Genomic DNA, 57671 nt, shown 5'->3' with positions numbered 1-57671 from the left:
AAGCCTTCCTATCGCGCCCGAACACGCGCCGTATTGAACGAGATGGGAAACGTCCTGCGGCTGTGGTTCGTCGGACAGCTGATCCGCATCACCCTGATGACACTGTGCGTGTGGGTCGCGCTCTATCTGATCGGGCTTCCCGGCCCCTTCGTGCTTGGGCTGCAGGCGGGCCTTTCCAACTTCGTTCCGTATCTGGGACCCATCCTTGCCGCGATCCCGATCGCGCTCGTCGCGATGCCGCTCGGCGCATCGCTGCTGATCTGGGCCGTCGTCATCTACACAATCATTCAATCGATCGAGGGCTATGTGATAGGCCCGTTGATCCAGCGCCAGGCGGTCGAAATTCCTCCCGCATGGACATTGGTCGCGATCGTACTGTTGGGCGCAATGCTAGGCGTGATGGGTATCGCACTCGCCATGCCACTGGTCGCCGTCGGCCGGGTCGCGATCATTAGATTCTACGTCGAGGATTACCTCGGCGATAGCAGCGGGCGGATGTCCAACAAGGGACCATCGCAAATGGGAGCGCCATGAGCGAGATTCGAGCCGAACGGAACAATGGAATGGAGCCATCCCCGGCGCACACGCGGATGACACATTTTCTGTGGCAGCAACTTCCCTACATCATTGCACTGGTGCTCGCCGTCGCGGGCGTCGCCTATACCAACGCCTCTCACCAGCCTCTCGTTGGTTATTGGGAATTTCTCGCGCTCGCCATCGGCGTTGTGTGCGTCATCAACAAATGGCCGGAGGTCGATGGCAAGGAGGCCCGGTGGCGACTGATCTGGACCCAAGCGCTGCACTGGGTTGCCGTCCTGGTCACGATGAACATCATGCTGGTGTCAGGCGTTCAGCAATTGTTGCCGACGCCGGCGACCAGCCTCGTCCTTCTCACATTGCTTGCGCTCGGCACCTTCCTTGCGGGCGTCAGTCTTCTGTCGCCGCAAATTGCCTTCCTCGGCCTTGCGATGGGCGTCACGGTTCCGGCGATATCCTGGTTACAGCAATCCATCATCTTCTTCCTGTTGGGCGCCGTCCTGCTGATCGGCCTCGGCATCACGTTCTGGCTTCGCCAGGATCGCAGCCCAGGGAGTTCGCCCACCGACACCGGAAGTCAAATGGAGGCCTGAATGCGCATTAACCTGCTTCTTGCGATCATCTCTGGATCCGCCTTGATGTGCGCCGACGCCCTGCCCGCACGCGCCGAAGCCTTCAGGGTCGGCCGGCTCGTATGCACCAGCACTCCGCGCGTTGGGCTGGTGCTTGGCTCCGCGCAGGAGCTTCGTTGTATATTCATCACGAGACGCCCGACCCGGCAGTACGTCTACGACGGACGGATCAGGCGCGTTGGTCTCGACATCGGCGTGACCAGCGCAGGAACCCTCTCATGGGCCGTCATCGCCAGGAACTCGCGCGTCGGCCCCGGCACGCTGCGCGGGAACTACGTGGGGGCGAGCGGCAATGTCGCGTTCGGCCCCGGTCTCGGAGCGAACGTTCTGATCGGAGGCTCTCGCCGGACGATTACGCTCCAGCCTCTGTCGATCGAGCGATCGATCGGATTGAACCTTGCGGCAGGCGTTACGAACCTGACACTCGGCCCGCGCGGACCGGGATAGCGGCTTGTCCCGCCCCCCGGAGCAAGGAGCGGAAAATGGACCTTGCGGACGTCTCGGTCAGGATGCTGGCGGCGGGTTTCCTGACATTCATCGCTGGCGGCACGGGCTGGACACAGCCAGCCGCAGGCCCTCCGCCCGCTGTCGGCATCGTGGAAGCGATCAGACGACCGATCACCGAGACCAACGAATTTCTCGGGCGGATCGAGGCGGTCAATCGCGTCAATGTCGTGGCTCGCGTCACCGCATTCCTGGAGCAGCGGTTGTTCGTCGAGGGTGCCGAGCTCAAGAAGGGCGACCCGCTTTACCGGCTTGAGCGCGGTCCGTTCGAGGCCGATCTCGCGTCAAAGCAGGCGCAGGTGGCCCAGCTCCGAGCGATGCTCGAGAACGCCAAGCTGACGACCGACCGGGCGCGTACGCTGCTCAGCGGGCCGGCCGGTCAGCAATCGACCTACGACGCGGCGATCGCCAACCAACGCAGCCTGGAAGCCCAGGTCCAGGCCGCGCAGGCACAAGTCGATGCGTCACAGATCAACCTCGATTACACCATGATCAGCGCGCCGATCGACGGCAAGATCGGACGTACGGCCGTGACCGAAGGCAATGTCGTCGGTCCCAGCTCGGGCGTCCTGACCACGATCGTCAGCCAGGATCCGATGTACGTCACCTTCCCGGTGCCGTTGCGCCAGGGGCTCGAACTACGCGAACGCTATGGTCCGCAGGGAGGCTTGGAAGCCGTGGTGATCCGGCTGCGGCTGCCCAATGGCCGCATGTATGGCAAGTCCGGCAAGCTGGATTTTGTCGACAACACCATCGCCCAGAACACGGACACGATCACCGTGCGCGGCGAGATCGCCAACCCGATCCTGCGCGCGCCGTCCGCCGCGGGCGTAACCGTTCACGAACTGACTGACGGCGAGTTCGTCACGGTCTTGCTGGAAGGTGTCCAGCCCATCGAAGTGTTGGCGGTCCCGCGTTCGGCGGTGCTGTCCGACCAGCAGGGTGACTATGTCCTCGCCGTTGGCGCCGGCGATAAGGCCGAACAACGCCGCGTCAAGCTGGGGCAATCGACGCCCACCATCGCCTCCGTCATCAGCGGCCTCGCGGCGGGCGACAAGGTCATCGTCGAAGGCCTGCAAAGAGTTCGTCCGGGTCAGGCGGTTTCTCCGGGCCCGGCGAGCGCGCTGATCCAGTCGAGCATGAAGGCCGGCACAGGCGACGCGCCTTCGCAGCCGGACCATGGCGGTTCAACTGATCCGCGCCCGGGGGACAAAAAGCCATGATGTCCGCCGTGTTCATCGATCGCCCGCGACTTGCGATGGTCGTGGCCTTCATCATCACCATTGCAGGTGCGCTCGCGCTGACACGGATCCCGGTGGCGCAATTTCCGGACATTGTGCCACCGCAGGTCACGGTTGCCGGAACCTTCCCCGGCGCGTCTGCCGAGGTCGTGGAGGCCAGCGTCGCTCAACCGCTCGAAGCGCAAGTGATCGGCGTCGATCGAGCTCTCTATATGAAATCGACGAGCGGCAACGACGGCAGCTACACCCTGACGGTGTCATTTGCACTTGGCACCGATCCCGATATCAACACCGTCAATGTTAACAACCGGGTGCAGAGCGCGCTGTCGCAATTGCCCACCGAGGTGCAGCAGCAGGGCGTGACCGTGCAAAAGAAATCGTCGGCGATCCTGCAATTTCTGGTGCTTTACAGTGCCGACGGCCAGCAAGATCCGCTGTTCATCACCAACTACGCGATCATCAACATACTCGACGCGATCTCCAGCACGCCCGGTGTCGGCCAAGCTCACCTGTTCGCCAAGATGAACTACTCGATGCGGATTTGGTTCGATACGCAGCGGCTGACCAGCCTCAATCTCACGCCCTCGGACGTGATCACGGCAATTCGAACGCAAAGCGTCCAGGCGCCGGTCGGCCGCATCGGCGCGCGTCCAATCAGCGACGACCAGCAATTCCAGTTCAACGTCCAGACCCTGGGACGGCTCGCGACGGTCGACCAGTTCGCCAATATCGTGCTGCGCGCCAACCCGGATGGTTCGACGCTGCTCGTCAAGGACGTCGCCCGGGTCGAGATTGGCGCGCAGAACCTCGACAGCGAAGCGCGGATCGACGGGCGCGCCGCGGTGCCTCTCGCGATCTATCTGGCGCCGGGCGCCAATGCCGTGACGACGGCGCAGGCGGTCGCGGCGACGATGCAGCGGCTATCGAAGCGATTCCCGACGGGGTTGAGCTATCTCGTGCAGTACGATTCCACGAGCTTCGTACGGGACACCATCTCGGAGGTTCTGCGGACACTGGGAGAGGCCTTCGTCCTGGTCGTGATCGTGGTTTATTTGTTCCTCGGTAACCTTCGGGCCACGGTGATACCAGCCATTGCCGTACCGGTCAGCCTGGTCGGCACCTTCGCGGTGCTGCTGATGCTTGGCTATTCCGCGAATACCGTGTCACTGCTCGCAATGGTGCTCGCCATCGGCATCGTCGTGGATGACGCCATCGTCGTCGTGGAGAACGTCGAGCGAGTGATGGAGGAGGAACCGGATCTTTCGCCAGTCGAGGCAAGCAAGAAGGCGATGACGCAGATCACGGCACCGATCATCGCGATCACGTTGGTGCTGCTCTCCGTCTTTGTTCCGATCGCCTTCATTCCCGGCATTTCCGGCACGCTGTTTCGGCAATTTGCGGTGACGATCAGCGCCGCCATGATGATTTCGGCACTGAATGCGCTGACCTTGTCGCCCGCCTTGTGCGCGCTGTTCCTGCGGCATACTGGACCCCGGCGCGGCATGATCGGCCACGTTCTTGGCGGCATTGACTGGATCCGCGATCGCTATAGCAGCGGCGTACGACGGCTGCTGCGCGTGGCCAGTCTCTCCCTCATCCTGGTCGCCGTGTTCGCAGCCGGCATTTTCGGGATGTCGCACCTGACGCCGACAGGGTTCCTCCCCGAGGAAGACCAGGGCGCTTTCTTCACTTCGGTGCAGTTGCCGGACGGTGCATCCGTTGCGCGGACCAGTGAAGTCACCAAGCAGATCGAGGACGTCCTGAAGGAGATGCCGGCCGTCGACCATGTTCTGGCCATCATCGGTTTCTCCCTGCTTGACGGGGCGTCCGAGCCCAACAGCGCGCTGGTGGTGACGCGCCTGAAGCCGTTTGCCGATCGCAAGGCGGCCGCGGATTCGGTGCAGGCGTTGATCCGGCAGACTTACGCAGCCGGCGCGCAAATCCGGCAGGCCAATGTACTGCCGTTCAATATGCCGCCGATCATCGGACTCTCCACCTCAGGCGGGTTCGAGTACCAGCTCCAGGCGCTGGAAGGACAGAGCCCCGCCGCGATCTCCAGTGTCACGGGTGCGTTGATCGGAGCGGCCAATGCCGATCCGCGGTTGACGCGAGTGTTCTCGACCTTCACCGCGACCAATCCATCGATCTATCTCGACATCGATCGACGCAAGGCGCAGGCACTTGGCGTGACCATCAGCGATATCTTCACGGCCCTTCAGGCGACGCTGGGCGGCATCTACGTCAACAACTTCAACCTCTATGGACGCACCTGGCAGGTCAATGTGCAGGGGGAGGCGCTCGATCGCGCCGACCTTTCCGATATCTGGCGCATCTATGTCCGCAATAGCACCGGTCAGATGGTTCCGATGCGGTCGCTCGCCGGTATCAAGATCGTAACCGGGCCTCAGGTCATTACCCGCTACAACAATTATCGTTCAGTGACGGTGAACGGCAGCCCGGCGCCAGGCGTCTCGTCCGGCACCGCGATGGCAGCGATGGCAGAGATCTCCAACAACGTGCTGCCTGCAGGTTACAGTTTCGAGTGGACCGGCACCGCCTATCAGGAGCAACAGGCAGCAGGACAAACCGGGGTGGTGCTCGCGCTCGCCGTGCTGTTCGCCTATCTGTTCCTGGTGGCGCTGTATGAGAGCACGGTGATCCCGATCCCGGTGCTGCTCTCCGTCGTTGTCGGCGTTCTAGGCTCATATATCGGTATTAAAATCGCCGGCCTCAATCTCGATCTGTACGGCCAGATTGGCCTCGTGGTGCTGATCGCGCTTGCCGCCAAGAACGGCATCCTGATCGTGGAATTCGCGAAGGAGCGACGGGAAGCCGGCACAGAGCTTGCGGAGGCCGCGATCCAGGGGGCGCATATGCGGTTCCGCGCGGTGATGATGACCTCGGTTGCCTTCATTCTCGGACTCCTCCCGCTCGTGCTCGCAACCGGCGCCGCCGAGCTGAGCCGCAGGGCGGTCGGGACCGCTGTCTTTGCCGGCATGCTCGCCGCAAGCTCAATCGGGATTTTTATGGTGCCGATGCTCTACGTCACGTTTCAGCGCCTGCGCGAGCGCGCGAAGGCACGACCGGTCCCGGCGCGAACCACATGACCCGAGTATCCAGGACGGCGGGAATACGCCGAGCCTGTTGCTCAGGGTTTCGTTGGATGCCGGCGTTGCCGTTCCCCGCTACCGTAGTCCGTACTTGAAACTGCGTGACAAGAAGAGAGGAGAAGAACAATGAACGCTCCCACACGTCGTGCCTTCCTTGGTTTTGCGCAGGGCGCCGTCGCCGCCGCAGCTGTCGGCGCAATCGGCGTTCGTTTCATTGCGACAGCGGAGGCTATGCCGGTCGCCGCAAATCTGGGACAGGCCGCGATAACCACGGATATCGCGACGCAGGCGCAGTGGGGTCCTCCGCATGGCCCCGGTTGGGGGCGGTCGCGACCGCGCAGGCGCCGTTGGGTTTGCTGGTGGCATCGCGGTCGCCGCCATTGCGGGTGGCGGTGGAGGTGATCGTCCGCGATCCCTTTGCGGAGGGCAGAGCTGCGCTTCCGCAGCGATCAGCTCTGCTTCACCGCCGCGATCGGTTGCGAAGCGCGGCGGGCCGGCAGCCGCTGATTTCGTTCACTCTTCAATCAATTTAGCTCGGATCGCGTAGCGGACCAGTCCAGCTATCGAATTGACCCCCAGTTTTCCCATGGCCGACGCCCGATGCGTTTCCGTGGTCTTCACGCTTGAGCTCAGCATCGCGCTGATACCCTTGTTGCTGTACCCCTCGGCCACGAGCTTGACAACGAGCCGCTCTCGCGGAGACAGCTTCACATGCCCCTCGCCGGCTTCGTCTTCTCGACCCGACTGACCACAAAATCGTCCGCCAACGAATGGCTTACGTGCCATTAGCGCTTCAACGGCAGCCAACAGCAGCTTGTTTGCGTCCGACTTGACCAGGAACGCGCGCGCACCCGCCTGAAGCGCCTCTTGAGCCAGCACTCCGGATTCGTGCGCGGTAAAGATCAGCACCTCAGTTTCGCGGAGATGTTTTTTTATTCCTCGAGTTATTTCCAGTCCCGTCATGCGCGGCATGAAGAAGTCGACGATCGCAACATCGGGCCGCTCTTTGAGAGCGGCCTCAAATGCCGATCTTCCGTCGGACGCCTCGGCGACAATCATCCAACCCGGCCGCTGCTCGAGGACCGCCCGTAGCCCGGATCGAACAGCATCATGATCATCAGCAATGAGAATTCGTTTCATGAGAGGGCTGCCTCGATGATCTTGTCGCAAGAGAACCTGGACGAGCTATGGGCGCTGCGTTTGAGCAGCATCTCCAACCGGGCTATCTCACTCGCGCGCAAGTGCGCATGGAAAGGTCGCGCGCAGGATGGTACCGCGCCGCAGCGTTGTGGGTGCCGATAATATCTCAAGCTGCCCTCCCATCTCTTGCAATCGAGCTCGCATGATACGGATTCCCGCTCCGGGTGCCCACGGACGAAAGCGGCATGCGCCATCTGCAGCGACCATGCCTTGTCCGTCGTCTCGGACCTCGAGCTTGAACTTCCTGTCCCTCGTCCCGATAGTTATGACGACCTGTGTCGCCTTGGCGTGGCGGTAAACGTTCGTCAGGGCCTCCTGAACAATTCTCAGCAACGCTCGCTGCGCCCCGTATGGCAGGCCGTCGACCGCGGACGATATCGAGACCTCAATATTCAGCGGCGTTCGGGCTGCGAGCCCTTCTGCGAATTGCTCGATTGTCGTCCTGAGCCCTCCTTCAAACAGGTCCTGAGGGTGAAGCAGATATGTGAGAGACCGCAATTCCTTCATAGCGCGATCGATCGAGATGTCGAGCTGATCGCAATGTCTCGTCGCCTTCAGAGGATCGCCTAGCGCACTCCTTACTTGCATCAGAATGAGGCTCGCCGCCACCAGATGCTGGCACGTTGAATCGTGAAGCTCCGAAGCAATTTGACGATGAACTTCTTCCTGCAGAGCGAGCCGTTCGGAATTCGCCTTGCGCGCATGCCTCGATCCTCCGGAGGCATTTCGAACATGTCGGCTGACCGGTGTCTCCTGAAGGGACATGATACACTCGCCTTCCTGCAGTGCTATCTTTCGCACCGCTAGTTTCCTGGCACATGCAGACAACTCTCCGATAAATTTAGCCTACCGCCGCGACGCACCGACCACGCAATCAGTATAAGCCACTACGTAGAAATCCTCTAGGCAGCCAATCCCCGTCGTGTGCCGAGCATCCCAAATTTGGCGCGATGCTCCCTGATTCAAATCAAGGAGCTGCAGGTAAGGAGCAGCATGCGGGTCGGCGAAAAACGCGATTATGAAGACGCGTCCGTCAATCTGCGCGCTGTGTCATCGCCCGCTTGACGGCGGCGGCAGCAATCGAGCGGCCCGGCGAGGGTGTTGCGCCGCAGAACAGTCCGCCGCTGTTTAGGTAAGACGTCTTTCCATATTCCGCCCGGGCCACCTCTTTGAAATTCCGTAATTCGGAAATCAACTGAGGCATCGTCGGCTTGTCTTTCGGCGTCGCATCGATCTCCGGATCCATCGCGGCGTTCTATTCGGAGCTGTTCGACACGCGGATCCGCTACACTGGTCTCGTCTTCGCAAAAGAAGTCAGCGGCGCTGTCGTCGGCGGCTTTACGCCACTGATTTCGACGCTGCTGGTGCAGTGGAGTGGCGACGCAAGCTGGCCAGTCCCGGTCTACATGATGGTCACGGCGCTGGCAGCGTTTTTGTGCGCCCATCTCGCCAGGGACATCCTCGACGTCGGCCAGCGAAACGTCACAACTGCGACGAAACGCGACGCTCTTGTGGGCGTGCGACAGGTCATGGACGATACTGGCGACCATGCGAGATGACGAGCGCGACGGTGATGCGAACCAGCAAGAACATCTCGCGAACATCGCCAAGTCGACGCACGCTGCGATGTCCGACCACCAAAAGCGTCGCACGATACGCGCTTTGCTCTGTCGCCTGAAATGGAAAAACCCTGCGCTAATAGGGCTTTCGATATGGTGGGCGCACCAGGGCTCGAACCTGGGACCCGCTGATTAAGAGTCTCATTCTCTAAAAGAGATTTCAGGCACTTAGCTGTAAAAGGCAACCAAAACAGCACTAGCAAAATCAATACGTTATGGCCGAAATGTAAATCGCTTGATCGCGCGCCCAGCACGCGCGCCCCTTGCGTCCCGAACGTAAGTAGCAACCGAAAAGTTCAACAAAAACAGTGAACTTCGCTCCTGGTTGACCACCTTTATCGCTGTTTGTTCAGGGCGGTTCGGTGGTCAATCGGTGGTCAGCTAACCGGGCAAGTCTCGGCGCTGTGGCTTCGCGGCACTATGAAGGCATTAGCCGCCTTCGCGCCTCCACCTGCCCCTCATATTCGTCGCACTACTAACGACAACGGCCCCTGCGTAACCCGCCTTAACGCAGGTGCGTCAACGACTAGCGTCGGGGGTTCGAGTCAGGAAACCGCAGCAAATCTGCGATATTCGCTCCGATCGTCCGCCTGAACCCGGCAGCTCGTCGAACGGTAGGCTCAAGTCGGGGACCCACAGCAGCCCCCCAGATGCAGTCGCCTATTGAGAGGATGGTGCGACTCGGCTGGAACGTATTCCCGCCGCCGTCGCCGGCGTGTCCCGCACCAGCAGCGCGCGGGTTGCCGCCGTCACATCGGGCTGGCGCATCAGGCTCACGCCGACCAGAAAGGTCGACATTCCCACACGCTCGAGCCTGGTCAGATCGTCCGGCGTGAAGATGCCGCTTTCCCCGACCATCAGCCGCTCCTCCGGGATAAGCGGCGCTAGCGCCTCGCTGGTCGCGAGCGTGGTCTCGAAGGTACGGAGATTGCGATTGTTGACGCCGACCATCGGCGAGCGGAGTTTCAGCGCCCGCTCGAGTTCGGCTCGGTCGTGGATCTCGACCAGCACATCCATCTGAAGCGCGATGGCGGCGTCCTCAATATCTTTGGCGGCAGCGTCATCGAGAGCGGCCATGATGATCAGGATGCAGTCGGCGCCGTGAGCGCGGGCTTCGACGACCTGATAGGTGTCGAACATGAAATCCTTGCGCAGCACCGGCAGATTGGTCGCCGCGCGTGCCGCAACCATGAAGTCGAGATGCCCCTGGAACGACGGAGTATCGGTCAGCACCGAGAGGCAGGCCGCGCCCCCGGCCTCATAAGCCTTTGCCAGGGCCGGCGGATCGAAATCGGCGCGGATGAGGCCCTTCGATGGCGAAGCCTTCTTGATCTCAGCAATCAGCGCATAGTCACCGCCGCCATGCTTTTCCTTGATCGCGCGGACGAAGCCGCGCGGTGGCGCCGCCGCCTTGGCGCGTGCATCGATGCTCGCGAAGGAATGAGCACGCTTGGAGGCGGCAATCTCCTCGCGCTTATAGGCTTCGATTTTCTTCAAGATGTCTGACATCATCGACCTGTTCGTGGACTTACCTGTCATTCGACCATCTGCGTTGTTTCGGCGGTCGGTACAAATCAATCATTATCGACGCTTACTCACTTCCTCTTTATTAGCCCTTCGCGTTGGTGCGCATGCGCGAGCTCGTTATAACGCTCGCGCCGCCGATCAATGCGCCAAATGCGCGCGTCACTTTCGCTCTTGGAAGCAATTGTCGAAGCTGAATGAGCCCGCGCCTGCTCGCCGCGCAGTGCGATGCCTTTGGCGGACAGCACCATCGCAGCAGTATTCCCCGCTGCTATGGAAACCATACATGCCGGCTATTGGAAGATTTCGTCCCGCGCTGCGATCAATGGGCGTCGCTATCGGAGATTCATCGAGTAACGCCCCGCGCAACCTCAATCCGTCGCATCTGCCGGAATAGGCCGTATCGGGCGACTTGATCCTGTCGAGGACGACCAATGCGTGGGTGCTCGTCCACTCACTCCTCACTCCCAACGCGCTCAGGAGGCACGCATGGCATTCACGTTGAAAATCAACGGTACACCCCATGAGGTCGATGTCGACGGTGACGTTCCATTGCTGTGGGTGCTGCGCGATGTGCTCGGCATGACCGGAACCAAGTTCGGCTGCGGCCAGGCGCTGTGCGGCGCCTGCACTGTGCATCTCGACGGCCAGCCGGTCCGCTCCTGTCAGACAACGATCGACAGCATTGGGGACAGCGCGGTCACCACGATCGAGGCGATCGGCCAGACGCCGCAGGGCGCAGCTGTACAGAAGGCGTGGTTGGAGCTCGAGGTGGTGCAGTGCGGTTACTGCCAATCCGGCCAGATCATGTCGGCGGCGGCGCTCCTGAAAGACATGCCGAAGCCGACGGATGGCGACATCAACGCCGCCATGTCGGGGAATGTCTGCCGATGCGGCACCTATCAGCGCATCCGCGCCGCGATCAGGCTGGCTGCTGGAGTTTGAGATCATGAATGGACCAATTTTGAGGGAGCAGGTCGCCGAAGAAACAGGCGTGTCACGGCGCGCCTTCCTTCAGGGCACAGGTTTGCTGCTCGGCTTTTCGCTGACCGGCGCCAGCACGAGCTCCGTCTTCGCGGCGTCCACTTCGCAGGTGCAGGTGGTCGAAAACGAGGTCACGGGTACTTTCGCGCCGAATGGATTTATACGGATCAATCCAACGGGCGCCGTGACGCTGGTCATGCCGATGGTCGAGATGGGACAGGGGGTCTACACGTCGCTCTCGATGCTTCTCGCTGAAGAACTGGAGGTGACGCTTGACCAAATTCAGGTTCAGCATGCGCCGCCAAATCACGCGCTTTACGTCAACTCGATCATAGGCATTCAAAATACAGGTGGTTCCGCCTCTGTCCGAGCGTTCTGGACACCGCTGCGTCAGGCAGGCGCAGTAGGTCGCAGTCTGCTGATCGGGGCAGCCGCAAAGCGCTGGAATGTCGATCCGGTGACCTGCCGCGCCAAGGGCGGCATCGTCTTCGACGCGTCAGGCGCAAAGCATCTAAGCTACGGCGAACTTGCGACGGCCGCAGCGAAATTGCCCGTGCCGCCGGCGGCAAACGTCAAATTGAAGGACCCGAAAGATTTCACCTTGATTGGCACGCGTGCCAGGCGCTTGGATTCATCGATAAAGGTCGATGGGCGCGCGCTCTACGGCATCGATACGCGACTGCCGGGTATGAAGGTTGCAGCGGTTGCTATTTCGCCCGTGCTCGGTGGCAAAGCGAAAAAGGTGGACGAGAAAGCCGCGCTGGCGGTGAAGGGCGTCCGGCAGGTGGTCAACATCGATGAAGCTGTTGCCGTGGTGGCGGATCACATGGGTGCGGCGAAGAAGGGGCTCGAGGCCGCCGCCATCACGTGGGACGATGGGCCCAACGGCAAGGTCAGCAACGCCGATATCGTCAAGCAGCTGGAGGAGGAGTCCAAGAAACCAGGGGCGGTTGCCCGTAACGATGGTGATGCAGAGGAGGCCCTTGCTGTCGCGGCGCAACGAGTTGACGCGATCTATCAGGTGCCTTTCCTAGCCCATGCGGCGATGGAGCCGATGAACTGCACAGTCCACCTGCGGAAGGATCGCTGCGATATCTGGGTCGGGACGCAGGCGCCTACGATCACGCAGTCTCTGGTGGCCGCACTCACCGGCCTGCCAAAGGACGCAATCAAAATTTACAATCATCTGATTGGCGGTGGCTTCGGCCGAAGGCTGGAGGCCGATGGCACGGTGCTGGCCGTCAAGATCGCCAAGCACGTCGATGGCCCGGTGAAGGTGATCTGGAGCCGCGAGGAAGATATCCAGCACGATATGTATCGGCCGTACTATCTCGATAGGCTGTCGGCCGGACTTGACGCGGCCGGCAAGCCGGTTGCCTGGACGCATCGGATCACCGGCTCCTCAGTCATGGCTCGCTATTATCCCCCTTACGTCAAGGACGGATTGGACCCCGATGCCGTCGAAGCGGCGGCCGAGCCGCCCTATGCTCTGCCCAATATCCACGTCGACTTTGTCCGGGTCGAGCCCCCTGGTGTCCGGACGTCTTGGTGGCGCGGCGTCGGACCGACTCACAATGTTTTTGTGGTCGAAAGCTTCATAGATGAGCTCGCTCACGCCGCGAAGCAGGATCCCGTCACCTACCGCAAGGGATTGCTTGGCCACAATCCGCGAGCACTCTCTGTTTTATCGCTTGCGGCGGAAAAGGCGGGGTGGGCATCACCCCTTCCCGTGCGGCATGGCCGCGGAATTTCAGTACAATTCGCATACGGAAGTTACACGTCGCAGGTCGCCGAGGTCGAAGTAGCGGCCGATGGCTCCGTCAAAGTTAAGCGGATCGTCTGTGCGCTTGACTGCGGAATGTACGTTAATCCCGATACGATCGAAGCCCAAGTTCAAGGAGGAACGCTTTTCGGGCTGACGGCCGCGCTTCATGGCTCGATCACGTTCAAAGATGGTCGGGTCGAGCAGAGCAATTTTGACAACTATCTGCCGATGCGTATCGACGAGGTACCGGTGGTGGAGACACACTTGATCAAGAACGCGGAGGCTCCGGGTGGCGTTGGTGAAGCTCCGACGGCCATTGTCAGTGCTGCAGTGACCAATGCGATCTTCGCCGCAACAGGCAAGCGTGTGCGCAGCCTGCCGATCGATACGAATTCGTTGAAGTCGTCGTCTTAATCCTTCCCGTCATCCCGCACGCGTTGTAGCGCGCACGGGATAACGGTCGGGAACTAAAGTCCCGGAACATAATGGCTATTGGAACATTCGCGTTCTCCGCAAGTCCAAATTTCGCCTAATGGCGAGAGGCGAGGTTCAGTGGTACGAACGGCATGGCGACGCCCCCGCCGATCCTCGGAGAACAGATTTCGGAGCACTATCGGTGCTGGTAGCCGTTAGCAGGAGCCACCACAGTCATGCATAATTCGAAATCGATTCCAAAACAGGCTCTCGTCGGGCAGAACGTTTCGCCGCCCGCGGGCGCCACTGTCAAATTGTCTACAACAGACCTCAACAATTTAATGCAGGCGCTCGACATAGATGTCATCGCCATGACCGAGATTTTGGTGCCGCGAGGCCATCGAGTCGAATTTGGGACGATTGACGTACCCGGGATCCACTACAACTTAAGTGGCATGGGACGTCTATCAATTGATGGCGGGCCGACGATACCGTTGAGCCCTCATTTACTCATCATCGTGCCGCCAAACACTCCGCTCATGATCGAGGTTGACGGTGGAAGTAGCGCTCCGAAGCTCATTTCGAGAGACTGCTGGACTCGTCAAGAAGGCATCCTCCGCGTCGCAGTGCCGAAAGAGCAACCAGAGATCGTCCAGATATGCGGCTTTTTTAACGCATCCTTTGGTCAGTCTGTGAGGCTGTTCGGAGAACTCCGCGAACCGGTCATCGAGCAATTCGAGCCGGCGGACAGGATTGATCTCAAGCTTCGCGAAGCAATGAACGAGTTGCTACAGCAAGAGGTCGGCGTTGGAGCCATGACAGCTTCTCTGCTCAGGCAGATCGTTGTCTCGTTGGTACGACGGTCGCTCAAGTCATCCCGACGGTGGACTGAACGGTTCTCGATACTTGCCGACAGGCAGGTCACTCGTGCGTTTGCAGATATGGTGGCGCGGCCAGGAGCCGCCCATTCAGTTCAAAGCTTGGCACACAGTGCAGGATTGAGTCGTTCGGCGTTCATGGCGCGCTTCTCGGACATTTTTGGACAATCCCCGATGGCTGTCTTACGACACTTAAGAATGCGCCAGGCCGCGATCGATTTGACGACAACGACGATGTCGATCGACGCAGTGGCTCTTAATGCGGGGTACGAGAGCCGTTCGAGTTTTGTGCGGGCTTTTCGAAAGGCGTACAATCGAGATCCGAGCGACCATCGGCGGATCGCCAAGGAGGGCGAAGTACGGAAGGATATTTGAGAACGGGGTGCGATCCGCTCGTAGGCGTTATGCGCTCTACGATGGACACCCTAAGCATCGCGCTTCCCGTACGATAAGCAAGGTCCACCGGTCCCCCCACGACATCTAAAGGCTCTGCGGCCGGACAGGTCGGCCTGGCTTTGCCGATTCCCACCGTGATTCAATGAGTTTCGCTGGCGAGGCGACCGCCAAGCGCAGTTGGCCTGCTCGCACGACAGCCTGCGAATACTGAAAAGACGGACCGGATCTCTTCGGCCACGCAACATGTGTGCGCCTTCGTCGCGAAGCGCAGTGGCGAGTTCCGCGCTCCCTTCCGCAGACAATGCATCCATGAATTCGCCGGTGACGAGCACCGAAGCCTCCAATACCCGGCAATGGGCTTCAACCCGACTAGCGACATTCACGGTGTCACCGATCAGGGTGAGTTCCAATTTCTTCTCATTGCCAACGTCTCCATAGATGACTTCGCCGTAATGGATACCGACGGCAATACGGAGCGACTGGTCTCTTGCCTCAATGCGTCGGTTCCAAGAATCGACGGATTTGATGAGCTCGATCGCACACTCCGCAGCGTTGGTGGCGTCGCGCAGGCTGGTCAACGGCAGGCCGAAAAAGGCCATCAACCCATCACCCAGGAACTTGTCGATCGAACCCTGATGGGAGAACACCACGTCACTGAACATACGCAAGTGGTGTCGCAGCGTCTGGACGACGACATCCGGAGGCCTGTTGGATGAGAAGTCAGTGAACCCGACGATGTCGACAAACAGGACTGCTGCACGCTGACAACGCGTAAACGAAAGAGGGGTCCGCGCCTTGATGAGCTGTTCAGCGATGCTTGGCGGGAAGAAGCGCGCCAGGTTCATACGTTCGCGCTCTGCTTTCTTGACGCGCTGGTTAGCGGAAAGTCTATGGAGCACAAGCATTGTCGTGACCAAGAGCGCGATCGGGCTAACACTGGATCGCAACGCTGCGATCCCGTTGGGGACGAAGCCGTGCGTAAGAATATAGCTGAGGATGGTAAGCAGTGCGCAGATTAAGCCGACGACGACAGCGCCTCCGCGATCGAGATCCTGGGCAGCTACCAACACGACGACAACATACAGCGAGGCGACCGCGAACTGCAGTGATGACAAGGTATCGACCAGAAAGATGCCGATCGCGAGTACGGCTGCAGGAGCCAGGTACCTGAACCTTTCTATACGCATTGGACGCTCATGGCCGGTGTCAGCTCCCGCGCGGCTTCCCGGCCGGCGTGGGCCGGAGGCCGGCCTCGCCTGCTCGCGCCAGAACTCCTCAGGTGCGTTTCAGATCCTCGACCAGCATCGTCGCAGCGTGGCGCGCAAGCGCCTGGGTCGGAGCGTTGGTATTGCCGCTGGTTATGTTCGGCATGATCGAGGCATCGATTACCCGCAGGCCGTCGACGCCGCGGACCCTGAGCCTCGCGTCAACCACCGCTCGTGCATCCTGGCCCATCCGGCAGGTGCCGACCGGATGCCACATTGTCGTCACGACGCGCTTCACCCATTCGCGGATCTCCGCATCCGATTGGACGTGCAGGCCGGGGTCCATCTCTTCCTCGATCACCGGCGCCAACGACTCCTGGGCCATGACCTTGCGGATCGCGCGCACTGATTCCACCGCGGCCCTCAGGTCTTCCTCTTCGCCAACGAAATTCGGGTTGATGAGGGGCATCGACGTCGGGTCACTGTCGGCCAACCGCACCCAGCCGCGGCTCTTAGGCTGAAGCACCACGAGTTCGAAAGTGATGCCCGAGCGGTCGCCCGCCGGGCCGAGCTGCTCGTTCAAGACGATAGGAGCGTGATAGCATTGGATCGTAGGCTCGGCGGTGAAATCAGATGGATTCCAGTGTGTCACCGTCTCGATGCCATTACCCGACGCCGGGCCGTCCTTCGTGACGAGATAGCGCAGGCCGGCCTTCACGCTGCCGAGACCCTGCGCGGCAGCCTGATAGCCGAGATCACCCTTCACATAGACACGGACCGGTACCATCGGGTGATCCTGGAGATTTTCGCCTACCGCCGGAGAATCGACGATCACCGCGATACCGTGTTGACGCAGCTGCTCGGCTGGCCCGATGCCTGAGTGCATGAGGATCGTCGGGCTATGGACGGCGCCAGCCGACAGCACAACTTCGTTCGCCATGATCCTCTTCAAGCTCGTGTCCATGAACTCAACGCCCACAGCCCGCTTGTTTTCGACGAGGACGCGAACGACGGTCTTGCCGGTGAGCAGGACCACGCGGCCCGAAGTGAGGTGCGGGCGCAGATAAGCGTCGACCGCGCTGCATCGGCGCTGGTCTCCGACCGTCGACTGCACCGGCGAGACGCCGATCTGGCTCTTGCCGTTATAGTCGGGATTATAGGGAATCCCATATTCCTGGAATGCCTTGAGGCAATATTGGTTCAGCTTATTGATGCCCTTGGGCAACTGGACAGCCAGGCCACCATCTATGCCGTGATACTCGTCGTGGAAGGTGTCGTTGTCCTCCTGCGCCATGAAGACGGGAAGCAGGTCTTCATACGACCATTTTCCGGTGTCGCCGACCGCGTCCTGCCACGCGGCGAAATCGCGCATCTGACCACGCACGTAGCACATCGCATTGATCGAGGAGCCGCCGCCGAGTACCTTGCCTGAGCGATATGCTCGCTTCGTCCCGTGCTGGGGAACCGTCTCGTATTTCCAGACATGCCGGTCGTGGGCCAGAAGTTTGGCGAAGCCCGCTGGGATGTGGATGAACGGATCGCGATCCATATCGCCCGCTTCGATCAACGCGATCGACGCATCGGTGTGTTCGGCAAGATAACTCGCAACGACGCAGCCGGCTGCGCCTGCACCAACAATGACAATATCGTAGGCTTCCTGGGACATCAGTGTCTTTTCTTTCACAGAATTTGCATCGTTCAATCGGCGTCCGTCGCTGACGTGGCGCTATCGCAGTTCCTGATCCTGAGATTGATCGGACCATGCCTTTGGAGAGTGATCCTGCAACGCCGGCGGGGGAAATCACCTATCGCCATAGAGTTGATAGGCGATCGTTATTGTCGCTCCCCGAGGTCCTGTGGACCGCTGCAGACGAACATCGGCGACGTCTCGACGACGCCATCGCAGCTTTCAGCCGGCTGCGCGCCTGCCCAATTCCGGACGGTTCGCAACGGGCTTCTCAGGCGCGTTCAGGACTGACGTCGTGAACAGGACAGCCGCAGCGAGGCCCCAGTAGTACCAGGCGTCGAGCCCCGTGAATTTGAAGGCAAACGGTGCGATGACAAAGACCACCCCGACGGCGCGATCGACCCAAAGGTGCAGCCAGTAGGGAATGATGTGGACGATCCCGGTGGGATGGTCGGTCAGGGAGGCCAAGAGCAGCGCGGCCACACCGGCGACGACCGAAAGCTCCACTGCAACCGGTCCGCTTTGACCGAGCCCCAGCACGAACGGCGCGGCGATCAAGACGACCGCGACAGGATAGTCGATCAGGTAGGCGTGGATAGATTTGGTGATGAAGCGAAACGACATCGGAGACTCCTCTGGTCGATTACTTGAGCGGGTCCTTGCGACGCGGAAAGTGCATCCACCCAAGAGAGAGATTACGCAATCCTGTGCCAGCAAACACTCCGGCACGGGCCAATCCGTTAGACGAGCAACAGGCGTAGGCCGGCACGCCAACCATTGGAAATGCCCGGTCGTTATCGTTTCCATTCCAGTCGTCGGGCGCCACGGAAGCGGGTAAGCGTGGCGCGTCGTCCGCGAGGCCGACGGTGGTGGCTCAGTGTCCGGCTGTCGAGGTCAGGGACAGCTTGGGAAGGCAGCATTGTTCGCGTAGCGCATTTGGATGGCCTTTGAACCAACCAGGTGAACGCATGCGCCGCATGCTCTTCCGGGCGCTGTACGCATTCGACGATTTCACGCCGTCCGAGCGACGACCGACCAGTCGCGAAGGCGAACGAACCTGACGAAAGCGTCCAGCGCCGGCGAGTAGCAGCGCCCCTGCACAGCCAGCAGCCGCACCTCCCGCGAAACCAGGTCGCCTTCGAGCGGGATGGTCTTGAGCGTCGGAAGGTGCGGCATGTGCTCGGGCGCGAGTATCACGCCGAAGCCAGCAGCGGCCATGTGCTGCAAGTGCAAGTCGTGACCACTGCAGTGGCCGAGGTGGAGCGGTTCCTCGGGAAAATACGACCGTTGGATCTTCGGGGCGATGTCGCATCCGGCGCGTTCCAGCAAGATCGTCTCACGGAGGTCGTCGATGCCGATCGAGGGACGATTTGCGAGCCGGTGTGTCGGTGCGAGAACCGCGACATAGCGCTCCTCAAACAGCGACCAGTCGTCGATGCGGGCGGGCACGTCCTGCACGTCGCCGACCATTGCGGCGTTGATCTCCCCCTCAAGCAAGAGATCGACGAGCTTCTCCGCCGCGTCCTCGCGCAGCTCGACGTGAAGTCCCGGGACGCACTTTGCGATCTCCGCGATCGGATCGAGGACGAGCGACGCCGAGATGGATGGGGCAAGGCCGATCCTCAGTGGCGCGATCTCCTTGCGTTGGAACTCCTGGGCCCTGCGACGCACCGCCTCTGCCGAGACCAGTGTGCGCTCCAGCGTTGGAAGGACTTCCTTTCCAAGATCGGTGAGTTGGGTGAGCTGGCGTTCGCGGTAGATCAACTGGCCGCCGAGCTCCTGCTCGAGTTTCTGCACCGCCTTGGTCAGAGCGGGCTGCGTAACGTTGCACTGCTCGGCCGCGCGGGTGAAGTTGAGCGTGGACGCGACGGCGAGGAAGTAGCGAACCTGATGAAGCTCCATGGGCTGCTATGTTCTCCGTCAAGGTGCGGCTGTCTCTACTGACAGGCCTTGCGTCGCCCTGCCCGGATTCGGGCGCTCGTGGTCGTTCACCAAGAGGGGGAAGGCGAACTCGGTGACCGTCAACGGCCGCATTTTGACGGATAGGGGCGCCTCGGTCGACTACGCGGAGGTATGATGAGGTTCGCTTGTCGCTGCTTGTGCTAAGCGATCGCTTAGAAGTGAGAGCGTAAACCTCGCGCCCCGAATCCGTTGGCCGGATCGGCCCCTAAAGGAGAGGATCAGCGGCGCGGCGAAATGAGGTGGACGCGATTTGCGAGTAGACGGCACCCTCGCACGGAAGCGCTGATGGCACGCCTTTCAGGCTCAGAAGTTCTGCAGCTGCTGTAGTTTTATATTGAGGCAGTCCGCCATCCGGGTGAGTTCCGGGACCGAACGCGCTTTCATCTTCCGCATCAGGTTAGTGCGATGCACTTTCACCGTGGACTCGGCGATGCCGATATCGTTGGCAATCTGCTTGTTCAGGCGACCAGCCACGACATGGAGCATGACCTCAGTCTCGCGGGGGCTGAGCGTGTCGAGGCGCCGCCTTATTGCAGCCACCACCCTGTCACTCTCACGTCGGGCACGATCGCGAGTGAGTCCGGCATCGATGGCGTCAAGCAGATCCTGATCTCGGAATGGCTTTGTAAGGAACTCTATCGCACCGCTCTTCATTGCTTGCACAGTCATCGGCACGTCGGCGTAGGCTGTGATAAAGATGATAGGCACTTGCCTGTTTGCGGCGACAAGTTCGCTCTGAAGATCGAGACCGCTTCGCCCCGGCATTCTTACGTCGAGCACCAGGCAAGTAGGACCATCCGGCGGATCGGCCTCGAGAAAATCGGGAACAGACGAAAATTGTCGGGCATCCAAGCCGACTGTCCGCAACAGTCGCGCGACCGAATCGCGAAATTCGGGATCATCATCGATAACCAAGACACTGGGATTTGCCTCACCCATTCCCGGTATCCTGCGTTGGGGAAGCGCATTCTTGCCTAGTCCGGCACACCCTACGCACAATCTATCGAGATGAACAGAATATTTTGCCTGAGCGGATAGCCGGACGCCTAAACCATCGCTTAGGAACGCCGACATTGCGTTATTGAGGGATGTCCGAGACACTACGTTGCATGCAGCGCGAGGCGCTGCCTCGCCGGCCGGCGGAAGTGCCTGGAAGCCGCTATGTTGCATCGTACACTGATATCCGTCGTCGACGACGATCAGCCCCATCGTGAGTCAATGCGAAAGCTAATAATGCTGCTGGGCTATACTGTCGAAGCGTTTTCGTCGGCGGCCGATTTCCTGGCATCGCGGGCTCTGCCTGAAACCGCCTGCTTGGTCACTGACGTTAACATGCCCGGAATGACCGGAGTCGAGCTGCACAGGCGTTTGGTCGATACAGGGTATGCAATCCCAACGATCCTCGTTACCGCCTACCCCGATGAGGTTGTCAGGGATCAGGCTCTGAAGGACGGGGTTATTTGCTATCTCAGCAAGCCAGTGGACGATGACATTCTCGAGCGATGCGTGCGCTCGGCTCTGCGGTCGGGTACGCCGATTGAAGATAATTCATGAGTCGTTGTCCGCCGGCAGGGTAAACTGAAATACAGCGCCGCGAGGTTCGTTCGCTTCCGCCCACAACTTGCCTCCATGTGCTTGGATGATGGAACGGCATATCGACAACCCCATCCCTGTTCCACCGGACTTCGTGGTGTAAAAGGCGTCGAAGACTCGATCGAAATGCCCCGGATCAATGCCCCGCCCCGAATCCCGTACGGCTACGAGGGCGCCGGTCTGATCCTCCCTGGTGCTGATCAATAGCTCTCTCGCCCCTTCCTCAACCAAGCCCATCGCTTCGGCCGCGTTCAGGATCAAGTTCAGCAATACCTGTTGCAGCTGAACGCAATCCCCCATAACCGGGAGCAGTCCATCCGCGAGCCGGGTTTGGACCGAAACGCTGTTCCTGTGAATTGCGCTTTGCGCCAGTACAATCACTTCGTTGATAGCCGAATTGAGATCAAAACGCTCCTTTCGCAGAGGCGCTTTCTTGATGTGATCACGCATCCGTCCGACGATATCCTTGGCGCGGTCAGTGTCCCTCACGACGCAAGCAAGCGCTTCCCTGGTCTCATCCAGATTTGGCGGTTTCATCTCCAGAAAGCGCATCCCTGCGCGGGCGTTGTTACGAGCGGTAGCGATCGGATGCAGAATTTCGTGAGACAGCGAGGCCGCCAATTCTCCCATCATGTTCACGCGGTTCATGTGGGCGAAATCCAGTTCGAACTGACGCAGCTTTTCACGTTCGTCCTGCGCCCGCCTTCGCTCCGTCACATCGACGGTTGTGGTGATAACCTCAGCCAGCGCGCCCCTGGGCGAAAACACATGATAGCTGGTTCCTTCGACCCATTTGATTGTTCCATCGGGTAGGAGAAGTCTGAACTCGGCCACGAAGTCTCTCTTTTGTTGCACGGCCTCCTGAACCGCGCCCCACACTCTGTCGCGGTCCTCTGGGTGAATACGTTCCCAAATACCTTGCCGACTAGGAAGGCCCTGCGACGGATCAAACCCCCAGATCCTGTAACTCTCGTCCGACCAATAGAGGTAACGCATCGTTGTGGCGTTGTAGATCCAATAGCCGGTGCGGCTGAGTCTTTGTGCCTGGCTAAGCGCTTCCTCGACGCGCTTTCGCTCCGTCAAATCGAGCACGAATGCAAGGCCCTCGTCGCCTCCTTCCTTGAACAGAGCAGCGCCAATAAGTACGGGAACGCGGCTGCCGTCCTTCCGAACATACTCCTTCTCGAAGGGTCGAACTATTCCGGCTGAGTTCAGTTCTGCCTGAGTCAGTATGTCCCGCTCGCGCCATTCGGGCGGGGACAGCTCGGTCCAGCGCACGCGGCCCGAAACCAAGTCCGCACGGTCATATCCTACGATGCGTAGAAACGCGTCATTCGCTTCGAGGATCCGTCCTTCGCGATCGGCAATGAGGATCCCAATGATGTTGGCGTCGACCAAACGCCTGATCTTCCCTTCCCGATCCGCGAGGTCGTCATAAAGCCGCGAATTTTCGAGCGAGATGGCCGCCTGCGACGCAAGCACCTTCAAGACTGTGACGCGGTCGGGTGTGAAAACGTGGGCCGCCAAGTTGTTTTCTAGGTAGAGTACGCCGGCCAGTCTGCCTTGTTTGAGCAACGGCAGGCAGAGAATTGAATGGGCGTGATGCTTATGGATGTACTCATCGGCGGAAAACGGGTTCGCGGCGGCGGCATCGTGGATAAGAACGCTCTCTTTTGTCCGGATCACGTAGTGTAGAATGGACTCCGGTAGATTTGCAGCGGTTACACCTGCTTGTCGCTGACCGACGGTCACCATATCATTGCTGATCGTGACTTCCGCCTCAATCCGGTACCCATCGCCGACCGCAAGGATCAACAGACCTCGCCCGGCACCCGCGTACTCAATCGCCGTGCGCATCAGCGTGTCGATCAGCTTTTCCAGGACGATCTCGCCCGACACGGTTTGCGAGACTTTGATAACCGTAGATAGATCCAGTTGTTCGACGGGTGCCCCGATCGTGCTTGTGGGGCCTGCAACTGGCTTTTCCTTCCTGAGGTGCGGATACAACTCGTCGAGTTGGCGCACCTTGCCGTCGGCTCCCCAGCGGATGTATCCGTACCGCGCGTCCCGCAGATAGGCATGTGCGATCTTCTCGAACCCGCGTGCGGCATAAAAGCGTGCGGCGACTTCATTGGCGAGCGCCTCGTTGTGGACCAAGCCATGCGTGTGTGCCGAGCGGATAGCGTGCTCGTAAAGATGTTCGGCATCGAGCGCGCGGCCTTCGATCCGGGCGATCTCCGCCCCGACGAGTGCGGCGCGGTTCTCGAAGTTGTCCGGGCAAGCCATTGCCCAGACCTCGAGCTGTCGGTGGTGCGCAGCCAGTGCCTCGACATGCTCCTGCCGTTGGCCGGCCGCCGCGGACTCGCAGGATGTCGCTCTGGAGAGCGCACTGTAAAAGTGATATTCCGCGCATTCGAAAAAAGACGCCGATGTCGGCTGCAGCTGTTGCGCCCTCAATGAGGCCTCGAGGGCACCCACATAGTCGCCGGCAAAGAAACGTGCCTGCAGCTTGCGGGTCCAATACGAGCCCTCGGCCAACGCCAGATCCGGGTTCTTGCGGAAACGAGACTCCAGTAGGAGTTCGTTGAACTGCCCATCGTCAAAGCAACCGAAAATCGGCGTCAAGCCGCGGAGTGTCCGGATCAGCCCTAGCTGGCCGGCAATGGAGTCAATCGCAAAGCCGAACCGCATGTTCCGCGCGAACGCAAGACCATGCTCGACCTCGACCTGCACGATATCGAGCGGATCGCCCGCCGCGAGAAGATACGTGTTCAGGTGGGTGTAGTAGTACGCCGCAAAAGTGAGGTCACCTATCTGGTTTGCTGTCTCAAACGCACGTCGCAGCAGATCACGACCTTCCCGGACATGTCTCGTCCAGAACATGAGTAAGTATCCAAAGTTCAAATAGGTCCTGGCTTGGAAGCGCTTTAGCCCGCGCTGTTCGACCAGTTCATAGCCGAGACGGCCGAATCGAAGTCCCGCCTGGTAGTCGCCGAATTCCGGTCCAGCAAGCCTGGCAAGCACTGCATAGGCGTAGCACGACCCGTCACAATTGCCGCCCTCGAGACTGAGATTGACTGCTCGACAGATGACCATCGAACGTAGTTTCGCATCTGTATAGTGGGCCGGCGGCCCGAGCTTCGTCAGCACATCAAGGGTCGCGAGCGATACGGGATCGCTCATCAAAGGTAGATCAATCAGGGTTTCTATCGCGCGGGAGCCGAGTTGGGACCAGATCCGGTCATACTCGCACCTTGCCTCGTCTTCCGACGGGTGCGCCGACCAGTCAACACCCAGGTGGCGGAGATAGTCGAGACCGACTGCGATCGCGCGACTGCCCTGATCCAGGGTCGTGTAAAGATCCACCTGCAGGCACGTCACGCGGGCTCGTTCGATCGTCGTTGCGGCACGGGCCGACAGCATCGCCAGGCGCTGCTCGGCTTCCGCCAGTGCACCAGTGAGGAATTCACATTCGGCCCGGTGCAACTCCAGCTCAAAGATCAGGTCGTGCTGGCGCTCCCAGGAGTCCCCTGGCAGCAGTGCTACGCCGGAGACTAGGTAGTTCAGCGCCGAGGCATATGCCGTCGAGGTCTTTGCGCGTTTACCTGCAATGAAGTTCAACTCAGCGACCCGCTCAAGCTCCTCAGTTGACGTGATGAGATGCGAGCCGCGGTTGAGCTGATTGACGATTTCGAAGATCGTCTCCTCCAACCTCTCTGGGGGGGTCTGCGCTGCGAGCAGCATCCCTATTCGGAGATGGGCTTCGGCACGCGATTCCTCCGGAATCAAGGAGTAGGCCGCTTCCTGGACACGGTCGTGGAGAAACTTGTAGGAATCCTCTGAACGAAAGATCAGCCCTGCTCGCACCGCTTCCCAAAGCTGCCCGTGCATCTCCTCCCCGGAGTCCTGGTAAGCGATCCGCAACATGGCGGACCCTGCGTCGTTGCCCAGGCAGGCGAGCTTTTGCAGTGCGTTCCGGGTTTCCGCGGACAGACGGTTCAGCTTCCCCACCATAAGGTCCACCACATTGTCGGTGTAACCTTTGGCGTGAATGCGATTCAGGTCCCAGCACCATCGCGCCTCGTCATAATCGAAAGTGAGCAATGCTTCGTCGGCGAGCGCAGAAATGAACTGAATAGCGAAAAGCGGATTTCCGGTTGTCTTTTCGTGAATCAGCTGTGCCAGCGGCGCGATTTTCTCCGGTCCGCTGTGAATGGAATCCGCGATTAATTGTCCCAGATCTTCACAGGATAAGGGCGCCAATACGATGTCGTGTAGTATCGCTCCGGCTTGGCGGATCGCTTCAAGCTTGCGTGTCAGCGGATGGACGGGATCGACTTCGTTGTTGCGGTAAGCGCCAATCAACAACAGGTTCTGTACATCCGGCCGGGTCAACAGATCCTGAAGCAAATCGAGCGTTGCTGCATCGAGCCATTGGAGATCATCAAGGAACAGGGCGAGCGGATGTTCCGGTCGCCCGAATACACTGATGAATCGCCGGAACACCAGCTGAAAGCGACCCTGCACGTCCTGTGGCGGCAGTTCGGGGACCGGTGGCTGTTCGCCGATGATGTGCTTCAATTCCGGAACGAGATCGACAATGAGCCGAGCGTTCGGCTCGAGCGCCTCGAGCAGCGCCTCCCGCCATTTCCGCAACTCCGCTTCGGTCTTGCTCAAGAGAGGGCGGATCAGGCTCTGAAAGGCCTGCGCAAGGGTGACGTAGGGGATGTCGCGTTTGTACTGATCAAGCTTGCCCGACGCAAAAAGACCGCGGGGCGGAACAAGCCGCTTATGAAGCTCGTTAACGACCGCGGATTTGCCGATGCCGGAGTATCCGGAAACGAGGACCAACTCCGGCCTGCCGCCGGCAACGATACGGTCGAAGGAGGCAAGCAGGGTATCGATCTCGGCTGTCCGACCATACAATTTCTCGGGGATCAGCAGCCGATCCGGAGTGTCATGTTCCCCGGGCGGAAATTCGTCGATATCGCCTCGGGTTTCCCATTCGGCGAGGCAGCGCCGTAAATCGATCTCGGCGCCTGCAGCCGTCTGGTAACGCTCCTCGGCAGTCTTGGCGAGCAGCTTCATAATGATCGCAGAGACGGAGCCTGGGAGGCTCTTTAACCGCTCGCTGGGCGGCGCCGGTCGTCTTGCGATATGGCAGTGCACCCATTCCATCGGATCGGCCGCCGTGAAGGGCAGCACGCCCGTGAGCATCTGGTACAGCGTGACGCCGAGGGCGTAGAGGTCGCTGCGGGCGTCGATCGAGCGGTTCATCCGCCCGGTTTGTTCGGGTGCCATATAAGCGAGCGTACCGGCGATGGTCTCGGGCGGCTCGGGCGCCTGCCGCTCGCGGGACAGGCGCGATGCGATGCCAAACCCGGTGAGACGCACGTGTCCATCCGCGCAGTCCACCACGATATTAGCTGGCTTGATGTCTTTGTGGATGAGCCCGCGCTGATGAAGCTTGCCCAAGGCTGAGGTAACGGCGATAGCCAGGCACAGGAAGCGCGCTACCTCCATGGGCTCACCGAGCAAATGTTCGAGCGGCTGGCCGCCTGGATCATCGAGCACTAGCACGGTCCGACCGGCGTCGCGCATGAGGGCCAGCGGCCGCACCGCCCATGCCCCGTCGAGTTCATCCTTCAGCTCGTATTCGTGCGTGAGACGATCGAGTCTTGACCGGGACGGGTGATCGGCGGCAGGAGCAACGAGCAGGACGGCGAGCCGGTTGCCATTGTCGTCCACTCGCCAGCCGCGGCTAAACACGCGCTCGCCATCCTCCCACAACACCTGGGAACTACCATCCGAGTATGCGACGTTCAGCGACTGCCGCACCATCTGTCAGACTCCGGCGTCGGGCTTCGGCCTGCCAATCAAGCGCTTCGCGCGCCACACGCGCGGTTTCTCCCCCGCCGGGAGAAATCGTACTCCGTCGCCCGAGAAATGCCAGCCGATCCCCGGTCCGACCGGATACGGCTATAGGGATCCCCCTCGCAGAAGCCGGCCTTATTGCCGCGAAATTCGCCGGTAAAGCAAATGGATCGAGAGTTCCGCTCGATCGAAATCCCCGTGGAACGAGCGCCGCTCTCTCGCCGCAGAATCCCAGGCGCGCCCCAGCCGTTCCGATAACGATCGGCTATCAACTCCATGGCGAGAGGTGACTTTCCTTTCAACTGGCTTGAACACAATCTGCAACCAATCGCCCCCATCCTCGATACCGGCCGAAGTCGGCGTTCTGTTGAACGATCGTAGGCCAGGAGGTCCGAGATGCGTCGATCGCTTCAGGGCACTCCGCCAGGGTGAGCACAATTGGATGGGCTGGTTCCAACACGCTTCGACCAGTCGCCCGAAAACCACGCGAGGGCGTCATGACGCTTCATATCTCACAGCGAGGCAAAGAATATTTGAGGACAGCGAAGACCTTGCTTCGCTCTGCCAAAGCCATGACGGACCACGTGATTGCGGCTCAGCTGAAGGCTCTTGCCGACGACCACGAGCGGCGAGCCAAGAAGGCGTCGCTCGACGGTGCAAGGGATTGCTCGATCCGCCGCTAGACTATACGTGAAATGCGTGAGCCGTCGAATAGGCGTCGCGGCAGCGGCCCAGCGGCTGCTAAGCTGGGGCTGCCAACGTCATAGCGCACCGCGGCCAACGCAGCTCATTCCGCCGCGGCCGCGGCCGCGTTCGGCTGAATTGGCCTGCCCTCGTTCGTGCCTTCCGCGAGGTTGCGCACCACGACATAGAAAATCGGCGTGAAGATCAGGCCGAACAGCGTGACGCCGAGCATGCCGAAGAACACGGCGACGCCGACCGCCTGGCGCATCTCCGAGCCCGAACCGGTAGAAACCACCAGGGGCAGCACGCCGAGGATGAAAGCAAACGAGGTCATCAGAATCGGCCGCAGGCGGAGCCGGCAGGCCTCAATGACAGCCTCCAGCCGCGACCTGCCCTCAAGCTCGATATCGCGCGCGAATTCGACGATCAGGATCGCGTTCTTGGCCGCAAGTCCGACCAGCACCACGAAGCCGATCTGGGTTAGGATGTTGACGTCCTGACCCATGATGCGCACCCCGATGGTGGCCGCGAACAGGCACATCGGCACGATCAGGATCACCGCGAATGGCAACGTCCAGCTGCCATATTGCGCTGCCAGCACCAAATAGACGAACAGCACACAGATCGGGAACACATAGAGGCCGGCATTGCCACCCATCACCTGTTGATAGGACAGGTCGGTCCATTCGAGAGAAAAGCCGCTCGGCAACGTTTCGTCGGCCAATCGCTTGATGGTGCTGAGCGCCGTGGCCGAGCTTACGCCCGTCGCCGGCTCACCTTGTACCTCGGACGTCGAGTAGAGATTGTATCGCGCCACACGATCGGGTCCCGAGATGTCCTTGAAGTCAACGACGCTGCCGAGCATCACCATGTCGCCGGCGGCGTTCCGGGTACGCAGCCGCGCGAGATCGGAAGTCTCCTTGCGGAATGGGAGATCGGCCTGCGCCGTGACGTGATAGGTACGTCCGAACAAATTAAAGTCGTTGACATAGGTCGAACCGAAGTAGGTCTCGATCGTGTCGGTGATGTTGGCGATGGGGACCGCGAGCTTCTGCGCCTTGACACGATCAATATCGACAAACAGCTGCGGCGTATTCGCCGTGAAAGGCGAGAACACCGAGGTCAGATTTGGCGACTTACGCGCGGCGGCGACGAGCTCGTCCGTCGCCGCTGCGAGCAGCTCGGGACCGCGCCCTTGTCGATCCTGGATGCGGATGGCGAAGCCGCCACCGGTGCCGATGCCTGGCACCGCGGGCGGTGGAATGACGATGATGAAAGCGCCCTGGATCGCCGACAGCCGCTTGCGTAGATCGGCCGTGATCGCGTTGGCCGTCAATCCCTTCTTCTGCCGCGCCTCCGGCTCGTCGAACACCGGGAACAGCGCTGCGGCATTGCCGGCCTGCGTGCGCGTCGCGCCGGAGAACCCGCTGAACGCCCCGACACGGACGATACCTGGCGTATCCAGCGCGATCCGCTCGATTTCGCGCACCACCGCAGCGGTCCGCGCCAGCGACGCGGCGCCTGGCAATTGCGCCGAGATGATGAGGTAACCCCGATCCTGCGCGGGAATGAAGCCCTGCGAGGTGGTGGCGAGTAGCCAGCCGGCGCTGCCGATCAGCCCGAGATAGATCACAAGCATCACCACCGTATGCCGGATCACGAAGTCGGCGGTGGCCGCGTAGCCGCGCGCCAGGCGATCGAAGATGCGGTTGAACAGCGCGGTGAAGCCGTGCCAGCCGCGCGCAATGACGTTCCAGCGCGCCGGCGGACGTTTCTCCTCGTGTGGCGTAAGAATCTGGGAGGCCAGTGCCGGTGACAGTGTCAGCGAGCAGAAGCAGGAGATCGCGGTCGCGACTGCGATGGTGACGGCGAATTGCTGGAAGAACTGCCCGGAGATGCCGCCCAGGAAAGCTGTTGGCACGAACACCGCGCAGAGCACGAGTGCGATCGAGACCAGCGCGCCGCCGACTTCCTCCATGGTTTTGAGCGCCGCCTCGCGCCGGCTCATACCGTGCTGGAGATGTCTCTCGACATTCTCGACAACCACGATGGCGTCGTCGACCACGATGCCGACCGCGAGAACCAGACCGAAGAGCGTCAAATTATTGATCGAGAATCCAAGCGCGGCCATCACCGCGAAGGTGCCGACCAGCGACACCGGGATCGCGATGATCGGGATGATCGCAGGCCGCCATCCCTGCAAGAACACCAGCACCACAATGACGACCAGCGCCATCGCCTCGTAGACCGTCTTAATCAGCTCATGGACCGATTGGGCGATGAATTCGGTGGGGTTGTAGCCGATATTGTAGTCGAGCCCCTTCGGAAAACTCTCCTTCAGCTTCGCCATGGTGGTGGAGATTGCCTTCGCCGTGGCGAGCGCGTTCGATCCGGGCCGTTGCGTCACCACCATTGCGACGGCCGATTTGCGCAGTATGCGGCTGCTGGTGGCGTAGGAGAGCGCACCGAGCTCGACGCGCGCGACGTCGCGCAGACGTGCGGTGCGGCCGTCGGAACCGGCCTTCACCACGATGTCCTCAAACTGCCCGATATCTTTGAGGCGGCCAGTGAAGACGAGGTTCGGCTGGAGCGCGCGATCGGCGATCGGCGGCTCAGCGATCTGTCCGCCGGTGATCTGCAGATTCTGGGCGCGGATCGCCGCCAGCACCTCGCCCGATGTCAGGCCGACATCAGCGATCCGGTCGGGATCGAGCCACACTCGCATCGAGTAGTCGCGCGCGCCGAACATCTGGATGTCACCGACGCCGTCGAGCCGCAAAAGCTGATCGCGCACCTGCAGCAGCGTGTAGTTGGAGATGTAGAGTTGATCGAACGAGTCGTCGGGCGACAGCACGAATACGGCCATCAGGATGTCGGGCGAGTTCTTGCGGGTTACGACGCCGTTGCGCTGCACCTCGTCCGGCAGCCGCGGCTGCGCAATCGCGACGCGGTTCTGCACAAGTACCTGCGCCTTGTCGAGGTCGGTACCGAGCTTGAAGGTGACGGTGATGGTGAGCTGGCCGTTCGAGGTCGCCTGGCTGTAGAGATACAGCATGTCCTCGACGCCGTTGATCTCCTGCTCGATCGGGGCTGCCACCGTGTCGGATACGGTCTGCGCTGAGGCGCCGGGATATTGCGTGGTGACGGTGACGGTCGGCGGCACCGCCTGCGGATATTCCGAGACCGGCAGCGTCTGGTAGGCGATCGTGCCGACGATCACAAGCACGATCGACAGTACCATCGCCAAGATTGGCTGGTTGATGGAAAGCCTTCCAAGATTCATGGCTTGGCACCCGCCGGAGTCTTGTCGTCTGCCGGCGCCTGCGCCATTTTCGGTGTCACCTTGGCGCCGACGCGGGCACGCTGCAGCCCGTCGACGATGACCTGATCCCCCGGCATGAGGCCCTCGCGAATCACGCGCAGCCCCCCATCGAGCGGCCCGAGTATCACCGGCCTTACATCTACCGTGTTGTCTGCCTTGACCACGAACACGATCTTGCGCGACTGGTCGGTGGCTATAGCGGCGTCCGGAATCAGCAGCGCCTCGTAGGGCGACGAGCCGATGATCCTGACGCGGCCAAACTGCCCCGGGAGGATCGAGAGATCCTTGTTCGGGACAATCGCGCGGCTGCGCAGCGTCGCAGTCGAGATGTCCAGTCGATTGTCGAGGAAGTCCATCTTCCCCACATGCGAGGGCTTTGTCTCGCCGGTCAGCGTCACCTGCACGGGATTTGACGTATCGCGCGAACTTGGCCGCTTGCCTTCGAACCACAGCCTGCTGTTGCGCTGATAGGTCGCCTCGTCGACGTCGAAATAGATGTAAATCGGATCGAGCGACACGATCGAGGTGAGCAACGTCGCGCCGCTATCGGCGCCCTGCACGAGGTTGCCGGGGGTCACCAGATGGCGACTGACGCGGCCGGTGATCGGCGCCAGCACATGGGTGAATTCGACATTGAGCTGCGCGGCCTTCAGCGCACCCTCGGCCTGCGTCTCGGCCGCATAAGCCGCCTGTAAGGCCTGACGGCGCTGATCGACGACCTGCACCGAAACTGCGCTGGTCTGGACCAGGTTCAGCCCACGGTCGAGTTCACGCTTGGCAAGCTCTGCCTTGGCCCGCGCGTCGTCGAGTTGGCCCTGCGCTTGTGAGGCGACCGCCTCGAACGGGCGCGGATCGATGATGTAGAGCAGATCGCTGGCATGAACGATCGCACCGTCTGTGAACTCGACGCTGTTGACGAAGCCACCGACGCGGGCACGGACCTGAACCTCCTGTATCGCTTCAAAGCGGCCGGTGAACTCGTCCCAGTCAGTGACCGTGCGCTTGACTGGTTGCGCGACTGTAACCAGCGGCGGTGCAGGCGCAGCCTCCTGCGATTGTGCCTTCTTGTCGCAGCCCGCGAGCGCCAGCGCGAACAGCAGACCGATCGGTGCGACGAAGCATCGTGGAAAGCGATAAAACGAACCGCGATCGAGCTGAGGTGCCGGAGCCGGTTGCACCATTCTATCAGTCATACTCACTTCCGTCTCTCCAAGAACCCAGCGCGATGATCTAGATTACGTCGTTGCTTCGCATATCGACCCACTGCGCTCTCGAGCTTTCATCGTGATCCGCGCTTTGATCGCAGAACCGCAGGTTTAGGCTCGACGATGCTTTGGAGAATGGCCTTGCAATGCCGGCGACGGAAATCACCTCTCGCCATGGACTCGATAAACGGTCGTTATTGCTGCTCGCCGCGCGAGCGCGATGCCGTCGCGAGGAATGCCGCAGGCCGCGTGGCACTCGAAACCGCGACGTCTTATTCTGCGGGAAATTCCCAGTCGCGCTCGGTCAGAGCCGGTAAGATCAAACATACCCGAAACAGCCGGACCGAACAGAGAATCAAGCAGTAGCTCCCGCGCAGCGGCCTTCATGTTCGCGGGTGTGCCGGTAGCTAAGCCGACGGCCGCTCAGAGAGGGCCGTCATACTCGCCACGCGCCGGATAATCCCTGGCGATAGCGAAATCGATCGCTTGAAGCAATTCCGAGAACAACGGACGTGCGAACGGCATTGTTTGAACAGCGCCGTAGTACAAAGTACCATCCGGTCGGACGAGGAATACGCCGGGCTCCGAAAACAGTGACGGCTCTTCGATGTTGATCGATGTCTTTCCACGCGACGACGAAATATAGAGACCCCACTTGCGAGCAACCGCCAGCGGCAGTGAATATCCGAATCGCAAGCTGGCGCCGACCTTGTTTGCCATTTCCTGAGCGCGCTCGCGAACGTCAGAGCTGATAGCGATGACCTTTGTACCGCGACGCTCATATTCGGGTATCAGCGATTCCAGCTCGCGCAGATATTTGAGGCAGACCGGGCAATGGAGTCCGCGATAAAAGCATATCAGCGTAAACAGCTTCGGCGCGTCGGCAGCAAGATCAAATTCGCCATGAGCAAGGGTCGGCACGCGCAGTTCGGGAACCGGTCGACGAGGCAGCAGCATTCTCTTCTCCGCAGTGTTTTCCTAAGTACGTCGGGAATTCCGGCACCCGCCGATCGCGCACGAGCCATCACTCCGCCCCGCCCTGCAGGGTGAAACTACGTCGCCGACCTTCAATTGAGAAATGTCCGACCGTTATGATTTCCATTCCCGCGCGTTGTTTCTCCGACCGAGACTTCGCCTCGATGGAAGTCAATGCGTCGTCGCGAGCGGAAGACCGTCAAGCCCGGCGCGCGGGTTCACGGATTTTCTCGTCGCGGAGCTTCGGCACCGACTCCCGAAGCATTCCCGGCGGTTATGGACATGATAGCTTTACCCGAATGGTTGCCGGATTTAATTGCTGAACGCGCCGGCCGGAGCGGACGCCGCGCTGAGACCTCGCGCTATCTGCAAGACTTGTTTTGCGCTGCCTGCTTGCGTTCACGCTCGTCGAAGCCGGTGGTCGATCATTCGAACAATCGGGACCTAGTCATGACCAAGATCCGCGAAGTTGTTGTCGCAAGCGACCCCACCAATCCTGGTGCACTGGTATGCCGTGTCGGCGGCTCTCATTTTACTGTCGGCGGCCCGGATGGCGTCGGCCGCATTTCTTCTGGTCCCAATCCTTACGACCTCCTTAGCGCATCTCTCGCCGCATGCACCGCTATGAGCATTCGTTTTCAGGCTCGACGCCAGAGACTTCCGCTGGAGCGGCTGGAAGTGAGCGTCAGCTTCCGCCATGGCGCTCTGGGCGAACGAGATTCGTTCGCACGCACCCTCGTGCTGGAGGGAGAACTCGATGCTCATCAGCGCGCGCTCCTGCTGGAAGCCGCAAACCTCTGCCCCGTTGGCAAGATTCTCGGCATCGGCGCCGCTATCAACACGCGCCTCGACGCTACTGCTTCCGGCCACAGCCCAAGCACTCAGGCCAGCTACGAGGATGATCTGGCTCAACTCCCGATCCCGAATATCACTCCGGATTGAGCGTCTCTCGTGCGGTCGATCACCGTACCGGCGCATCGCAGCCGATCAAACCCGCATTGCAGCTCTTTCTTGCGTCCTCAGTGCCCGGAAATCATCCCTCGCGGGGCATTCGTCCCGACGTTCACTGCCGACGCGCTTTGATCTTTCGCGTCGATGGCATCGATTCCATAGCCACAGGTCATTGGACCGTCGAATTTGGCGATCGTATTTTTGGTCGCCCGCAAGGCAATTCGGAAGATGACGACATACCACACACGAGGAGGTTGGCGATGAGGGCAATCGTCGTGGCGGACCAGGCTGCGGGAACGGTCGGGATGAAGCTGGTGGAGCGACCCGAACCGCGGCCAGCAATAAACGACGTCGTCGTTCAAGTTTATGCGTCAGGATTCGTTGGAACCGAGCTGTCGTGGCCTTCGACGTGGACCGATCGCCTCGATCGTGACCGGACACCGTCGATTCCCGGGCACGAGTTGGCCGGAGTGGTCACCGCTCTCGGATATGGCACGACGGGCCTGTCGGTGGGACAGCGGGTGTTCGGCCTCGCGGACTGGTATCGCGATGGCACACTGGCCGAGTATGTGGCGATCGAGGCACGCAACCTGGCGCCGCTGCCGGGCGGCGTTGACTTCACGGTGGGCGCGAGCCTGCCGGTCTCGGGTCTGACCGCGTGGCAGGGATTGTTCGTGCACGGCCGCCTTCAGGCGGGGCAGCGCGTCCTCGCGCACGGCGCGGCCGGCGCAGTCGGGTCGATGGTGACGCAACTCGCGCGTGAGGCCGGCGCCTATGTCATCGGCACCGGACGCGCCGCCGACCGTCAGAAGGCGCTCGACTTCGGCGCGAATGAGTTCGTCGACCTGGAGAACGACGCTCTAGACGACATCGGCCCGGTCGACCTGGTGTTCGATCTCATTGGCGGCGACATCAGGAAACGCTCCGCGCACCTGGTTCGATCCGGAGGAACGCTGGTGTCCATCGTCGGGCCGGCCGAGGCGCGGCCCGCCGATGGCCTGGCGGTCGACTTCGTCGTCGAGTCCGATCGTGCCCAACTGAGTGAGATCGTCCGGCGGGTTCGCGACGGGCGACTGCGCACGAACGTCGGCCACGTAACGACACTCGAAGATGCCGTCGCCGCCTTCAATCCAACAAAGCGGATCGGCGGGAAGACGATCATCCGCGTTCGTCCGTGAACGACCCACATTCGATGCACGCGGCCGTCACGTCCTACCAGACGCGCCGCAACCCAGGAAACTACCACGGCCCCCGGGCATGAGATGCCAGACGGGCTCCATCCCTGCGGCATTTCGAGCAAAGAGAGCGAAAGCACTCGTTATCTCAAGTCATCCCCTAACGCACAGGACTCACCATGACCAACAGAATCGCCATGACCAATGCCGTCATCGAATGTATCCTGAGCCGCAGCTCCGCCAAATACTACGACCCTGCCGCCACTTTGAGCGATGACCAAATCAGCGAGCTGGTGCGAATCGGCACTACTGCGCCGACATCCTTCCATTTGCAGAACTGGCGCTTCATCGCGGTACGCACGCCTGAAGCCAAGGCTCGGTTGAGTCCGATCGCCTGGAAGCAGCCGGCGATCACTGAAGCCGCCGTTACCTTTATCATCTGCGGCCAGTTGGCTGATTCCAGTGTAATTCCGGACCGCCTGGCGCCGGTGGTGGAGGCGGGTATCATGCCGGCAAAGTTGATACCGGATTGGGAAATCCCCGCACGCGATCTCTATAAGGACTACCCGCAGCGCCAGCGCGACGAAGCAGTGCGCACCGGCGCCTTCGGTGCGGCGGCGATGATCTATGCGGCCCGATCGCTGGGCCTGGGTTCGACGCCGATGATCGGTTTCGATGCCGAAGCGGTGCACCGAGATTTTGGATTGGCCGAGGACGAAGTCCCGGTCATGCTGCTGTCCGTAGGAGCGGAGCGTCCGGGAAACTGGCCGCAGAAGCCGCGTCGCCCGGTGGCCGATGTGTTGGACCTCATTTAGTGATCAGTGAAACCGAGAACCTGCGAAGATTATGATGCCAAGAATTACAGCTCTGAAGCCGGAACAAGTGCCGGCGGATTCGAAACCGACCCTCGATATGTTCACCAAGAACATCGGGTTCACCCCAAATATGATGGCGACATTCGCGGCAAGCCCGATCGCGTTCAACTCATGGGCCGCCCTGCTTGGCTCCTTGAGCAAGGCGCTAGACGTGAAGACGCGCGACAGCATCGGCCTCGCTGTCTCCGAAGTGAATGGCTGCGACTACTGCCTGACGATTCACAGCTTTACGGCCAATCATATGGCCAAGCTGCCCGCCAATGAAATCACTCTCGCTCGGAAGGGCCATGCCAGCGACCCGAAGCGGGACGCTGCCATCCAGTTTGCGCGTAAAGTCATCGAGACCCGCGGCAAGGTTAGTGACGCCGATCTGAAAGTCGTCCGCGACGCAGGCTACACGGATGCGAACGTCATCGAGATAGTCGCGCTGGTGGCCATGTACTCTCTGACGAACTTTTTCAACAACGTGTTCGATCCCGAGAAGGACTTTCCTGCCGTTGCGCCGGCTGGATCGATCTGAACTCAATCCATTCGCATCTACGATCTCTGAGGAGCCTCTATGATGCGAGCATCACGCAAGGCTCGGACGCACCCGGGAAGGATTCTTGGGAACGCGTCCGGGCTTTTGGTTGGCGCGAAGACTGTCGCCGTTTGTCGCCACGGCGCCAAAGCTCCTCGACAAAGCACTCAAGGGATCGCTCCAGGCCGCCAGATCACCAGCGAGAACGATGTCGTCGCCCCGTCGCACAAGAAGGTGTTCAAGGCGCGTGTCTATTTCATCTGGAGGACCACCATCGCGCCGGAGCGGCGCGAGCGTCTCAATCGCGCGACCGCGGAGGCGGACGCTTCAGACTTAAAAGCTCCGTCACGTCATGCCGATCGGCTGCGGATGAGATAGCAATTTTCAGCCATTTTCCGTCTGGGTATGTTCGGGCTTCATCGTAAAGCTTCACCAGCTGCGAGCGCCACCCGTAACGCCGCGCCTCAAACTTCTCTCGCTCTGCTGCCCCCAAGACCACCTCGACCGAAAACAGCCTGTATTCCGGCAGGAAGGTGCAGAATGCCTTGGATTTCTTGTAACGCAGGGACCAACCACGCTTCTTGCCACGATAGAGCCAATCCGGCACGAAAACATCGGGGTAGTATGCCTCGATCCATTTTCGCAGCTCGGCCCAATGCCCGAACGCCTTCGGCCCGATCCAGTCTCGGACAGTGCTGTCGTCGGGCGATGCTGATTTGTCGGTGATCCTGTCGCCGATCTGGGGGGACTGTTCCATGCCGCTTTCCTTTACACCGCAACTCTCACGTTGGTTTCGGAAGACCTGGTGTGCCGCATCATCGGCAGATCAATAGCGAATGAGCCCGAACAGGCCGAATAATCCGCCCGCGTCCTGCCAAAGCTCGACAACCTTCCATCCGCCGGAGCGGGCAAGCCGCTCGAAGCTCTCCGCAGTATATTTTCGGGAGCTCTCAGTATGAATGCTTTCCGACGTTCTGAAACTAAACGCGCGCTCGCAGAGGGTAACGCGCTGATCGCACACGCTGACCAGATGCATCTCTACTGCTTTCTCGATCTCGTTCCAGCGCGCCACGTGCTTGAACCGCTCTAAACAGAAATCGCCGCCCAGTTCGGCGTTGATCCGCTCAAGGAGGTTGAGGTTGAAAGCGGCTGTCACACCGGCGCTGTCGTCGTAAGCACGCAGAAGCGTATCTACGTTTTTCTGGAGATCGACACCGATGATGGCACGTCCGTTTTTGCCTAAGTGTCGCCCCATCTGCATCAGCAAGGTCTTCGCCTCGCTCGCGTTCAAATTCCCCATCGTCGAGCCAGGAAAAAATCCTGTCCTGCCGCCGCTGGAGCCATCGAACGGAACCTCAAATGCATCCAGGAAATTGCGCTCGATGGGGCGGACCCAGAGCGACGGGAAGCGCGAAGCGATCCTCCTGGACGTTTCTGCAAGGAAAGCATCGGCGACATCGATCGGCACGTAGCCTCGCGGGTCACGCAGGCCCGCCAACACAAGCTCCGTCTTAACGCCAGCTCCCGCACCATACTCGATGAGAACCGCGCCAGGCTCTACAAAATCGGCGATGTCACGCTGCCGCTCTCGCAAGATCGACGTTTCGGCTCTGGTCAGATAATACTCATCCTGCCTCGTTATCTCTTCGAAAAGTTCAGATCCACGCTCGTTGTATAACCAACGGCTCGGCAGCGTCTTCACATCAGCGGATAAGCCGCCGACGACGTCTCGGGCAAATGCATTTTCAACAGCGTCGATGCGGTCATTCACGTGAAGCATATTTTCCGCTTTCGGTGACACGGCGGATAGCGGCCGAGGTAAACTCGCGGCCGATATCTTCACCGTGAATTCGTGCCAGGCTCAGTGAGTACGTTACTTGAGGGGTGTCGTCAGAGGGTTGTCATTGGTGTCGAGGACAAAAACAGCGAGCAGCTTCGCCGGCTTCGTCTTGCTCGCGTTGCGGCTGATCGAATGGGTTGCACCCGGCGGCTCCGACCAGCCTTCGCCTGCCCGATAAATGCGCTTCTCGCCGTCGTTCACCTTCGACTCGATCGCGCCCGAGATGACATAAGCGTAGATGAAAGCCGACTTCGCGTGGGTATGGGGCGGGGATGCCGCGCCCGGCGCGTAATCGACCTCCAGGGCGAGCAGCGACTTGCCAGGGACATTGGGAATGGCCGCCTCGAGTTTCTTCGCGACGGTTTCCGCTTCGCGATCATGGGCGCGGATGGGACCGGTGATCGAGAAGGCGGCGCAGGTGACAGCGACAATGGTCCGGATCTTCATGAGTTTCTCCTTCTGCCTAGAGGTTGGTATTCGTTCTTCATTGCTCCCTCTCGACCTTGCCGGCCTGCTGATTGCCGACACCGAACGATCAGTCTCGCGGGATAAAGTCGACGTGGGGCCCCGGCTCGATGATGAACACCGCGAGCGTGGCGAGAACGCAGGCGACGGCGGCGACAACCATCGCCATGTGGAATCCCCAGAACAGCTGAGGACCGCCTTGCTGCAGCACACCGCCGAGCAATGCGATGGCGAACAGCGACCCGGCGCGTGAGACTGCGCTGTTGACGCCAGACACGGTTCCGACTCGATCGGACTCGACGGAGGTGAGGACGAGTGTCGTCAACGGCGCGATCGCCAGGCTCATGCCAAGCGCCAACAACAGGATGCTGGGGAAGATGTCCGCCCAATAGGTTGCGTTCGGACCGATACGGAGCGCCATGATGCAACCCAAGGCGACGACGGCGCTGCCGGCGAACAATGGCAGGCGCCTGCCGGACACGCGGCAGAGCATACCGGCGAGCGGCGAGACCACCGTAATCAGCACTTGCAGAGGAAGGAAGGCTAGGCCCGCCACCAGCGTCGGCAGGTGCGCGCCTCGGATCATCACGAACGGGATCAAGGTTAGCATGACCGTGAACGGACCGTAGAGGAGTGCGGTGAACAGGTTCGCGCCGACGATCGACCGCGAGGCGAAGAGCGACGGGGGCAGCATGGCATTCTCGCCTAGCCGCCGCTGTGTGACGATAAGGCCGGCTAAGCCGCCCAGACCGACGATCAGAGTGATGAGCAGCCAAAGGGTCGGACCGGCACCGTTGGTCAGGCTCGTCAGCCCCGCGCCCAACGAGCCGAGCCCGACTGTCGAAAGGACCGCGCCATAGACGTCGATCCGGACGTAGCTGGGCGAGGAGTCCTTGGGTATCCACGCCGTGCCGAAGGCCAACGCGCCGGCGACGATGGGCAGGAGCATCAGAAAGGCCGTCCGCCAGGATCCGTGATCAATGATCGCGCCCGCGATCGCGGGCGCGACGCCACTGGCGACCGCTGCGGCGGCGGACCAGATGCCGATCGCACGGGCTTTCTTGTCGGCGGGAAAGGCCCGCCCGAGCACGGAAAGGCCGTTGGGCAGGATCACAGCTTCGCCCAAACCTTGCAGGAAGCGGCCGCCGATGAGCAGCGCGAAGCTCGGCGCGAAAGCAATTACGGCCGCGCCCAGGCCATAGAGAGCGATCCCCGCGAGGAATATCCGCTTCTGTCCGAACCGATCACCCAGAGCGCCGCCTACCAAGGTCAGGGCCGCGAGCGGAAGGAGCTCGGCGTTCATGACCCACTGCAGGTCAAGCGGCGACAGGCGCATGTCTCGGCCAATCGCCGCGAGCGCGACCGTGACGACGGCGCCGCTGACGAACACGAGGCAGCTGCCCAGGCTCGACGCGGCGAGCACCTTGGTGCTGCCCTGCGCTCCGACGGCCTTAGGCTCGGAGAGCGCCAGGCCGCGATCGGTCAGGGTCAGGGACGCGCTGCTCACGACCTGGCCGTCATGTCAGGTGGCGCGCTTCGCGGCGCGCGGGCTCATTGGCCGGCAGCCGAAGCCGAACTGCCGTGTCCGTTCGCGGATCACTTTTCGCAACATCAATTCAACCTCAAGCAGGCTTGCCATGAACCGCCGTCGCCTCCTGCCCGCGCCGCGTCGCCGGAGGCCACGGCCGAGCGACGCCTAAACGTGGATGCGTGCCGTGCTGACGAGGAGCGCGGAACCGTTCTCCGCCCCAAGTTCTCACGGGCGAACGCGAACGATTGTCTTCCCCTTGCGTCGCTCGGTCCGATTGAAGGCGGCGATGGCGTCATCGAGGGTCGAGACGGTGCCGATGTTCGTCCGCAGTCGTCCGTCCCGCAGACGCTGGACGATCTCACCCAGTTGGGCGCGATCGGACTCGACAACGAAGTCGATCGCCAGGCCGTCGGCGGGCCGCGCCTCGGTCGGCCCGGCGATGGTCACCAGCGCTCCTCCCGCTCGAATCAGGCCTGCGGACCGCTTCGCGATGTCGCCGCCGAAGATATCGAAAACCAGATCGACGCCACCGACATCTTTCAGAGCGTCGTTCTCGAGGTCGACGAACTCATTCGCGCCGAAGTCGAGCACCGCCTGACGGTCGGCAACGCGTCCGGTGCCGATGACGTAGGCGCCGGCCTCACGTGCGAGTTGCGTCACCATCGAACCGACGACGCCAGCCGCACCGTGCGCAAGGACGGTCTGCCCCGACTGAAGGTGGCCGTGCACGAACAGTCCTTGCCACGCAGTCAGACCCGGCATCGGCAGGCTCGCGCCCACCGTGAAGTCGACGTCGCCCGGCAGCGGCGCAAGGTTGCGTGCCTCGACGGCCACATACTCCGCCAAGGTGCCGTCGCGATACCAGTCCGTCAGGCCGAACACCCGCTGTCCCACTGACAATCCCGTCGTGCCATAACCGAGAGCGGTGACGACTCCGGCCAGCTCGTGCCCAGGGATCGACGGTGTTCGGTTACGATCGAGGCGATCGGTCCACATCGGGGGCCACGTCAGCTCATCCCAAGTGAAGCCCGATGCATGAACTTGAACGACGACATCGTTTATCGCTGGCCGCGGTTCGGGCCGCTCCACCAGCTTCATCCCGGCCGTTCCCGCGGCCTGGTCCGTTACGGCGATTGCCTTCATGTGAGTTGTCTCCTCAGTTATTTGCTCCTTTGCTGGATACGTTCCAGCGACAAAAGCCGGTTCGGCATCGCTTGCCAGCGACCATGGGGTAGTTCCGAAAGCGAAGATGGGACGGCGCCTCCACGATCTCAGTTGTCCAGCCCTCGACAAAATCCGCGAGCGGTACCCATTGATGGCAGCGCGGAGTAACATTCTCCAATAGCCGGCATGTATGGTTTCCATTGCAGCGGGGAATAGTGGTGCGACGGTCTTCTCTGCCATTGGTAAATCAAGGCAAGTTGCGCACGCCGCGACGGCATGCCGCCGCGCGGCAAGGCAATAACGATTATCTATCGATTTTATGGCGAGAGATAATTTCCTTCACCGGGGTCCGACCGCCACCGTATGAGACGGCTGTCGGAACCACTTTCAACCCGAAATAAGACTCGAATGACCAATCCTGCGAACCAGAGACGGCGAGCGTGTCGCAACGAGGCGCAGCCGTTTATAGAGGGATGCAGCCGCGGCGTTATCGACGCAGAACCTTGCCCGCGAGAGCTCGGTCGGGAAGCGCCGCCTCGGTGCCGGCGCATGGTACTCGCGGCCTGTGTGCTCGCGTCCTCGATGGCGTTCATCGATGCGACAGCGTTGCCCGTTGCGTTACCGAGATTGCGCTCAGATTTGGCGGCGGACCTTGCCTCGGTTCAATGGGTTCTCAACGGGTATATGCTGGCGCTCGCCTCGCTGACATTGATCGGCGGCGCCCTCGCGGATGTTTATGGCAAGGCGCGCATGCTCTGGTTCGGTTGCGTGCTGTTCGGTCTGACATCCGCGGCTTGCGCGATGGCGCCTTCGCCCGCCTGGCTGATCGCTGCCCGCGTCGCGCAGGGGGTAGCCGCAGCGATCGTTACCCCCGCCAGCCTCGCCCTGATCGGGGCCACCTATCCGCGCGCAGAGCGGAACCGAGCGATCGGCGTATGGGCCGCAGCGTCGGCTCTCACCACCGCCGGAGGTCCTGTCCTGGGCGGCTGGCTCACCGAGACCTTTGGCTGGCCATCCGTGTTCTGGATCAACCCGCCGCTCGCGCTCGTGGCAGTGGGAGTTCTGCTGGTCTTTGCGCCGAAGGATGGTCGCATTCAGCGCGGATTCGACGTGATTGGCGCCGCGATCCTCGCTTCGGCGATCGGGGCGCTTGCCTGGGCGCTTAGCCAAATCGGCCGCGGTGAAGTTCAGGCCGCCGCGGACGCTTCAGCCCCGTCGGGCACAGTGCTCGTGATTGTCACCGGGCTTGGCATTATCGGGCTCGCCGTCTACGCGCTCTGGGAGCGCGGAAGCGAACACCCGATGACGCCACCTCGCTTGGCGGAGAACCGCGCCTTCCTCGGGCTGAACGTTGTCACCCTGATGGTCTACGCGGGGGTTTCGATCATGTTCTTTCTGCTCCCCTTTGAGCTCATCGATCGCCGCGCCCTGTCGTCGACCGACGCTGGGCTCGCATTCCTACCCTTCACGCTTGGCGTGGGGCTCTTGTCAAATCTCTTCGGCCGGCTGGCAGACAAGATTGGCGCGCGGGCCATGCTCATCGCGGGACCGCTAGGTGCGGCACTCGCCTATATCCTGATGGCGCTTGGCGAGAAAGAATCCCTGATGCTCGGCGTGATCGGACCTATGACCCTACTGGGCCTGTCCTTCGCTGTGCTCGTGGCGCCGCTCACCGCGTCGGTCATGTCGAGTGTGGATCAGGCCGACGAAGGACTCGCCTCCGGCATCAACAATGCGGCGAGCCGGATTGCGCAGCTCGCCGGGGTGGCACTTGCCGCCGGCGTCGCGTCTTTCTCGTCCGGCTACGAAGTCGGCCTCGCCATAGCCGCCGCGACCTCGATCGGCGGCGCCTTTGCGGCCTCGATGACCCTGACACCGGTCATGGCGAAAGCGGACGCAACTTAGAAAGCACGGAATTCAACCGAATTCGATACTTCACTAAATCTGGCAGACACCCTGAACTTACCGGAAGCCGTGTTCAGCGGAGCGTCATGGCTGATCGTTGATCTCGAGCCACGAGCTTTGCGGCGACTTGTCGCAAGCCACGTTTGTCTGCAGCAGCGAGCACATGGCGCAGATATCGCCGGACGACCTCCGACGAGGTGCTGCGTCCCGCATTTGGACGCTATCTGAACCGACGAGCGCTGCTGGTAGCGACTCCCGTCAGAGCGAAGGCCATTCCGGCGACCAGACAGAAGACGGCGCCTTGGTCTCCGCCCAAGCCGAAGATCAGCGAGACCAACGCGGAACCAAGTGACCATCCGACGTAGCGAGCCGAGGCATTCATCCCACTTGCGGCCCCGCTGCGCCCTACGGGTCCAACCGTCATCATCGCCGTGTTGTTCGGGGTCTGAAAAAGACCAAAGCCGATACCGCAAAGAGCCAGTCGCCATACGACATCCCATCTCGCCGGAGATGTCGGCAAGAAGATCATCAGGAGCAAACCGACCGCCAACAACGCCAAACCAATGCTGCAGATCACCGAAGCGGGGTGGCGGATCGTCAAGCGGCCGGCAATTGGGGCCGTGACTGCAGTCATGAACGGCCAGGTTGTCAGAAGAAGACCTGTTTCCACGGCCGAAAGATGCATCCTCGTCTCAAATAGAAACGGCAAGGAGACGTAAGCCAGAATTTGTGCGGCATAGGAGCAGACGGATGTCCACACCGATAGGGTAAACAGAGGTATACGGAAAAGATCGAATGGCAACATTGGCATAGGGTGCCGGAGCTGTTGTCGAACGAAGAGACTGAGACAGAAGAGACCTGCCACGATCTCTCCCGTCGCAATGCGCCCATCGCCAGTACCCAGCGTGCCGACACCGACGACGAAAAGCCCGAACGCCAGCGCATTGAGAGCGGTCCCGATCAGATCGAGAGAGCGCGCAACCCGAACGTCTGGTGGTGCAGCAGCAATAAATAGCGGAACAGTGAGGCCGAATGGCACATTCACCAAGAACAACCAGGGCCATTTTGCCACGGCAAGTACTGCCGCCGCGATGGTGGGGCCCAATGCTCCAGGTATCGCCACTGCTAATGCGACTAACGCGAAGCCCTTGCTGACCATGTGATGCGGATAAATCACGCGTACAAATGCCATGCCGGCCACAGAAACTCCAGCTGCCCCGGCACCCTGAATTAGGCGCGCACTCACCAGCATCGGCAATGTTGGAGCGAACGCGCAACCCAACGACGCGAAAACAAAAATGGCCAGGCCGGCGGTATAAACGCGCTTCAGACCGAGTGATTCGACCAGACTTGCAACGGGCAACAAGCAGACCGTTGCCGAAAGCTGATAGGCATTCACGACCCAAACGGTCGCGGCGTCACTACTTGCGAATGAACGCGAGATGTTTGGCAAGGCGATATTCACGATCGCGCTTCCGAGGGAACTTAGACCAAGTCCAAGCAAGATGCAGAGCATTACCCAGCGGCGCTGAGCCGCCGTCAGACCGTCGACGCCACCCATCAGTATGCAATTTCCGGCGCGAACCTTGGGCGGCCTTCCGGCCATGACAACAACAACATTGAAAGCTTCGGCTCGTGCCGCGCACCGCGCCCGCCGCTCACGAGTAGTCACCTCCGCTCTGCTGACTGAGGTTGCCGAGGTAGTCGCGCTTCCCGATCTTCGCTCCGAGGTGCCGAAGGATCGCGTGCGCAATCGCGATGTGGAAGAAGAAGTCGGGTAGCACCAGGTGCCGGATGTAGTTGTCGCCGCCGAACCACCCGCGCACGATAGGCGGTGTCAGTTCGTATGTGCGGGACTGCGCGCCGGCAATCTCGCCCGGCTGCACGTTTTGCAGGAAGCCGCGCGTCTCGAGGAGCCGCCCCTTCAGTGCCGGGTACATCATGAGGGTGCTGTGGGGAGCCGGCGCATCGCGCTGCATCAGCTTCGCCATGTGGGCGTCAACCTTATTGCAGCTTACAGAAAACTGTTCTCCGAAGCTCAGCATGTCGGACGCGAGCCGCTCGCCAAGGATCCTTCCAGGCTCATATCCCCTGGTCCGCTCGAGTGCTTGAGCGTGGTCCAGATAGTCGTCCATCACGTTCAGTCCGTGCACCATGACAGGGACCGTGATGTCATAGACCGAGAGGGACACGTCGAACTCCATTCGCTCGCTTGTACTCTGAACGTCGGTCAGTGACGCAGGACGGGATATCCATTCACATAAATCCAGTCCGTGGCCGTGGCAGGCAGGTGGCACCCCTGGCAATCGGAACGGTAGTCCGTCGAGGTGGTTTTGAGCGGCTTGTCCGCGTCGAACCACGACCATCCCCACCCGTCGCCCCACAACGGGTTGCCGGGGTGCGTTCCCTTACTGTCTCTCACCATGACGAACCAGCCCTTGAGCTTGTCGGCGTGGCTTACCGTGCCGGTGGTCATCTCGTTGGTCGAAGTCGCGAAGACTTCTTTCACCAGAACGGCGCCGTCCGGAAAATGCCCCGTCTTCCGGTAGGCGTCGATCGCCCCGGGGGATGCGTAGACGGCGTGGATTTCATTCGAGCCCTGGCCGCTCTCAGCCGCAATCGCCCAGGTGCCGAGCGCTTGGTAGAGGGTTCGGTAGTCCGCTGGCACGCGCAGGTGCCCAGCGCCGTCTACCACGTTCGCGGTCGGGCCGGCCGGAGCAGCTCCGTTGATCTGCGCGAGCGCTGCCACGGCGCCGGTGACTAGCGAGACGGCAACAGCGAGGCCGATAGTCCTCGATAATTTCATGGGGATCTCCTTTACCGCTCGCGCGGTGTGCACTCTGATCCAGTGAAACGGCTTCAATCATTACTTCAATCGCTGTGTGGCCAACCGCGCGCTCGGCCTAGCCAGCCCTAAAGATCGGACTCGGCCGACAAAATTAGAAATTCTCTTTGGACATGTATTCGATAGGCAGAAGATATCGTCGTACGTGAGCGCTGTGAGCGCCGACCCGACCGTCTTACGTCGTAGTAGGCAGCTGCGAGTGCGCCGTCGTCGAGGGGCATTTCAGACCGCCTCATCGCCGGATTGACAGGATGTTGCTCTCCACCTTCTACTGCCCTGACTCGGACGTGGAAGCGGCCTGGCGCAGCGAGGCCAGGATTTGCGCCGGCTCCTCTCGTATCGTGAAGTCCGGCTCGACGAATGCGCTGCGGATCCGGCCTTCCGCGTCAATCACATAGGTCGCGGGAATAGGTAACATCCACTCCGGTGACCCGTGCCGGGCGCCGAAGTCGAATCCTAGCCTGGAATAGTGCGCTTTGGTCTCGTCGGGCACCCGGAACAGCACGCCATACGATATGGCAACGCCATAGTCGACGTCGGACAGCACCTTCAGGTCCAAGCCTAGGCTCCGCTTGAGCTGCCGCGGGAAGTCCCTCGTCTCGGGTGTCACCACTGCGAGGGTCGCACCGATGCTCTCGAACTCATCCTTTGCAGCCTGCAGGGCGCAAAGCTCAGCGGTGCAGAAAGGACACCAACCGCCTCGGAAGAAACTCAGGACGAGGGGTCCTTTGCGGCGCAGCCGTTCGGAGGAGTGGAGACGGCCATCAGCGTCCGGCAGGAGGAAGCTCGGCGCGTCATCTCCAACCTTCAGAGCGTGCGATGCCACGTCTGTATCTCGGAGCCAGCGCACGAGGTGGTTGTATGACTCCCAATCCGCAGCGCTGAACGTCGTCAACAACTCGGTGCGGATCCGGGCGAGTGTCTTGTTGGTTTGATTTAACATCGGTTGGGAGTCATCGGGCTGAGGATCGATTGGCTGGAAGCGGCTGGCCGTCGGCGTGCGTGTCGTGGTCATGCGGGCGCCCTCGACACCACCGGGACCGCTGCGTGCGGCACGCCCCGGTCGGGGGCTTCGACCGACCAGTCGCGAAGCCGCGCGACCTTGACGAATGCGTCCAGCGCCGGGGAGTAGCGGCGCCCTTGCACAGCCAGTAGGCGTACCTCCCGTGAAACCAGGTTGCCTTCGAGCGGGATGGTCTTGAGCGTCGGAAGGCGCGGCATGTGCTCGGGCGCGAGCATCACGCCAAGGCCGGCCGCGGCCATGTGCTGCAGGTGCAGGTCGTGACCGCTGCAGTGGCCAAGCTGGGGCGGGCTCTCGGGGAAATACGATTTCTGGATCTTCGGGGCCACGTCGCAGTCGGCGCGTTCGAGCAAGATGGTCTCGCGGAGGTCGTCGATGCCGATCGAGGGACGATTTGCGAGCCGGTGCGTCGGCGCGAGAACCACAACGTAGCGCTCCTCGAACAGCGACCAGTCATCGATGCGGGCGGGCACATCCTGCACGTCCCCAACCATTGCGACGTTGATCTCACCCTCAAGCAAGAGGTCGACGAGCTTCTTCGCCGCGCCCTCGCGCAGCTCGACGTGAAGTCCAGGAACGAACTTTGCGATCTCCGCGATCGGATCGAGGACGAGCGACGCCGAGATGGAGGGGGCAAGGCCGATCTTCAGTGGCGCAACGTCCTTGCGTTGGAACTCCTGGGCTCGGCGACGCACCGCCTCTGCCGAGGCCAGTGTGCGCTCGAGCATCGGAAGGACCTCCTTTCCAAGATCGGTGAGTTGGGTGAGCTGGCGTTCGCGGTAGATCAACTGGCCGCCGAGTTCCTGCTCGAGCTTCTGCACCCCCTTGGTCAACGCGGGCTGCGTGACATTGCACTGCTCGGCCGCGCGGGTGAAGTTGAGCGTGGACGCGACGGCGAGGAAGTAGCGAACCTGATGAAGCTCCATGGGTTGTTATGTTCTCCGTCAAGGTGCGACTGTCGATAGAGACAAGCCTTTGCAATCGACGGCGTGACAGGCACGTCGCGATCATGGGAAGTAGATGCGACTTGCCTGCGCAGGTTGGAACGGCTCGGCCTATTGATTAGGACGCACGGACACGCTTTCAGGAGTTTCTGAGAGCCAGGTTAGTGCATGCGAGATGGGCGAGTACCGAACGGGCGGCGGCGCCGCCGCGTACCCATGTTCGTCACCTTCGTCCGTGCAGAAATCAATCGTGCGACAGCTAGCGGAGCAAGCCTCAACGATAATTCGTCAACCGCCAATCGTCTGTTTCTTACCAAGCCTGGCTAAACGCGAGACTGGGCGGCAGTCCGAACCCAGAGTCGAACTCTCGTGGCAGCATGGCCCTTCCCGACGGAGCGGCGTCAGGCATGGAGGGTCTCGCCGCCCTTGGCATCTTCGAAGTATTGAGGTGCCTCGCGACGGTCGTATTTCCCGTAGTCGCGCACGATCCGCACTCTACGAACCCTTGCCTTGTCATCCGGCGCGGAAGCGTCCTCGTAAGCCTGCGCTGCGGCGGCGTCCTTCCAGGACATGAGCAGAATCAGGTCGCCAGGCGTGAGCACTGCTTCGAAGATGTCCCAGGACGTGAAGTCGGCGGCCCAAGGGTTCAGTCCGAGCCACTCCGCGCAGTCGTACGGATTGTCGGTCTGCTTCCACTCCGCGGGGCGCGTCGCGTTGATCAGCGTGACTGTCAGCCCCTCCCCGACTTCGGTCTCATCGAGCCGCTGCTCCCTGAGGGCGTAACCCATGGGCACTTTGTTGTCGGCAGTGATCTGACCGACGCGGAGGTGGTAGCCTGCGAGTATTTCATCGCGGCCCTTCTGCTGGACCTCGTGATGGCGCATGCGGATGCGCCAACGGACGAGCGACTTCTCGTCCCGCCAGTTCGAAAGCGAAAGGATCCAGCCCTCGCGTGTCAGGCTCTTGTAGCGGATGTTGTCGACGAAGCCCTCGACCTGCTCCAGCTCGGGGCGCAGCATGTTGGCGTTGTCGAGGTAGTTATCCCACTTCCCTTTATGGGGGAGGGCTTCGAAAATCACGGAAAACATAGTCGTATCTCATTCCTGGAGTGCCGCGATGTAGTCGATTCGGTGTCGAAGTGGCCCGACCATACGTCGCATTCACGGTGATTCGCCGGATGGGAAGCCTCCGCGGGCGCGTTCCCGCTTTTCCGCATCTCCGGCCTTCCCGCCACACCGCGGTAGTCACTGACCGCGGGGAGTTTTGGATGACGGCGTGCGCGTGATCCGCGTACCGACAAAGCTGCTCCGGCCCCCCGCATCGTCGACACACGGGAGAAAGAGGCGGACCAGCGTGCCACCACCTCGCTCGCTTTCCATACTGATCGCACCGCCCCGTCCTTCGGCGAAGCGCCGAACCTGGGCGAGTCCGATGCCGCTGCCGCCGCCAGCCGCCTTCGTCGTGAAGTACGGAAGGAACGCCTGCGACAGGACCTCCTCAGACATGCCCTCCCCCTCGTCGGCGACGACAATCTCAACGAACCCGCGGTCCGCGCTAAACGGCTCGACATTCCGCGCCGCGACGGTGATCGTGCCGCCGGCCGGCATGGCATCGTCTGCGTTTCGGCAGAGATTCAGGAGCGCAAAGTACAGCTCTTCCGGGTCGGCATTGAAGGTCCATAAGTCGGGCGCGATCTCGGTGCGGACAGTGATGTCCGGGCGCAACGCCCAGTCAAGCGTACCCGCGATCGCTGCGAGACGACTGCCTGCGACAAAGCCGTCGATCGACTTGCGGCATGGTCGCGCAGTATCGAGGAACTGACGGCTGAGCAACACGCCTCGCGTAATCGCTTCCTGCATTTTGCCAACGATCGCCGCTCGATACGCGGCATCGCTCTGGCACTCGAGCAGCCGCAGGCCGCCGCCGATCACGGCGAGAAGGTTGTTGATGTCGTGGACGACGAACGGCGCCACGTCCCCGATCGACCTCTCGCCCTCCGAACCGCGGGCGAAGGCCGCGCGGCGCGTGCTGGACCGTGGGGCGGTTAGGAACAGGACCCCGGAGATCTCGCCGTCGCCCCCGACGAGCGGAATCTCCACGCGTCTGGACGCGATAACACCGCTGCCGTGATCGCTGACGCTCCGCATTCTCACACCGAGTGGGCGCTGCACCCCAAGCGCGACACCGGCGCAGTCCGCAAGCACGACGACATCCCCCGGCAGAGGGCTCTCGACCTCGCCGGGAAAGGAAATGTCGGATGAATATTTGATCAGCATCTGGGAAACTCCTGGCCTGCGATCGTCCAACGGGACGCCAAGTTCGGCCCGTACACGCGGGCGGGCGACGATGGCTCGAAGATTGGCTCCAGCACCGAAAAATGGAAAATCACCTCTTGCCATGGAGTCGATAGCCGACCGTTATCGGCACGCCGCGGCGCCCAGGCTGCAACGCAGCGCTGATCATCATGCTAAGCCAGAACAAGCAGCAAGATATCGATCGCAAGGCCGCGGAGAACGACTACCGGATCAATGTAGGCGAAGCTCAAATTGCTGCATGAGAAGATCGAACAACTGCATGAGAGCGAAGTCCTGAAGCCAACGGAGGCCATCAGGATGCTGACCGATCTGCTCGAGCAGTCAACGTCGGATGCACGCGAATCCGGTGCGGAAAGCGAACCGCCATCATGACGCACAGCTATTGATTTCATGGCGTGACGTCATTTCCAATTCGCCGCACGGAATTCCATGCTTGCACGGTGCCGGGCTCATCCGACGCGCAATCAGGAGGTTACAATGTCAGTTCACAAGCCGGTTCTCACGGCGCCGCACGGCGGCGAGACAGTGACCTCGAGCGGAGGCTCGAGCGTCGAAATGAAGGTGGAGAGCAGCCAGTCCGGAGGCGAATATGGCACTGTCCTGTGGACAGTGCGGGCCGGGGAAGAACCGCCGCTGCACACCCACACGCGCGAGGACGAGCTGCTATACGTGGTGCAAGGGAAGCTAATCGCGCGGGTCGGCGATGCCCGTATCGAGGTGGGGCCAGGCGCCTACGCGGCTCTTCCCCGCGGTGTGCCGCATACGATCGAGGTGGTCGGCGACCAGGCGACCCTGCTGCTCAGCTTCGTGCCGGGTGGGTTGGAGCGCTTCTTGGTCCCCCGGAAAGGCGAGCAGCCCGATCCGGCTGCATTCGGCCTGACGTTCCCCTAAGGGCGGGGACCGCGGCGCGCGGGAAATCTGGCAGAAGAACTCTTTCCGGTCGCTGAAGCTCGTCTTGGTCGAACCGGACGCGATCTCCATCGCTGCCGCGTGCGTAGCGCGGTTGCGGTGGGCGAAGTTCTTGACGTAGCCGACCCGCGTCGAGACGACGCCGGGCAAACGGCGCGGAACATTGCGCCGGTCGTCCCGACATCGCGAAGGGTGCGCGCGCTTCCAATGTCGCGACGAGTACCGAGGCATCCGGGCCGAAGCTTCCATCTGCCTTCGAACAAGCTTCGGCAAAGGCGGGGCTTCCGGCGACCGCTTGCGCGAGTGCTCGCAGAGGGAAGCGCCGTAGTCCCGCCGCGGCGCCAAGCGTCTTTCAGTCATTCCGATAACGGTCGGCTATCGACTCCATAGCGAGAGGTGATTTTCTTTTCGACCGCCAAGGACTCAATCTTCGAGTGATCGTCGACCGGCCGGGAAGGCGTTCCCCAGCACACCGACTTCTCGGCCGCCAAGATCGCCGTGCGCGCCGCGCCGCTTCCTTACGGCGATCGTTGTACTGCCCTGCTCTGAGGAGTTCCGTGCCGGGAGCTTAAGAGACGCAGCAACACGCCGGCTGACAAGTACATAGCCCGCCGTGTCAGTGCGGGATCGTGAACGGGAGGTCTTTCGATGATTCTGCCTACCGGTGCGACAGTAGCTGTCGCTGACGGCGAGACGATCCGCCTGTTCCACAATACAGGCGTGAAACCTGGGGTCCACTTGGTCGAGATCACGGCGGCTCCGCCTCAGTCCGCCCACTCGGGCTTGGGTGCGCGGCATCGTTCCGGCTCAGCCAACCCCGACGGGAGGCGGCTCGTCGAGGACGACTTCGCGGCAGCGACGGCGGCTTTCCTGAACAAGCTCAGCCTTGACGGAACCATCGAACACTTGGTCGTCGTCTCCGATCCCAGAATCCTGGGAGAGATGCGCAAGCACTTCAATCGCGACCTGAGAGACAAGATCTTAGGGGAGCTCGCGAAGGACTTCAGCCGGCGTCCGCTCGAGGACATCGCCTCACTGATCGCCGACGCCTGACGCGCCACTGCCGAGCGAACTTCGCCCTTCGTGACTTAAGCGGTTGGCTAACCTACATGCCGTTGCGGATGGTCGCGGTTAAGGGCGATCGTCTGCTGGCATTGAGCTATGAGCCCGCCATGGCAGGCTCGGATCGCCCTCGGGGGAATTGTTAGCGGGAGACCGCTACCTACGCTCCCCCAGACGGCATTCCGAGTTTACGGTTTCCTTGGCCTAGCTCCTGCGCTGGGGTTTCACTCTCCGGCGCATGGATTTCATTGGATGGCACCTATTTCAGAAGCCTCCGCACCACCGTAGACGGCAAGAAGGGCGACAACGAACAAGAGACCATGCGTACGGGTTTTACTGTCGCGCTGCCGATCGATCGTCAGAATTCGATCAAGCTCAACGCCGGTACGGGCATCTACACCCGAACGGGCAGCCAGTTCAGCAACGTCGGGATAGCAACCCGACCAGGACCGAACGCGTTATTTCTCCAGCAAACGAGACTTCTGCAGTTTGATCGATACGAGAGAGAGATCCCGTTTTCCAGACGAAAAACGGGATCTCCGATCGGGCTCGGTCTTGTCGGCGCATATCGCCTTCTTCGGCCCGGAATTTCCGGTTCCGACGCTGCAGGGTAGGTGTCCGCTGCCGGGAGCGATACGAACAGGATTCGGGCGAAGGACTAAACCGGCCGGAGCGGGCAGCGCGAATCCTTTTCCTGTTTCAGGCGTCGAGCGACTGGAGTCGGTACTCGGACATCCTCTGGGCGGCGATGATGACCTCGACCCTGTTCCTGGCTTGCATCTTCTGCATCAGCTCGGTCATGTAGTGCTTGACCGTCTTCTCGGTGATGCGAAGCGTCGCGGCGATTTCCTTGTTCGTCATGCCACGCAGCAGCAGCCGGACAATCTGCCCCTCGCGCTGACTGAGCTTGATGGCCTCGGCGACGCGGTGGCGGACGTCGGTGTTGCGGAGCGCGTCGATCACCCGGACCGCAAAGCCCTGGGTAATATAGGTCTCATCCTTCAGCACGGCCCGGACGGCGGCCATCAACTCATCGGCCGAGGAGCGCTTGAGGACGTAGCCGTGAGCGCCGGCGTCGAGCGCCCGGACGGCATGGTCGACGCCGTGCTGGGAGGTGTAGGCGACGATCTTGATCGCAGGCAGGACGTTGCGGATCGTGCGGATGGCGTCGTAGGTCTCGTCGGGGACGGAGGGGCTCAGAATCATCAGCCTGGGGACATGGAAACGGGCCAGCCGGATCATGTCGGCGGCGGTGACGCCGAAGGCGACGATCTTGAAATCGGTCGACGCCGAAAGAAAGGTCGTGAGGGCCGTCATCATCAAAGGCTGGTCCTCGACAATCGCGATCGTAATATCGCTCATCAAACCCACCCAAAAGAGCCATCATTAAAACTTCCGCCGGTGGAGAACGACGGTTCCAAGGCATTCACGAGGAAAGAAAAATCCCCGAGCCCGAAAGAAAATACCAATTCGTGGAATCCGTCCTTGGATATTCCGGAGGTGTGGCAAGATGCCCGGGCTGCGGTGCTGGGCCGGAAGGCCTCCGAAACCCCGCCGAATGTCGCCGGTTCGCGGCTCCCGACGCTCCCCTTCGCTGAAAGGTTAACGTAAGGAACCCCGGCGGCCACCTCGGCGTCGATGCCTTCCTCGGTGTGTCGGCGGGGAAATTCGTCATGCCTCAGCGCTCCCGAAAGGCGCGTGTCATCTGGTCGATGACGGGCTTGGCCAGATAGGAGGCCGCGGTGCGCTCCTGGGTCGAGACGAAGACCTCCGCCGGCATGCCGGGAACGAGCTTCAGTCCCTTGTGCTGGATCAGATCCGCCTCGGCCGGAAGCAGGCGGACGTGGGCGATGTAGTGCTCCTGGCCGTTGGACGGATCCCGGGCCGAGGCCGGCGACACCATCGCGACCTTGCCCTTCAGCTCCGGCGTGGTGGCGCGGTTGAAGGCGGAGAGGCGAATGCGCGCCGGCTGTCCAACCCTCACCTGGTCGATGTCGGCCGGCGAGATGCGAATCTCGAACTTGAGGTCGGCGTTCTCCGGCACCACGGTGGCGATCTTGGCCGCCGGGGTGATGACGCCGCCCACCGTGTAGGCAAACAGTTCGTTGATGTAGCCGGACGCCGGGGAACGTATCTCGGTGCGCGACAGCCGGTCCTCGACGGCGAGCTTGCGCTCCTGAAGCTCGGCGATGCGCGCCTCCACTGTGCGCAGGTCCTTCTGGGCCTCGGTCGAGGCGTTCTGGTCCACGGCGATGATCTGCACGCGGATCTCGCTGGTCCTCACCTTGGCGCGCGCGATGCTCGCCTGGATCTCGCCCTGCTCGCCCATGATGCGGGCGTAGTCGCGCTGGGAGGTATAAACGCGCTGGTACTCGACGATCTTGCGCTCGAAGAGCGACTGCAGCTTCTCGCGCTCGGCACCGACGAGCTTACCTTCCTCCTCCTTGGCGGCGAGGCGGGCCGCCATGCCCCTGATCTCCTCGCCGGTTTGGGCGATGCTGAGCTCGAGCTGTTCCTTCTGGCTGTCGCGCGCGGTCTTGTTGCCGGCGAACAGACGGGCCTCGCCGTGGATCACCGATCCGGCGGTCGAAGGGAATAACGCGTGCATGTCGCCGGGAAACTCGACGGACGTCAGGTTGTCGCGTTCGGCCACCAGGCGGGCGCGGCGCCCGAGCGCCTCGACCAGCTGCGCGCGCACGATCAGATGCTCGGCCTTGATCTGGACGTCATCGAGGGTCGCCAGCACCTGGCCTTCGCGAACCTGGTCGCCCTGGCGCACCGACAGTGTCTTGACGATGCCGCCGTCGCGGTGCTGCACCTCCTTGAGGTTCTGGTCGACCTTGACCGTTCCGGCGGCGACCACCGCGCCCTCCAACATCGCCCAGGCGGCCCAGCCGCCGCAACCGGCGACCAGTAGCGCGCTCAGCACGAGGCCGGCGACGATGCGCGGCCACAGCCGCAACGGCCGTTCGCGGGGCGCGTCGATAGCCGGATGCTCCAAGCGGGCGAATTCAGATGCAGCGACATGCTTCATGGCTTCACCTCAGGAATGAATCGACGAGAATTGCAGATGGTGGTGACCGGCGACTTCGATCGTCATTCCGTCTGCGTCGTCGTTGCCGTAATCGACGTCGATGGCGGTGTACTTGCCCTCGGCGAGTTCCTCGAAGCGGAAGCGCACTTGGCGATTGTGGCCGCCGTGGTTCTCGTCGAGGTAGATCTGTTCAAACAGGTCAGCGACTTGCTCCTCGGCGTCGCAGCCTTCCTTGATCGTAATCTGATAGGTCGCGGCCACGATCTTGTCGCCGATTGTGAAGTCGGTGATCTTCTTGACCACGTCCTGCTGCTGAGCGCCGTCATCACCGCGCTGGAACTGAAAGCAGTCATCGCCGGCGCCGCCGGTCAGGACCACCGCGCCGCTGCCGGCGATGATCACGTCGTCACCGGAGCCCGCGATGATCACCTCGAAGCCATCGATCAGGTCCTTGCCGATCTCACGTCCCACGGCGGTGCCGCTGCGCAGATCGATCGTGACGGTGACGGTGGTCGCCGAATAGTCGAGGGTGTCCTGACCCGAATTGTCATCATAGGCGTCGTCGGTGCCGTCGGCCGACGCCAGCACGACGTCGTCGCCGCTGCCGCCGTCCACCTTGTCGGCTCCGCCGCCGTCGGCGATGATGTCGTTGCCGGCCCCGCCGGCGAGAGTGTCGGCTCCCGCACTCCCCGTCATGACGTCGTCGCCCGCGCCGCCGACGACAATCTCGAACTCTGCGATCGCGTCCTCTCCGATATCCTCACCGAAGGCTCGGCCCGAGGCGAGATTCACGGCGATCTTCTTGATGGCCGAGGAATAGTCGAGGGTGTCGGTCCCGGCACCGCCGTCGAGGCTGTCGTCCGCGGCATCGGCCCCAGCGAGAACCAGATCGTTTCCGGCCTCGCCGGCGACCGTATCAGATCCGCCGCCGTCCGAGATCGTGTCGTTGCCAGTCCCGCCGGTCAGCGTGTCGTCGCCGGCGCCCCCGGCCACGACGTCGTTTCCGCCGCCGCCGTCGATCGAGGCCGAAGCCGATCCAGCGGCCGTGAGGGTATCGTCGCCCGCGCCGCCGATGACGATCTCGAACTCCGCGATCGCGTCGTTGCCGATGTCAGTGCCGGAGGCGGTACCCGAGCCCAGATCCACCCTGATCGAACGCGTAGCCGATGAATAGTCCAGCGTGTCTACGCCGGCGCCGCCGGCGAAGCCGTCGTCCGCGGCATCGGCGGCCGCCATTACGATATCGTTGCCCGCGCCGCCGGTGGCGACGTCGTTTCCGCCGCCGTCGGCGATGATGTCGTTGCCGCTCCCGCCGGACATCCGGTCGGCGCCCTCGCCGCCGTCGAGATGGTCGTGGCCGTCACCGCCCTCAAGGGTGTCGTCGCCGGGTCCCGCCAGCAAAATGTCGCGGCCCGCGCCGCCGTCGAGGTGGTCGTCTCCCTCCTCACCCAGCAGGGTGTCGTCGCCTTCGTCGCCCCACAGACGGTCGTCGCCGGTGCCGCCGAGCACCACGTCGTTGCCCGTGCCCGCGAACACGGTGTCGTTGCCGTCGCCCGCATAGACCACGTCGTGGCCCGCGCCCGCCAAAATATGGTCGTCGCCGGCCCCACCCGAGATCCGGTCGTTGCCGCCTCTGGCGTCGATGTTGTCGTCTCCGCCGAGTCCCGCGATGGTTTCGGCGCACTGTGTGCCGAGCAGGATGTCGTCGCTCTCGGTCCCGACGATGGGCGGCGCCTCAACCACATTGAAGTAGGCTGTCTGCATGACGATGTGGGAGCCGTCGCTGATCGCGTAGGTCAGCTTG

At 61.5% G+C, this 57671-nt stretch carries 50 protein-coding genes (2 of these 50 running past the window's edge); 21 read left to right on the top strand and 29 right to left on the bottom strand.

Annotated elements, in window-relative coordinates:
- The 5 genes in view from AB7G19_RS11085 to AB7G19_RS11065 are tightly spaced (at most 35 nt apart) and all read left to right on the top strand, a layout consistent with a single transcriptional unit that may run on beyond the window.
- Nucleotides 1-534, top strand: partial view of an AI-2E family transporter gene (locus tag AB7G19_RS11085; RefSeq protein ID WP_441267822.1) — the 3' end only. The gene continues 603 nt to the left of window position 1, outside the view; only the last 534 of its 1137 coding nucleotides appear in the window; its start codon lies off the left edge, out of view; it ends in the stop codon at nt 532-534.
- Nucleotides 531-1130, top strand: coding sequence for a hypothetical protein (locus AB7G19_RS11080; protein ID WP_354076996.1), 600 nt, complete (start codon nt 531-533; stop codon nt 1128-1130). Before AB7G19_RS11085 ends, AB7G19_RS11080 begins: the two co-directional genes overlap by 4 nt.
- A complete protein-coding gene (locus AB7G19_RS11075; protein WP_441267821.1) occupies nt 1131-1616 on the top strand; it encodes a DUF992 domain-containing protein in 486 nt (161 codons plus the stop codon).
- A gap of 35 nt (nt 1617-1651) precedes the next feature.
- Complete coding sequence (locus tag AB7G19_RS11070) at nt 1652-2896, top strand: efflux RND transporter periplasmic adaptor subunit (protein WP_441267820.1); 1245 nt, start codon at nt 1652-1654, stop codon at nt 2894-2896.
- Nucleotides 2893-6021: an efflux RND transporter permease subunit gene (locus AB7G19_RS11065; RefSeq protein ID WP_441267819.1), complete on the top strand. Its 3129-nt coding sequence runs from the start codon at nt 2893-2895 to the stop codon at nt 6019-6021. Before AB7G19_RS11070 ends, AB7G19_RS11065 begins: the two co-directional genes overlap by 4 nt.
- Nucleotides 6022-6537: 516 nt before the next feature.
- On the opposite strand, the gene AB7G19_RS11060 is transcribed toward AB7G19_RS11065, so the two are convergent.
- The 3 genes from AB7G19_RS11060 to AB7G19_RS11050 form a co-directional block, all read right to left on the bottom strand.
- The gene (locus AB7G19_RS11060; protein WP_063981767.1) at nt 6538-7164 is read right to left on the bottom strand and encodes a response regulator; all 627 of its coding nucleotides are present in this window, start codon (nt 7162-7164) and stop codon (nt 6538-6540) included.
- Nucleotides 7165-7251: 87 nt separating this feature from the next.
- Nucleotides 7252-7989, bottom strand: a complete 738-nt coding sequence (locus tag AB7G19_RS11055; RefSeq protein WP_354115939.1) for a sensor histidine kinase — start codon at nt 7987-7989, stop codon at nt 7252-7254.
- A 268-nt stretch (nt 7990-8257) separates the two neighbouring features.
- On the bottom strand, nt 8258-8470 hold the full coding sequence (locus AB7G19_RS11050; protein ID WP_354131776.1) for a hypothetical protein: 213 nt from the start codon (nt 8468-8470) through the stop codon (nt 8258-8260).
- On the opposite strand from AB7G19_RS11050, the gene AB7G19_RS11045 reads away from it, so the two are divergent.
- Complete coding sequence (locus AB7G19_RS11045; protein ID WP_441267818.1) at nt 8436-8783, top strand: hypothetical protein; 348 nt, start codon at nt 8436-8438, stop codon at nt 8781-8783. The two genes, AB7G19_RS11050 and AB7G19_RS11045, sit on opposite strands and share 35 nt — an antisense overlap.
- A 720-nt stretch (nt 8784-9503) precedes the next feature.
- Here AB7G19_RS11045 and trpC read toward each other — a convergent pair.
- A complete protein-coding gene (gene trpC / locus AB7G19_RS11040) occupies nt 9504-10352 on the bottom strand; it encodes an indole-3-glycerol phosphate synthase TrpC (RefSeq protein ID WP_441268821.1) in 849 nt (282 codons plus the stop codon).
- Nucleotides 10353-10438: 86 nt separating this feature from the next.
- Nucleotides 10439-10618 carry a hypothetical protein gene (locus AB7G19_RS11035; RefSeq protein ID WP_354241953.1) on the bottom strand — a complete coding sequence of 60 codons (180 nt, stop codon included), beginning with the start codon at nt 10616-10618 and terminating at the stop codon, nt 10439-10441.
- 238 nt (nt 10619-10856) lie between these two features.
- Between AB7G19_RS11035 and AB7G19_RS11030 the strand changes: the two genes are divergently transcribed.
- The 3 genes from AB7G19_RS11030 to AB7G19_RS11020 all read left to right on the top strand — a co-directional run bounded on the left by AB7G19_RS11030 (nt 10857) and on the right by AB7G19_RS11020 (nt 14783).
- Nucleotides 10857-11312: a (2Fe-2S)-binding protein gene (locus AB7G19_RS11030; protein WP_354241955.1), complete on the top strand. Its 456-nt coding sequence runs from the start codon at nt 10857-10859 to the stop codon at nt 11310-11312.
- Between the two features lie 4 nt (nt 11313-11316).
- Nucleotides 11317-13530, top strand: coding sequence for a xanthine dehydrogenase family protein molybdopterin-binding subunit (locus AB7G19_RS11025; RefSeq protein WP_354241957.1), 2214 nt, complete (start codon nt 11317-11319; stop codon nt 13528-13530).
- 236 nt (nt 13531-13766) lie between these two features.
- On the top strand, nt 13767-14783 hold the full coding sequence (locus AB7G19_RS11020; RefSeq protein ID WP_283017331.1) for a helix-turn-helix transcriptional regulator: 1017 nt from the start codon (nt 13767-13769) through the stop codon (nt 14781-14783).
- Between the two features lie 50 nt (nt 14784-14833).
- On the opposite strand, the gene AB7G19_RS11015 is transcribed toward AB7G19_RS11020, so the two are convergent.
- From AB7G19_RS11015 to AB7G19_RS10995, 5 genes are all read right to left on the bottom strand, one after another.
- Nucleotides 14834-15991: an adenylate/guanylate cyclase domain-containing protein gene (locus AB7G19_RS11015; protein WP_441267817.1), complete on the bottom strand. Its 1158-nt coding sequence runs from the start codon at nt 15989-15991 to the stop codon at nt 14834-14836.
- Nucleotides 15992-16079: 88 nt separating this feature from the next.
- Nucleotides 16080-17675, bottom strand: a complete 1596-nt coding sequence (locus tag AB7G19_RS11010; protein WP_441267816.1) for a GMC family oxidoreductase — start codon at nt 17673-17675, stop codon at nt 16080-16082.
- 243 nt (nt 17676-17918) lie between these two features.
- A complete protein-coding gene (locus AB7G19_RS11005; RefSeq protein ID WP_354241968.1) occupies nt 17919-18320 on the bottom strand; it encodes an SPW repeat domain-containing protein in 402 nt (133 codons plus the stop codon).
- A gap of 387 nt (nt 18321-18707) precedes the next feature.
- Entirely contained in the window at nt 18708-19598 is an 891-nt protein-coding gene (locus tag AB7G19_RS11000) for a LysR family transcriptional regulator (RefSeq protein WP_441267815.1), read from the bottom strand.
- A gap of 363 nt (nt 19599-19961) precedes the next feature.
- The gene (locus AB7G19_RS10995) at nt 19962-20597 is read right to left on the bottom strand and encodes a response regulator transcription factor (protein ID WP_135214190.1); all 636 of its coding nucleotides are present in this window, start codon (nt 20595-20597) and stop codon (nt 19962-19964) included.
- 222 nt (nt 20598-20819) lie between these two features.
- On the opposite strand from AB7G19_RS10995, the gene AB7G19_RS10990 reads away from it, so the two are divergent.
- Nucleotides 20820-21212, top strand: coding sequence for a response regulator transcription factor (locus AB7G19_RS10990; protein WP_063981756.1), 393 nt, complete (start codon nt 20820-20822; stop codon nt 21210-21212).
- On the opposite strand, the gene AB7G19_RS10985 is transcribed toward AB7G19_RS10990, so the two are convergent.
- Complete coding sequence (locus tag AB7G19_RS10985) at nt 21207-27092, bottom strand: AAA family ATPase (protein ID WP_441267814.1); 5886 nt, start codon at nt 27090-27092, stop codon at nt 21207-21209. The two genes, AB7G19_RS10990 and AB7G19_RS10985, sit on opposite strands and share 6 nt — an antisense overlap.
- A gap of 530 nt (nt 27093-27622) precedes the next feature.
- Here AB7G19_RS10985 and AB7G19_RS10980 point away from each other — a divergent pair.
- The gene (locus AB7G19_RS10980) at nt 27623-27808 is read left to right on the top strand and encodes a hypothetical protein (RefSeq protein WP_063981754.1); all 186 of its coding nucleotides are present in this window, start codon (nt 27623-27625) and stop codon (nt 27806-27808) included.
- 104 nt (nt 27809-27912) lie between these two features.
- Here the strand turns inward: AB7G19_RS10980 and AB7G19_RS10975 are convergent, their stop codons facing one another.
- The 3 genes from AB7G19_RS10975 to AB7G19_RS10965 all read right to left on the bottom strand — a co-directional run bounded on the left by AB7G19_RS10975 (nt 27913) and on the right by AB7G19_RS10965 (nt 33293).
- Nucleotides 27913-31092: an efflux RND transporter permease subunit gene (locus AB7G19_RS10975; RefSeq protein ID WP_441267813.1), complete on the bottom strand. Its 3180-nt coding sequence runs from the start codon at nt 31090-31092 to the stop codon at nt 27913-27915.
- Nucleotides 31089-32312, bottom strand: coding sequence for an efflux RND transporter periplasmic adaptor subunit (locus tag AB7G19_RS10970; RefSeq protein ID WP_063981752.1), 1224 nt, complete (start codon nt 32310-32312; stop codon nt 31089-31091). The genes AB7G19_RS10975 and AB7G19_RS10970 overlap by 4 nt, the downstream gene beginning before the upstream one ends.
- A 447-nt stretch (nt 32313-32759) precedes the next feature.
- Nucleotides 32760-33293 carry a peroxiredoxin-like family protein gene (locus tag AB7G19_RS10965; protein WP_135214187.1) on the bottom strand — a complete coding sequence of 178 codons (534 nt, stop codon included), beginning with the start codon at nt 33291-33293 and terminating at the stop codon, nt 32760-32762.
- A gap of 468 nt (nt 33294-33761) precedes the next feature.
- On the opposite strand from AB7G19_RS10965, the gene AB7G19_RS10960 reads away from it, so the two are divergent.
- The 4 genes from AB7G19_RS10960 to AB7G19_RS10945 all read left to right on the top strand — a co-directional run bounded on the left by AB7G19_RS10960 (nt 33762) and on the right by AB7G19_RS10945 (nt 36832).
- Nucleotides 33762-34253 carry an OsmC family protein gene (locus AB7G19_RS10960; RefSeq protein WP_354241984.1) on the top strand — a complete coding sequence of 164 codons (492 nt, stop codon included), beginning with the start codon at nt 33762-33764 and terminating at the stop codon, nt 34251-34253.
- A gap of 269 nt (nt 34254-34522) precedes the next feature.
- Nucleotides 34523-35440 carry an NADP-dependent oxidoreductase gene (locus tag AB7G19_RS10955; RefSeq protein WP_441267812.1) on the top strand — a complete coding sequence of 306 codons (918 nt, stop codon included), beginning with the start codon at nt 34523-34525 and terminating at the stop codon, nt 35438-35440.
- A 176-nt stretch (nt 35441-35616) separates the two neighbouring features.
- Nucleotides 35617-36252 carry a nitroreductase family protein gene (locus AB7G19_RS10950; RefSeq protein WP_063981749.1) on the top strand — a complete coding sequence of 212 codons (636 nt, stop codon included), beginning with the start codon at nt 35617-35619 and terminating at the stop codon, nt 36250-36252.
- A 34-nt stretch (nt 36253-36286) separates the two neighbouring features.
- Entirely contained in the window at nt 36287-36832 is a 546-nt protein-coding gene (locus AB7G19_RS10945; protein WP_354241987.1) for a carboxymuconolactone decarboxylase family protein, read from the top strand.
- Between the two features lie 298 nt (nt 36833-37130).
- Here AB7G19_RS10945 and AB7G19_RS10940 read toward each other — a convergent pair whose 3' ends face one another.
- The 5 genes from AB7G19_RS10940 to AB7G19_RS10920 form a co-directional block, all read right to left on the bottom strand.
- Nucleotides 37131-37589: a DUF3788 domain-containing protein gene (locus AB7G19_RS10940; RefSeq protein ID WP_063981748.1), complete on the bottom strand. Its 459-nt coding sequence runs from the start codon at nt 37587-37589 to the stop codon at nt 37131-37133.
- A 69-nt stretch (nt 37590-37658) separates the two neighbouring features.
- Complete coding sequence (egtD, locus tag AB7G19_RS10935; protein ID WP_354241992.1) at nt 37659-38612, bottom strand: L-histidine N(alpha)-methyltransferase; 954 nt, start codon at nt 38610-38612, stop codon at nt 37659-37661.
- 93 nt (nt 38613-38705) lie between these two features.
- The gene (locus AB7G19_RS10930; protein WP_441267811.1) at nt 38706-39119 is read right to left on the bottom strand and encodes a cupin domain-containing protein; all 414 of its coding nucleotides are present in this window, start codon (nt 39117-39119) and stop codon (nt 38706-38708) included.
- Between the two features lie 88 nt (nt 39120-39207).
- Complete coding sequence (locus AB7G19_RS10925) at nt 39208-40644, bottom strand: MFS transporter (protein ID WP_441267810.1); 1437 nt, start codon at nt 40642-40644, stop codon at nt 39208-39210.
- 249 nt (nt 40645-40893) lie between these two features.
- Nucleotides 40894-41811, bottom strand: a complete 918-nt coding sequence (locus AB7G19_RS10920; RefSeq protein ID WP_441267809.1) for an NADP-dependent oxidoreductase — start codon at nt 41809-41811, stop codon at nt 40894-40896.
- 570 nt (nt 41812-42381) lie between these two features.
- On the opposite strand from AB7G19_RS10920, the gene AB7G19_RS10915 reads away from it, so the two are divergent.
- Complete coding sequence (locus AB7G19_RS10915; RefSeq protein WP_354096384.1) at nt 42382-43737, top strand: MFS transporter; 1356 nt, start codon at nt 42382-42384, stop codon at nt 43735-43737.
- Between the two features lie 220 nt (nt 43738-43957).
- Here the strand turns inward: AB7G19_RS10915 and AB7G19_RS10910 are convergent, their stop codons facing one another.
- The 7 genes from AB7G19_RS10910 to AB7G19_RS10880 all read right to left on the bottom strand — a co-directional run bounded on the left by AB7G19_RS10910 (nt 43958) and on the right by AB7G19_RS10880 (nt 50823).
- Nucleotides 43958-45298, bottom strand: coding sequence for an MFS transporter (locus AB7G19_RS10910; protein ID WP_441267808.1), 1341 nt, complete (start codon nt 45296-45298; stop codon nt 43958-43960).
- A gap of 97 nt (nt 45299-45395) precedes the next feature.
- The gene (locus tag AB7G19_RS10905) at nt 45396-45941 is read right to left on the bottom strand and encodes a DUF1993 domain-containing protein (RefSeq protein ID WP_135214177.1); all 546 of its coding nucleotides are present in this window, start codon (nt 45939-45941) and stop codon (nt 45396-45398) included.
- Nucleotides 45942-45967: 26 nt separating this feature from the next.
- Nucleotides 45968-46543: a cytochrome P460 family protein gene (locus AB7G19_RS10900; RefSeq protein ID WP_135214176.1), complete on the bottom strand. Its 576-nt coding sequence runs from the start codon at nt 46541-46543 to the stop codon at nt 45968-45970.
- Nucleotides 46544-46850: 307 nt separating this feature from the next.
- Nucleotides 46851-47597 (bottom strand): peroxiredoxin-like family protein, encoded by a 747-nt coding sequence (locus tag AB7G19_RS10895; RefSeq protein ID WP_441267807.1) that lies wholly within the window; start codon nt 47595-47597, stop codon nt 46851-46853.
- Nucleotides 47594-48529, bottom strand: a complete 936-nt coding sequence (locus tag AB7G19_RS10890; protein ID WP_063981741.1) for a LysR family transcriptional regulator — start codon at nt 48527-48529, stop codon at nt 47594-47596. The genes AB7G19_RS10895 and AB7G19_RS10890 overlap by 4 nt, the downstream gene beginning before the upstream one ends.
- Nucleotides 48530-48948: 419 nt before the next feature.
- Nucleotides 48949-49635: an antibiotic biosynthesis monooxygenase family protein gene (locus tag AB7G19_RS10885; protein WP_354242005.1), complete on the bottom strand. Its 687-nt coding sequence runs from the start codon at nt 49633-49635 to the stop codon at nt 48949-48951.
- Nucleotides 49636-49791: 156 nt separating this feature from the next.
- Nucleotides 49792-50823, bottom strand: a complete 1032-nt coding sequence (locus tag AB7G19_RS10880; RefSeq protein WP_441267806.1) for an ATP-binding protein — start codon at nt 50821-50823, stop codon at nt 49792-49794.
- Between the two features lie 188 nt (nt 50824-51011).
- On the opposite strand from AB7G19_RS10880, the gene AB7G19_RS10875 reads away from it, so the two are divergent.
- From AB7G19_RS10875 to AB7G19_RS10855, 5 genes are all read left to right on the top strand, one after another.
- A complete protein-coding gene (locus AB7G19_RS10875; protein WP_354242011.1) occupies nt 51012-51104 on the top strand; it encodes a hypothetical protein in 93 nt (30 codons plus the stop codon).
- Nucleotides 51094-51234: a hypothetical protein gene (locus tag AB7G19_RS10870; protein WP_354242014.1), complete on the top strand. Its 141-nt coding sequence runs from the start codon at nt 51094-51096 to the stop codon at nt 51232-51234. Before AB7G19_RS10875 ends, AB7G19_RS10870 begins: the two co-directional genes overlap by 11 nt.
- Before the next feature lie 105 nt (nt 51235-51339).
- Entirely contained in the window at nt 51340-51753 is a 414-nt protein-coding gene (locus tag AB7G19_RS10865) for a cupin domain-containing protein (RefSeq protein ID WP_283017355.1), read from the top strand.
- A 666-nt stretch (nt 51754-52419) separates the two neighbouring features.
- Nucleotides 52420-52824 carry a baeRF12 domain-containing protein gene (locus AB7G19_RS10860; protein WP_063981738.1) on the top strand — a complete coding sequence of 135 codons (405 nt, stop codon included), beginning with the start codon at nt 52420-52422 and terminating at the stop codon, nt 52822-52824.
- A 257-nt stretch (nt 52825-53081) separates the two neighbouring features.
- On the top strand, nt 53082-53447 hold the full coding sequence (locus tag AB7G19_RS10855; protein WP_063981737.1) for a hypothetical protein: 366 nt from the start codon (nt 53082-53084) through the stop codon (nt 53445-53447).
- Between the two features lie 85 nt (nt 53448-53532).
- Here AB7G19_RS10855 and AB7G19_RS10850 read toward each other — a convergent pair whose 3' ends face one another.
- The 3 genes from AB7G19_RS10850 to AB7G19_RS10840 form a co-directional block, all read right to left on the bottom strand.
- Nucleotides 53533-54195, bottom strand: a complete 663-nt coding sequence (locus tag AB7G19_RS10850) for a LuxR C-terminal-related transcriptional regulator (protein WP_063981736.1) — start codon at nt 54193-54195, stop codon at nt 53533-53535.
- A gap of 316 nt (nt 54196-54511) precedes the next feature.
- Nucleotides 54512-55867: an HlyD family type I secretion periplasmic adaptor subunit gene (locus AB7G19_RS10845; RefSeq protein WP_063981735.1), complete on the bottom strand. Its 1356-nt coding sequence runs from the start codon at nt 55865-55867 to the stop codon at nt 54512-54514.
- Between the two features lie 9 nt (nt 55868-55876).
- On the bottom strand, nt 55877-57671 hold the 3' portion of the coding sequence (locus AB7G19_RS10840; protein WP_441267805.1) for a calcium-binding protein. 770 nt of this gene lie beyond the right edge of the window; 1795 of the gene's 2565 nt are visible here — the last part of the coding sequence; the start codon falls outside the window, past its right edge; it ends in the stop codon at nt 55877-55879.

This window comes from Bradyrhizobium sp. 215_C5_N1_1 (genome assembly GCF_052075935.1).
In the GTDB taxonomy this organism is placed as follows: domain Bacteria; phylum Pseudomonadota; class Alphaproteobacteria; order Rhizobiales; family Xanthobacteraceae; genus Bradyrhizobium; species Bradyrhizobium barranii.
Note: the sequence above shows the minus strand (reverse complement) of the source record. Positions and strands in the feature narration are given on the sequence as shown.

Bases quoted from the DNA above. Each gene is read 5' to 3' on its own strand.
- AB7G19_RS11010 (WP_441267816.1), bottom strand. From the start codon at position 17,675: ATGTCCCAGGAAGCCTACGATATTGTCATTGTTGGTGCAGGCGCAGCC.
- AB7G19_RS11055 (WP_354115939.1), bottom strand. From the start codon at position 7,989: ATGTCCCTTCAGGAGACACCGGTCAGCCGACATGTTCGAAATGCCTCC.
- AB7G19_RS10955 (WP_441267812.1), top strand. From the start codon at position 34,523: ATGAGGGCAATCGTCGTGGCGGACCAGGCTGCGGGAACGGTCGGGATG.
- egtD (WP_354241992.1), bottom strand. From the start codon at position 38,612: ATGCTTCACGTGAATGACCGCATCGACGCTGTTGAAAATGCATTTGCC.
- AB7G19_RS11035 (WP_354241953.1), bottom strand. From the start codon at position 10,618: ATGGTGCTGTCCGCCAAAGGCATCGCACTGCGCGGCGAGCAGGCGCGG.
- AB7G19_RS10965 (WP_135214187.1), bottom strand. From the start codon at position 33,293: ATGCTGCTGCCTCGTCGACCGGTTCCCGAACTGCGCGTGCCGACCCTT.
- AB7G19_RS11030 (WP_354241955.1), top strand. From the start codon at position 10,857: ATGGCATTCACGTTGAAAATCAACGGTACACCCCATGAGGTCGATGTC.
- AB7G19_RS10860 (WP_063981738.1), top strand. From the start codon at position 52,420: ATGATTCTGCCTACCGGTGCGACAGTAGCTGTCGCTGACGGCGAGACG.
- AB7G19_RS11060 (WP_063981767.1), bottom strand. From the start codon at position 7,164: ATGAAACGAATTCTCATTGCTGATGATCATGATGCTGTTCGATCCGGG.
- AB7G19_RS10950 (WP_063981749.1), top strand. From the start codon at position 35,617: ATGACCAACAGAATCGCCATGACCAATGCCGTCATCGAATGTATCCTG.
- AB7G19_RS10885 (WP_354242005.1), bottom strand. From the start codon at position 49,635: ATGTTTTCCGTGATTTTCGAAGCCCTCCCCCATAAAGGGAAGTGGGAT.
- AB7G19_RS10915 (WP_354096384.1), top strand. From the start codon at position 42,382: ATGGTACTCGCGGCCTGTGTGCTCGCGTCCTCGATGGCGTTCATCGAT.
- AB7G19_RS10980 (WP_063981754.1), top strand. From the start codon at position 27,623: ATGACGCTTCATATCTCACAGCGAGGCAAAGAATATTTGAGGACAGCG.
- AB7G19_RS10930 (WP_441267811.1), bottom strand. From the start codon at position 39,119: ATGAAGATCCGGACCATTGTCGCTGTCACCTGCGCCGCCTTCTCGATC.
- AB7G19_RS10910 (WP_441267808.1), bottom strand. From the start codon at position 45,298: ATGGGTGGCGTCGACGGTCTGACGGCGGCTCAGCGCCGCTGGGTAATG.
- AB7G19_RS10900 (WP_135214176.1), bottom strand. From the start codon at position 46,543: ATGAAATTATCGAGGACTATCGGCCTCGCTGTTGCCGTCTCGCTAGTC.
- AB7G19_RS10990 (WP_063981756.1), top strand. From the start codon at position 20,820: ATGTTGCATCGTACACTGATATCCGTCGTCGACGACGATCAGCCCCAT.
- AB7G19_RS11065 (WP_441267819.1), top strand. From the start codon at position 2,893: ATGATGTCCGCCGTGTTCATCGATCGCCCGCGACTTGCGATGGTCGTG.
- AB7G19_RS11075 (WP_441267821.1), top strand. From the start codon at position 1,131: ATGCGCATTAACCTGCTTCTTGCGATCATCTCTGGATCCGCCTTGATG.
- AB7G19_RS10845 (WP_063981735.1), bottom strand. From the start codon at position 55,867: ATGAAGCATGTCGCTGCATCTGAATTCGCCCGCTTGGAGCATCCGGCT.
- AB7G19_RS10865 (WP_283017355.1), top strand. From the start codon at position 51,340: ATGTCAGTTCACAAGCCGGTTCTCACGGCGCCGCACGGCGGCGAGACA.
- AB7G19_RS10945 (WP_354241987.1), top strand. From the start codon at position 36,287: ATGCCAAGAATTACAGCTCTGAAGCCGGAACAAGTGCCGGCGGATTCG.
- AB7G19_RS11070 (WP_441267820.1), top strand. From the start codon at position 1,652: ATGGACCTTGCGGACGTCTCGGTCAGGATGCTGGCGGCGGGTTTCCTG.
- AB7G19_RS10940 (WP_063981748.1), bottom strand. From the start codon at position 37,589: ATGGAACAGTCCCCCCAGATCGGCGACAGGATCACCGACAAATCAGCA.
- AB7G19_RS11000 (WP_441267815.1), bottom strand. From the start codon at position 19,598: ATGGAGCTTCATCAGGTTCGCTACTTCCTCGCCGTCGCGTCCACGCTC.
- AB7G19_RS10875 (WP_354242011.1), top strand. From the start codon at position 51,012: ATGCTAAGCCAGAACAAGCAGCAAGATATCGATCGCAAGGCCGCGGAG.
- AB7G19_RS10985 (WP_441267814.1), bottom strand. From the start codon at position 27,092: ATGGTGCGGCAGTCGCTGAACGTCGCATACTCGGATGGTAGTTCCCAG.
- AB7G19_RS11015 (WP_441267817.1), bottom strand. From the start codon at position 15,991: ATGCGTATAGAAAGGTTCAGGTACCTGGCTCCTGCAGCCGTACTCGCG.
- AB7G19_RS11025 (WP_354241957.1), top strand. From the start codon at position 11,317: ATGAATGGACCAATTTTGAGGGAGCAGGTCGCCGAAGAAACAGGCGTG.
- AB7G19_RS10920 (WP_441267809.1), bottom strand. From the start codon at position 41,811: ATGAAGGCAATCGCCGTAACGGACCAGGCCGCGGGAACGGCCGGGATG.
- AB7G19_RS10890 (WP_063981741.1), bottom strand. From the start codon at position 48,529: ATGGAGCTTCATCAGGTTCGCTACTTCCTCGCCGTCGCGTCCACGCTC.
- AB7G19_RS10850 (WP_063981736.1), bottom strand. From the start codon at position 54,195: ATGAGCGATATTACGATCGCGATTGTCGAGGACCAGCCTTTGATGATG.
- AB7G19_RS10880 (WP_441267806.1), bottom strand. From the start codon at position 50,823: ATGCTGATCAAATATTCATCCGACATTTCCTTTCCCGGCGAGGTCGAG.
- AB7G19_RS10975 (WP_441267813.1), bottom strand. From the start codon at position 31,092: ATGAATCTTGGAAGGCTTTCCATCAACCAGCCAATCTTGGCGATGGTA.
- AB7G19_RS11005 (WP_354241968.1), bottom strand. From the start codon at position 18,320: ATGTCGTTTCGCTTCATCACCAAATCTATCCACGCCTACCTGATCGAC.
- AB7G19_RS11050 (WP_354131776.1), bottom strand. From the start codon at position 8,470: ATGGATCCGGAGATCGATGCGACGCCGAAAGACAAGCCGACGATGCCT.
- AB7G19_RS10895 (WP_441267807.1), bottom strand. From the start codon at position 47,597: ATGACCACGACACGCACGCCGACGGCCAGCCGCTTCCAGCCAATCGAT.
- AB7G19_RS10995 (WP_135214190.1), bottom strand. From the start codon at position 20,597: ATGGGTGAGGCAAATCCCAGTGTCTTGGTTATCGATGATGATCCCGAA.
- AB7G19_RS11020 (WP_283017331.1), top strand. From the start codon at position 13,767: ATGCATAATTCGAAATCGATTCCAAAACAGGCTCTCGTCGGGCAGAAC.
- AB7G19_RS10960 (WP_354241984.1), top strand. From the start codon at position 33,762: ATGACCAAGATCCGCGAAGTTGTTGTCGCAAGCGACCCCACCAATCCT.
- trpC (WP_441268821.1), bottom strand. From the start codon at position 10,352: ATGTCAGACATCTTGAAGAAAATCGAAGCCTATAAGCGCGAGGAGATT.
- AB7G19_RS10905 (WP_135214177.1), bottom strand. From the start codon at position 45,941: ATGGAGTTCGACGTGTCCCTCTCGGTCTATGACATCACGGTCCCTGTC.
- AB7G19_RS11080 (WP_354076996.1), top strand. From the start codon at position 531: ATGAGCGAGATTCGAGCCGAACGGAACAATGGAATGGAGCCATCCCCG.
- AB7G19_RS10970 (WP_063981752.1), bottom strand. From the start codon at position 32,312: ATGGTGCAACCGGCTCCGGCACCTCAGCTCGATCGCGGTTCGTTTTAT.